General features: G+C 71.9%; 41 protein-coding genes (1 of these 41 running past the window's edge). 26 read left to right on the plus strand and 15 right to left on the minus strand.

Annotated features, from left to right (window positions below; genetic code table 11):
* Positions 1–360: 360 nt before the first annotated feature.
* The 4 genes from ACT54X_RS15800 to ACT54X_RS15815 all read right to left on the minus strand — a co-directional run bounded on the left by ACT54X_RS15800 (position 361) and on the right by ACT54X_RS15815 (position 6,400).
* Positions 361–2,457, minus strand: a complete 2,097-nt coding sequence (locus ACT54X_RS15800) for a putative bifunctional diguanylate cyclase/phosphodiesterase (protein WP_294370783.1) — start codon at positions 2,455–2,457, stop codon at positions 361–363.
* 365 nt (positions 2,458–2,822) lie between these two features.
* On the minus strand, positions 2,823–4,457 hold the full coding sequence (locus ACT54X_RS15805) for a rhodanese-related sulfurtransferase (RefSeq protein ID WP_476347437.1): 1,635 nt from the start codon (positions 4,455–4,457) through the stop codon (positions 2,823–2,825).
* A gap of 42 nt (positions 4,458–4,499) precedes the next feature.
* On the minus strand, positions 4,500–5,105 hold the full coding sequence (locus tag ACT54X_RS15810) for a cysteine dioxygenase family protein (RefSeq protein ID WP_476347438.1): 606 nt from the start codon (positions 5,103–5,105) through the stop codon (positions 4,500–4,502).
* Positions 5,102–6,400, minus strand: coding sequence for an acyl-CoA dehydrogenase family protein (locus ACT54X_RS15815; RefSeq protein ID WP_476347439.1), 1,299 nt, complete (start codon positions 6,398–6,400; stop codon positions 5,102–5,104). The genes ACT54X_RS15810 and ACT54X_RS15815 overlap by 4 nt, the downstream gene beginning before the upstream one ends.
* Positions 6,401–6,510: 110 nt before the next feature.
* Between ACT54X_RS15815 and ACT54X_RS15820 the strand changes: the two genes are divergently transcribed.
* From ACT54X_RS15820 to ACT54X_RS15885, 14 genes are all read left to right on the plus strand, one after another.
* Complete coding sequence (locus tag ACT54X_RS15820; protein ID WP_476347440.1) at positions 6,511–7,515, plus strand: ABC transporter substrate-binding protein; 1,005 nt, start codon at positions 6,511–6,513, stop codon at positions 7,513–7,515.
* Positions 7,516–7,605: 90 nt separating this feature from the next.
* Positions 7,606–8,700, plus strand: coding sequence for an LLM class flavin-dependent oxidoreductase (locus tag ACT54X_RS15825; protein ID WP_476347645.1), 1,095 nt, complete (start codon positions 7,606–7,608; stop codon positions 8,698–8,700).
* A gap of 4 nt (positions 8,701–8,704) precedes the next feature.
* Positions 8,705–9,556: a class II aldolase/adducin family protein gene (locus tag ACT54X_RS15830; RefSeq protein WP_476347441.1), complete on the plus strand. Its 852-nt coding sequence runs from the start codon at positions 8,705–8,707 to the stop codon at positions 9,554–9,556.
* A gap of 37 nt (positions 9,557–9,593) precedes the next feature.
* Positions 9,594–10,607: an ABC transporter substrate-binding protein gene (locus ACT54X_RS15835; RefSeq protein WP_476347442.1), complete on the plus strand. Its 1,014-nt coding sequence runs from the start codon at positions 9,594–9,596 to the stop codon at positions 10,605–10,607.
* 269 nt (positions 10,608–10,876) lie between these two features.
* Positions 10,877–11,974, plus strand: coding sequence for an ABC transporter permease (locus ACT54X_RS15840; protein ID WP_476347443.1), 1,098 nt, complete (start codon positions 10,877–10,879; stop codon positions 11,972–11,974).
* Complete coding sequence (locus ACT54X_RS15845) at positions 11,968–12,804, plus strand: ABC transporter ATP-binding protein (protein WP_476347444.1); 837 nt, start codon at positions 11,968–11,970, stop codon at positions 12,802–12,804. Before ACT54X_RS15840 ends, ACT54X_RS15845 begins: the two co-directional genes overlap by 7 nt.
* A gap of 72 nt (positions 12,805–12,876) precedes the next feature.
* Positions 12,877–14,085 (plus strand): c-type cytochrome, encoded by a 1,209-nt coding sequence (locus ACT54X_RS15850; RefSeq protein ID WP_476347445.1) that lies wholly within the window; start codon positions 12,877–12,879, stop codon positions 14,083–14,085.
* A 74-nt stretch (positions 14,086–14,159) separates the two neighbouring features.
* Positions 14,160–15,131: an ABC transporter substrate-binding protein gene (locus ACT54X_RS15855; RefSeq protein ID WP_476347446.1), complete on the plus strand. Its 972-nt coding sequence runs from the start codon at positions 14,160–14,162 to the stop codon at positions 15,129–15,131.
* Between the two features lie 309 nt (positions 15,132–15,440).
* Positions 15,441–24,011 carry a glycoside hydrolase family 94 protein gene (locus ACT54X_RS15860; protein ID WP_476347447.1) on the plus strand — a complete coding sequence of 2,857 codons (8,571 nt, stop codon included), beginning with the start codon at positions 15,441–15,443 and terminating at the stop codon, positions 24,009–24,011.
* Positions 24,008–25,207, plus strand: a complete 1,200-nt coding sequence (locus ACT54X_RS15865) for a sensor histidine kinase (protein ID WP_476347448.1) — start codon at positions 24,008–24,010, stop codon at positions 25,205–25,207. Before ACT54X_RS15860 ends, ACT54X_RS15865 begins: the two co-directional genes overlap by 4 nt.
* 53 nt (positions 25,208–25,260) lie before the next feature.
* Positions 25,261–26,403 (plus strand): extracellular catalytic domain type 1 short-chain-length polyhydroxyalkanoate depolymerase, encoded by a 1,143-nt coding sequence (locus tag ACT54X_RS15870; RefSeq protein ID WP_476347449.1) that lies wholly within the window; start codon positions 25,261–25,263, stop codon positions 26,401–26,403.
* A 70-nt stretch (positions 26,404–26,473) separates the two neighbouring features.
* Positions 26,474–27,820: a Na+/H+ antiporter NhaA gene (gene nhaA / locus ACT54X_RS15875; RefSeq protein WP_294370808.1), complete on the plus strand. Its 1,347-nt coding sequence runs from the start codon at positions 26,474–26,476 to the stop codon at positions 27,818–27,820.
* Between the two features lie 196 nt (positions 27,821–28,016).
* Positions 28,017–28,229 (plus strand): transcription antiterminator/RNA stability regulator CspE, encoded by a 213-nt coding sequence (gene cspE, locus ACT54X_RS15880; protein WP_294370810.1) that lies wholly within the window; start codon positions 28,017–28,019, stop codon positions 28,227–28,229.
* A 97-nt stretch (positions 28,230–28,326) separates the two neighbouring features.
* On the plus strand, positions 28,327–29,361 hold the full coding sequence (locus ACT54X_RS15885; protein WP_294370812.1) for a S1 family peptidase: 1,035 nt from the start codon (positions 28,327–28,329) through the stop codon (positions 29,359–29,361).
* A 14-nt stretch (positions 29,362–29,375) separates the two neighbouring features.
* On the opposite strand, the gene ACT54X_RS15890 is transcribed toward ACT54X_RS15885, so the two are convergent.
* The 4 genes from ACT54X_RS15890 to ACT54X_RS15905 form a co-directional block, all read right to left on the minus strand.
* Complete coding sequence (locus tag ACT54X_RS15890; RefSeq protein WP_476347450.1) at positions 29,376–30,329, minus strand: GGDEF domain-containing protein; 954 nt, start codon at positions 30,327–30,329, stop codon at positions 29,376–29,378.
* 87 nt (positions 30,330–30,416) lie between these two features.
* Positions 30,417–32,384, minus strand: a complete 1,968-nt coding sequence (locus tag ACT54X_RS15895) for a lipase family protein (protein WP_294370818.1) — start codon at positions 32,382–32,384, stop codon at positions 30,417–30,419.
* Positions 32,381–33,403: an Lnb N-terminal periplasmic domain-containing protein gene (locus ACT54X_RS15900; protein WP_294370821.1), complete on the minus strand. Its 1,023-nt coding sequence runs from the start codon at positions 33,401–33,403 to the stop codon at positions 32,381–32,383. Before ACT54X_RS15900 ends, ACT54X_RS15895 begins: the two co-directional genes overlap by 4 nt.
* Positions 33,400–34,077: a TetR/AcrR family transcriptional regulator gene (locus ACT54X_RS15905; RefSeq protein WP_294370823.1), complete on the minus strand. Its 678-nt coding sequence runs from the start codon at positions 34,075–34,077 to the stop codon at positions 33,400–33,402. The genes ACT54X_RS15900 and ACT54X_RS15905 overlap by 4 nt, the downstream gene beginning before the upstream one ends.
* A gap of 207 nt (positions 34,078–34,284) precedes the next feature.
* Here ACT54X_RS15905 and ACT54X_RS15910 point away from each other — a divergent pair, with 207 nt between their 5' ends.
* From ACT54X_RS15910 to ACT54X_RS15960, 11 genes are all read left to right on the plus strand, one after another.
* Positions 34,285–36,015, plus strand: coding sequence for a PHA/PHB synthase family protein (locus tag ACT54X_RS15910; protein ID WP_294370825.1), 1,731 nt, complete (start codon positions 34,285–34,287; stop codon positions 36,013–36,015).
* Between the two features lies 1 nt (position 36,016).
* Positions 36,017–36,793 (plus strand): enoyl-ACP reductase FabI, encoded by a 777-nt coding sequence (fabI, locus tag ACT54X_RS15915; protein ID WP_294370827.1) that lies wholly within the window; start codon positions 36,017–36,019, stop codon positions 36,791–36,793.
* Positions 36,790–38,244, plus strand: coding sequence for an efflux transporter outer membrane subunit (locus ACT54X_RS15920; RefSeq protein WP_476347451.1), 1,455 nt, complete (start codon positions 36,790–36,792; stop codon positions 38,242–38,244). Before fabI ends, ACT54X_RS15920 begins: the two co-directional genes overlap by 4 nt.
* Entirely contained in the window at positions 38,241–39,311 is a 1,071-nt protein-coding gene (locus ACT54X_RS15925; RefSeq protein WP_476347452.1) for an HlyD family secretion protein, read from the plus strand. The genes ACT54X_RS15920 and ACT54X_RS15925 overlap by 4 nt, the downstream gene beginning before the upstream one ends.
* Before the next feature lie 7 nt (positions 39,312–39,318).
* Positions 39,319–42,057 (plus strand): ribosome-associated ATPase/putative transporter RbbA, encoded by a 2,739-nt coding sequence (gene rbbA / locus ACT54X_RS15930; RefSeq protein ID WP_294370835.1) that lies wholly within the window; start codon positions 39,319–39,321, stop codon positions 42,055–42,057.
* A gap of 87 nt (positions 42,058–42,144) precedes the next feature.
* Positions 42,145–43,272: an ABC transporter permease gene (locus ACT54X_RS15935; protein WP_294371293.1), complete on the plus strand. Its 1,128-nt coding sequence runs from the start codon at positions 42,145–42,147 to the stop codon at positions 43,270–43,272.
* 32 nt (positions 43,273–43,304) lie between these two features.
* Complete coding sequence (locus tag ACT54X_RS15940) at positions 43,305–43,691, plus strand: hypothetical protein (protein ID WP_294370838.1); 387 nt, start codon at positions 43,305–43,307, stop codon at positions 43,689–43,691.
* Positions 43,688–45,136 carry a bifunctional enoyl-CoA hydratase/phosphate acetyltransferase gene (locus ACT54X_RS15945; RefSeq protein WP_294370840.1) on the plus strand — a complete coding sequence of 483 codons (1,449 nt, stop codon included), beginning with the start codon at positions 43,688–43,690 and terminating at the stop codon, positions 45,134–45,136. Before ACT54X_RS15940 ends, ACT54X_RS15945 begins: the two co-directional genes overlap by 4 nt.
* 78 nt (positions 45,137–45,214) lie before the next feature.
* Complete coding sequence (locus ACT54X_RS15950; protein WP_476347453.1) at positions 45,215–46,426, plus strand: acetate/propionate family kinase; 1,212 nt, start codon at positions 45,215–45,217, stop codon at positions 46,424–46,426.
* A gap of 25 nt (positions 46,427–46,451) precedes the next feature.
* Positions 46,452–46,928, plus strand: coding sequence for a universal stress protein (locus ACT54X_RS15955; RefSeq protein ID WP_476347454.1), 477 nt, complete (start codon positions 46,452–46,454; stop codon positions 46,926–46,928).
* Positions 46,929–47,005: 77 nt separating this feature from the next.
* Positions 47,006–49,051: an acid phosphatase gene (locus tag ACT54X_RS15960; protein WP_476347455.1), complete on the plus strand. Its 2,046-nt coding sequence runs from the start codon at positions 47,006–47,008 to the stop codon at positions 49,049–49,051.
* A gap of 284 nt (positions 49,052–49,335) precedes the next feature.
* On the opposite strand, the gene ACT54X_RS15965 is transcribed toward ACT54X_RS15960, so the two are convergent.
* The 5 genes from ACT54X_RS15965 to ACT54X_RS15985 form a co-directional block, all read right to left on the minus strand.
* A complete protein-coding gene (locus ACT54X_RS15965; RefSeq protein ID WP_294370846.1) occupies positions 49,336–50,472 on the minus strand; it encodes a metallophosphoesterase family protein in 1,137 nt (378 codons plus the stop codon).
* Positions 50,469–51,797, minus strand: a complete 1,329-nt coding sequence (locus tag ACT54X_RS15970) for an MFS transporter (protein WP_476347456.1) — start codon at positions 51,795–51,797, stop codon at positions 50,469–50,471. Before ACT54X_RS15970 ends, ACT54X_RS15965 begins: the two co-directional genes overlap by 4 nt.
* Positions 51,798–51,819: 22 nt before the next feature.
* Entirely contained in the window at positions 51,820–53,070 is a 1,251-nt protein-coding gene (locus tag ACT54X_RS15975) for an arsenic transporter (protein ID WP_476347646.1), read from the minus strand.
* A gap of 10 nt (positions 53,071–53,080) precedes the next feature.
* Positions 53,081–53,755 carry a CHASE3 domain-containing protein gene (locus ACT54X_RS15980; RefSeq protein ID WP_294370854.1) on the minus strand — a complete coding sequence of 225 codons (675 nt, stop codon included), beginning with the start codon at positions 53,753–53,755 and terminating at the stop codon, positions 53,081–53,083.
* A 197-nt stretch (positions 53,756–53,952) separates the two neighbouring features.
* Positions 53,953–54,387, minus strand: a complete 435-nt coding sequence (locus tag ACT54X_RS15985) for a hypothetical protein (RefSeq protein ID WP_294370856.1) — start codon at positions 54,385–54,387, stop codon at positions 53,953–53,955.
* A 284-nt stretch (positions 54,388–54,671) separates the two neighbouring features.
* On the opposite strand from ACT54X_RS15985, the gene ACT54X_RS15990 reads away from it, so the two are divergent.
* Complete coding sequence (locus tag ACT54X_RS15990) at positions 54,672–55,688, plus strand: CysB family HTH-type transcriptional regulator (protein ID WP_476347457.1); 1,017 nt, start codon at positions 54,672–54,674, stop codon at positions 55,686–55,688.
* Between the two features lie 79 nt (positions 55,689–55,767).
* Here ACT54X_RS15990 and pcaDC read toward each other — a convergent pair whose 3' ends face one another.
* Complete coding sequence (gene pcaDC, locus ACT54X_RS15995) at positions 55,768–56,964, minus strand: bifunctional 3-oxoadipate enol-lactonase/4-carboxymuconolactone decarboxylase PcaDC (protein WP_476347458.1); 1,197 nt, start codon at positions 56,962–56,964, stop codon at positions 55,768–55,770.
* Positions 56,965–56,986: 22 nt separating this feature from the next.
* Positions 56,987–57,671: the 3' end of a lyase family protein gene (locus ACT54X_RS16000; RefSeq protein WP_476347459.1), read on the minus strand. The gene runs 713 nt beyond the window's last position; 685 of the gene's 1,398 nt are visible here — the last part of the coding sequence; its start codon lies beyond the right edge, outside the window; it ends in the stop codon at positions 56,987–56,989.

The following is a 57,671-nucleotide window of genomic DNA, read 5'->3' on the forward strand; positions in this document are numbered from 1 at the left end:
GGGGTCTGCAGAAGCAGCTCATAGGTGAAGAGGGCATTGACGCCCTCGTGGCCCGACAGCCGCACGGGCTGCAGCAGGGGCGTGCCGGCAAAGACCGGCAGTGCGGGCGAATGCACCCGCAGCGTGTGTGACAGCGTGGACATGGAAACCTCTCCCTGGCAAGCCGCTCTTTGGCGTAGACGGCAAGCGGCGGGACGAGGTTAAGGGCGCGCGCGGAAGGGCCACGCGGCTCAGCATGGGCCGAAAGCATCTTTTGCCGTGATGCGTGCAATAGTTGCCCGCCAGCGCAAAAGAAGGGCACATGGACACAACAGCGCCAAGTTCTTCCTCGGCCGCAATCGGGCCAAAAGACGAAACAGGCTACCCAGCCGCAAGCGACGGCCGGCGCCGGCTCCACTGCACCAGCTGGTCGGCGGGCATCGGCCGCGCGAAGAAGAAGCCCTGCAACTCGTCGCAGCCCATGCCGACCAGGATGTCGCGCTGGCCGGCGGTCTCGACGCCCTCCGCCACCACGCGCAGGCCCAGGGCCTGGGCCAGTCGCACCACCGCATCGACCACGGCACGGGCGTCGGCGCTGGTCTCGAGGTCGCTGATGAAGCTGCGATCGATCTTGAGCTGCCGCGCGGGCAGGCGCCGCAGGTAGCTCAGGCTCGAATAGCCGGTGCCGAAGTCGTCGATGGCGATGAAGACGCCGATGCGCGCCAGGCGGCCGAACACCTCCTGCGTGGTGTTCACGTCCTCCATGGTCACGGTCTCGGTGATCTCGCACAGCAGCTGGGACGCCGCGACGCCGTTGCGCCGCAGCGCCGCATCGATGCGTTCGACGAGGTCGGCCTCATGCAACTGCTGGGCCGACAGATTGATGGCCACGCGCATGGGCAGGCCGGCACGGGCCCATTCCTTCATCTGGCGACAGGCTTCCTCGATGACCCACTGGCCCAGTTGGCCGATCAGGCCGAAGCGCTCGGCCACCGGGATGAAGATGCCAGGCCCCAGCGTGCCGCGCACCGGATGGTTCCAGCGCACCAGCGCCTCCACGCCCGACAGTTCGCGCCGGCGGCTGTCGATCTTGGGCTGGTAGTGCAGCACCAGTTCGCCGCGCTCCAGCGCCTGGCGCAGCTCCGCCTGCAGGCTGAGCTGCTCGTGCGCGTTGGTGCTCATGTGCGGCTCGAAGAAGGCGTACTGCCGCCCGCCCGCCCGCTTGGCGGCCTGCATGGCGGCATCCGCCAGCGCCACCAGCGCCGCCTTTCGGCCGTGGTCGGGGTGCAGGGCCACGCCGATGGAGGCCGAGATCTGCACGGGCGGTTCGCCCACCCCGAAGGGCCGGCCCAGTTCGTCGAGGATGCGTGAGGCCACCAGGCTGCAGTCGGCCTGGCGCGTGACGTCCTCCATCAGCACGACGAACTCGTCGCCACCGATGCGCGCCACGGTGTCGCCGTTGCGCAGCACCCGGCGCAGGCGCTCGGCCACCTCCCGCAGCACCTTGTCGCCGCAGGCATGGCCGAAGGAATCGTTGACCGGCTTGAAGCTGTCCAGGTCGACGAAGAGCACCGCCAGCTTGCGTGCGGCGCCGGTGCGGGCCACGGCCAGGCAGTCGTCGAAGAAGGCCCGGTTGGGCAGACCCGTGAGCGGGTCCAGCACGGCACGACGGTCGAGCTCGTCGTTGGCCTCCTGCAACTGGTGATGGGCCTGTTCCAGAGAATGGGTGAGGTCGCGCGTGCGGCCCCGCAGCCGGGCATCGAGCACTGCCGTGACCAGCGTGAGCACCTGCATCAGCACCGTCGCAGCGACCACCATGAGCACAAGCCCGTCGCCGCCGAGTTCGTCGGCGCTCAGGCATACGCTCCCTTCCTCGTACCTTGCGGCCGCCATGCCGAGGTAGTGCGCACAGATCATGGCCAGCCCCAGCCCGATCGCCAGGCCCAGCTGCCGCACCCACGGTCGCTCGACGTCGCCCCGGTGGAAGAGCAGCCACAGGGTGGCCATGGATGTGAGCCACACGAGCGCGCAGGCAGCCCCGAGCAGGGGCAGGTTCAAGTGCGCCTGAGGCGCCATGTGCAGCGACAGCATGCCCAGCTGGTGCATGCCGACGAGGCCCACGGTCATGGAAACCGAGCCCACGACGAGGCCCGCGGCGGTGAGCCGGGGCGCACGCGCCATCAGCAGCGTCAGCGCCGAGGTGAGCACGCCGGCCAGCCACGACAGACCCGTAAAGCCATAGCTGTAGCCGATGGGCACGGGCAGGCTGTGCGCCATCATGCCCACGAAGTGCACGGCCCAGACGCCGGTGCCCATCACCAGCGAGCCGCCGGCCCACCAGGTGCGGGCCGTGACGGCATCCCGCGTGCGCACGCGCTGCGCCAGGTCGAGCGCGACGAAGACGACGAAGATGGACAACGCCACCGATGCCGCAACGATCAGCGGGTCGTAGCTGGACACCATGGCGGCGGCAGTCATGGGATGCGAAACGGATGCGGCCGGATGGCACGACAGCCGGGGCAGGACACCGCCCCCACCTCCCGGTGGGCGAGCCCGAAGGACTGCGGGATTGGCGCATTGTTTTGCATCGTTGTAACCGCCACTTGCGTTACAGGCCCGGCCATGCCGGTCCGCCCTCCATTCACCTGGAACGGCTCCATGCCACCCCGCGCTCGGGAGGGTAGCGCCGCTGCGACGAGGCGTCGTCAGTCTTTCGCCAGAACGGGCGTAGGAAAGCCGGCCTTCCGGACTACGCCGCAAGACGTGCCGGGGGACGGTCGGCTCACGGCCGCGGCAGGCGAGCGGGCACCGCCCTGGCCGGACGGCGCGCCCGGCGCAGGCGCTCAGATCACGGTGAAGTGATGCGTCCCGTCGCGGCCCAGTTGGGCCACCAAGCCGAATTCCCAGTCCAGGTAGCCCTGCATCGCCTCGCGCGGGGCGTCGGTGCCTTCATAGGGACGGCGGTAGCGGTCGGTCCGCGGCGTGGCCAGGCGGGCCTCGCCGGCCTCCTCGGGCAGGCCGGCGGCAAACCAGGCGGCATTGCCGCCGGTCAGCAGGCGCACCGGGACATCCGCGCGACCCTGTGCATCGAGCAACGTCCGCAAGTCGGCCGCCGCATAGGCCGCGAGGAGGCTCGTGCCGCAGGTCAGCACGTACTGGCCAGCCGGGGGCAGCGACTGCGCCAGGGCGTTGGCCAGTTGGGCGCGCACGGCGAACCAGGCACCCGGGATGTGGCGCCTGACGTAATTGGCGCTGGCACCCACATCGATGAGCACGGCATCGCCCGCCTGCAGCAGCGCGGCCAGGGCCGCGGGCGCGATGGGCTCGACCTCGCGGTGCGGCGCGGGCCGTTCCGGCGCGGGCGTGCCCGTCTCGCGGAAGTCGGCGGCCGTGGCGCCCTCGATGCGCCACACCTCCCAGCCCATCTGCGCCAGCCAGGAGCCGGTCATGGCAGCGCGCACCCCGTCGTCGTCGGCGAGCACGAAGCGGGCGCCGCGCACGGGGGCGTGGTGGTCGGTCTCCTGCACCAGTTGGCCGCCGGGGGCGCTGGCAAAGCCCGGCAGGTGGCCGGCCTCGTATTCCTCGGGCGTGCGCACGTCCAGCCGGTACGTGGTGCGGCCCGCGTCGGCGAGCAGCGCGGGCAGATCGGCCAGCGCCAACGGGCGCACACCTGCCCGCGCCGCCACGGCCTGGGCATCGGCCCGCGCCTGGACGGCCACCGCCGCGTCGACCTGCGCCGGCGCGCGACGCTGCGCGCCCTGGTCCAGCTGCTGGCCGGCCAGCAGCCAGCCGATGGTGCCGTTGCGCAGGGCCGCCACCGGATTGGGCAGGCCCGCATTCACCAGCGACTGCGTACCGATGATGCTGCGGGTGCGTCCCGCGCAGTTGACGATGACGCGCGTCGCCGGATCGGGCGCCAGCGCCCGCGCGCGCAGCACCAACTCGGCACCGGGCACGCTGGTGGCGCCGGGGATGCTCATGGTCTGGTACTCGTCGAAACGGCGCACGTCCAGCACCACCACGTCGGCCTTGGCGTCGAGCAGCGCCTGCACCTCCTCAGCCGGCAGCGAGGGCGTGTGCCGTTCGTGCTCGACCAGTTCGCCGAAGGCCTTGCTGGGCACGTTGACGTCACGGAAGAGCTCGCCACCCGCGGCGCGCCAGCCGTCGAGTCCGCCGTCGAGCGCATGTACGTTCGTGTAGCCCAGCCGGGCCAGCACGGCGGCGCCGCGTGGCACCAGGTCCTCGCCTTCATGCTCGCCGTAGAGCACGATGAGCGTGTCGCGCCGCGGGATGCGACGCCAGGCCTCCAGCTCGATGCGCGACAGCGGCAGGTTGGCCGCCCACAGCGGATGGGCCTGGGCATAGGGGTCTTCCTCGCGCAGGTCGAGCAGGGCGATCTCGCGGCGGTCCAGCAGGTGCTGGCGCACCGCGGGCACGCCCAGCACGGGCAAGGAAGACGAAGGGACGGTCTGGGTCATGAAGCGAAGAAAAAGGAGGACGCCGTCCGGCGCGCAGCGCGATCAGGCCGCACGGGCCCGCACCTCGGCGCTGCGGTCCCACAGGTTGGGCAGGACGGCGTTGGAATAGCCGGAGACGAAGCGCTTGCGCCCGCCTTCGGCCGGGTAGGTGTGGCGTGCCACGGCGCCGATGTTGGCGCCGTAGACATGGATGCTCACCGAGACCTGGTCGGCCAGCGCATTGCGCACCTGGTGCACGTCGCCGACACGGGGCGACACCGCCTCGACCTGGCCCGGCCGCAGGTGCACGGGCGCGCCGTGCGGCTGCCAGCACCCTTCGGCGTCCGGGCCGTAGCCCTGGCTGATCTCGGCGCCGCGCAGCATGCCGATCAGGCCCCACACGGTGTGGTCGTGCACCGGCGTGGCCTGGCCCGGGCCCCAGACGAAGCTCACGACCGAGAAGCGCTCGCTGGCGTCGGCATACAGCAGGTGCTGCTGGTAGTAGGTGGGGTCGGGCCGGGCGAAGGCCGCGGGCAGCCAATCGTCGTGCGCGACCAGCTGCGCCAGCAGCGCCCCACCCTCACGCAGGATGCGCGGCTCGTCCGGGCTTTGGTCGAGCAGGCGATGGAAGCCGACGACGAAGTCGCGCAGGCGGGTGATGCCGGTCATGCGCGGATTGTGGCCGCAGGGCCTGCCGTGGGTCGATCCGGGACGGCCCGGGCCGCCGCCGCCAGGGCCTGCTGGCCGGCCGCGACCAGCGCCGCATCGCTTTGCGGCGTGTGGATGCGCGCACACAGCACGTCGCGGTGGTGGCGCTCCAGCGGGTTCTGGCGCGACAGGCCGTGGTTGCCGCTGAGCTGCAAGGCCAGTTCCACCGCGGCGATGGCCTGCGTGCCCACGGTGTGCTTGACCAGGCCGCTGTCGGTCGGCGTCGGCGCCTGGCCAGCATCGACACGCGCGGCCAGGTCGTCCAGCAGCACGCGGTTGGTGCGCAGCAAGGCCTCGATCTCGCCCACCTTCTCCTGCGCGCGCGGCAGGGTCGCCAGCGGCGCCCCCAGGCTGCCCGGCGCCCGCGACTGCAGGAAACCCAGCAGCCAGTCGCGCGCCGCGCCGGCCACCGCGTCGTACAGGCTGCCGAGCAGCGTGGCCATCCAGGCCTGCTGCCTGGCGAAGGCCTCGGCCTCGGCGGCTGTCGCGGCCGCTGGCGCCCATTGGGCAGGCGGACGGATGTCCACCGCATGGTCCAGCGGGACGCGCACGCCCGCCAGCACCGCCTCGTGGCTGCCCGAGGCGCGCAGGCCCAGGTGGTCCCAGCTGGCGATGGTGCGCACGCCCGGTGCCTTGCCCGGCACCAGGAAGAAGCCCACCCGCGGCTGCGGCTCATCGGTGCGGCCCCACACCAGCAGCCACGACAGCCGCTCGATGCCGGTGGTGTAGAGCTTGTGGCCGTCGATCACCCACGCGTCGCCCTCGCGCCGGGCCACGGTGCCCGGCAGGCCGCCGCGCGCGGGCGAGCCCAGCTGCGGTTCCACGCGCAGCGCATTGGCCAGAGCGCCTTCGCGCACGCCGCTGCGGGCCACGGCCTCGCGCAGGTGCGCCGGCCAGCGGCTGGCGGGATGACGCAAGGCCTGGTGCTGCAGGTAGGTCATGGTCAGCACCAGCGCGGTTGCGGGCTCGCCGGCCGCCACGGCCGCGATCACGCGGCGCGCCTCGGCCAGCGTGGCGCCGCCACCGCCCCAGGCCGCCGGCGCCACCAGGCCGATGAGGCCCAGGCGTTGCAGTTCCTCGAAGTTGTCGTGCGGAAAGCGGCCGGCCAGGTCATGGTCGGCGGCCGTGGCAGCGAAGCGCCGCGTCAGCGCGGCCAGCGTGGCGTCGTCGATAAGCGCAGCGGCCTCGGCAAGCGCAGGTGAATCGGCTTCCGCCTCGAAGGCGGACGCGAACAGGGTCTGGGGAAGTGCACTCATGAGAGCGGACTTTGGAGGTCATCCGCGCGTGCGCGAACCATCGTTTGCGCATATCCAAACTCGGAATCCGACGTTCACGCGACGGCCATGGGCCGATACGGTTCGGCCCCATGCTGCAATCTTCGACCACCCTCTTCCGCACCACGCGGCGCCGCCTTCTGCAGGCCGCCGCCCTGGCGCCTGCCGCAGTCCTTGCCGCCCCCAACGACGACCTCGCCGGCGTCACGCTGCGCGTGGGCACCTACAAGGGCAACTGGCGCGCGCTGCTCGATGCCGCGGGCCTGCAGCAGGCGCCCTACCGCATCGACTGGCGCGAGCTCAACAACGGCGTGCTGCACATCGAGGCCATCAACGGCGATGCGCTGGACCTGGGCTCCGGAAGCGAAATCCCGCCCGTGTTCGCGGCGCGGCAGAAGGCCAATCTCAAGCTGGTGGCCGCCATCCATGAAGACCTGAACAACCAGGTCACCGTCGCCCGCAAGGACGCACCCATCCAGTCCATCGCGGAGCTCAAGGGAAAACGCGTGGGCTATGTGCGCGCCACCACGGCGCACTACTTCCTGGCCAAGCAGCTGGCCGAGGCCGGCCTGTCCTTCAACGACATCCAGGCCGTCAACCTGAGCCCGGCCGATGGCCTCTCGGCCTTCGCGCGGGGCGATCTCGATGCCTGGGCCATCTATGGCTACAACGGCCAGATCGCCCGGCTGCAGCATGGCGCGCGGGTGCTCAAGACGGGCGTCGGCTACCTGTCGGGCAACTTCCCGGTCTATGCCAACCCGCGCTCGCTGGAGGACGCGCGCCGCCGCGCCGCCATCAGCGACTTCCTGCTGCGGCTGCAGCGCGCCTATGCCTGGGTCAACGGCAACTTCCTGGCCTATGCCCGCACGCAGTCGGCCGAGACCCGCATCGCGGTGGGCGACATCGTCGAGCTCTTCAACCGCCGCAGCCACGACTACAGCCTGGTCCCGGTGAGCGACGCCGCGGTGCGCAGCCACCAGGACGTGGCCGACACCTTCCTGCGCCTGGGTGTGCTCGACGGCCCGGCCGACGTGCGCCCCCTGTGGGACCGGCGCTTCGACGCCGCGCTGCGCGCCGGCGCTGCATCCGCCGCCTGACTCCGCTTCCTCCCCTCCCTCCTCGGTCCATCCTCCAGAAAGCCTCCCGTGAGCCATTCCCCCACCGACGGCCAAGTCCAGTTCATCGGCATGATCCAGACCCAGAAGGTCTCGGAGACCCATGCACCGCGCGGCCCCGCCATCGACCGCGATTACGTCCGGGCCTTCGCGCAGGCGCACGAACAGGCCGGCTTCGACCGCATCCTGGTGCCGCACCATTCCACCAGCCCCGACGCCACGCTCACCGTGGCCTACGCAGCCAGCGTGACCGAGCGCATCCACTTCATGCTGGCGCACCGGCCCGGCTTTGTGGCGCCCACGCTGGCGGCCCGGCAGTTCGCCACCCTCGACCAGTACACGGGAGGGCGCCTCGCGGTGCACTACATCTCCGGCGGCTCCGACGAAGAGCAACGCCGCGACGGCGACTGGCTGAACCACGACCAGCGCTATGCCCGCACCGATGAGTACCTGGAGGTGCTGCGCAAGGTGTGGACCAGCGAGCGCCCCTTCCACCACCACGGCGACCACTACCAGGCCGAGAACGCCTTCTCGGAAGTCAAGCCGGTGCAGACGCAGGACGGCCTGCCCCATGTGCCGGTGTACTTCGGCGGCGCGTCCGAGGCGGCGCTGAAGGTGGCCGGCAAGCATGCCGACGTGTACGCGCTGTGGGGCGAGACGCTGGACCAGGCGCGCGACCTGACCACGCGTGTGCGGGCCGAGGCCGCGCGCCATGGCCGGCAGGTGAACTTCTCGGTGTCCTTCCGCCCCGTGCTGGCCGACACCGAAGAGGCCGCCTGGGCCCGCGCCGACCGCATCCTCGAAGAAGCGCGCCGCCTGCGCGTGGTGGCCGGCTATTCGCGCGGCGGCCCGCTGCAGAGCGAAGGCGCGCGCCGCCTGCTGGCCGCAGCCAACCAGGGGCCGCGCGTGGACAAGCGCCTGTGGACGGCCATCGCGCAGGAGACCGGCGGCCGCTCCAACAGCACCGGCCTGGTCGGCACGCCCGAGCAGGTGGCCGAAGCGCTGCTCGACTACTGGGAACTGGGCGTGACCACCTTCCTGATCCGCGGCTTCGATCCGCTCGAAGATGCGCTGGACTACGGCCGCGAGCTGATCCCGCGCACGCGCGCCCTGATCGCCGAGCGCGCCGCGGCCCGTCGCGCGGAAGCCCAACGCCGGGTGGCCTGAAGCGATGAACGCCCCCGTCCACGCCGCCCATCTGCAACCCGCCGCCAGCGCGCTGCGGGCCCGCTTCCATGCGCAGCCGCAGGCGCGCTACTGGTTCGACCCGGCGCCGCCGCGCACCACGGTGGAGGCCGAGCGCCGCCATCGGCAGGAGCGGCTGGCCGGCGCCTTCCGCCTCTTCGCGCGGCACGGCTTCGACCTGGGGCTGGCCGGCCACATCACGGCCCGTGACCCGGAGCTGTCCGATCACTTCTGGGTCAACCCGCTGGGCGTGCACTTCTCGCGCATCAAGGTGTCGGACCTGCTGCTGGTCAACAGCCGGGGCGAGACGGTGATCGGCGACCGGCCGCTCAACAAGGCGGCCTTCGCCATCCATGCCGCCATTCACGAGCGGCATCCGGACCTGGTGGCCGCCGCCCACACCCATTCGACCTACGGCAAGGCCTTCTCCACCCTGGGCCGGCCGCTGCTGCCGCTCACGCAGGACGCCTGCGTGTTCCACGGCGACGTGGCGCTGTTCGACGACTTCACCGGCATGGTGGTCGACCTGTCGGAAGGCGCCCGCATCGCCGAGGCGCTGGCCAAGCCCGACGGCGGCTTCGGCAAGGGCGCCATCCTGCGCAACCACGGCATCCTGACGGCCGGCCGCTCGGTCGAGGCGGCGGCCTGGTGGTACATCGCGCTGGACAACGCCTGCCACACGCAACTGCTGGCCGAGGCCGCCGGCACGCCGCGCCCCATCGACGAGGCCACGGCCCGCCACACGCACGCGCAGATCGGCGGGCCCGAAGGCGGCATCCATGCATTCGAGAGCCTGTATCAGCCGCTGGTGGCCGCCGAGCCGGACCTGCTGGACTGAGGGCCCTCGCCTCTTCTTCATCTTCTTCCACGACGCCATGACCTCGACATCCCTGCCCCTTCCCGCCTCGCGCCGCCAGCTGCTGCGCGCGGGCGGTGCTGCCGCCGTGGTTGCCGCCGGCGGCCTGCTCGCATCGCGCGCCTGGTCCCAGCCACGCAAGCTTACCTTCGCCTGGAACGCCAGCGCCTTCTGCCTCTCGCCGGTGGTGGTGGCGCAGGAGCGCGGCTTCTTCGAGAAGAACGGCCTGCAGGTGGAGCTGGTCAACTACACCGGCTCCACCGACCAGCTGCTCGAATCGCTGGCCACCGCCAAGGCCGACGCGGCCGTGGGCATGATCCACCGCTGGCTCAAGCCGCTGGAAGCGGGCTTCGACGTCAAGATCGTCGGCAGCTCCCACGGAGGCTGCGTGCGGCTGGTGGGCAGCAAGGACGCCGGCGTCACGCAGCTCGCGCACCTGAAGGGCAAGACCATCGGCGTCTCGGACATCGCGAGCCCGGGCAAGAACTTCTTCTCCATCCTGCTCAAGAAGAACGGCATCGACGCCGACCGCGAGGTGCAGTGGCGCCAGTACCCGGCCGACCTGCTGGACGTGGCCGTCAACAAGGGCGAGATCCAGGCCATTGCCGATGGCGACCCCACGCTCTACCTGATCGAGAAGCGCAACGCCGGCAAGTACACCGAGCTGGCCACCAACCTCTCGGGCGAATACAAGGACAAGGTCTGCTGCATCGTCGGCGCCCGTGGCGAGCTGGTGCGCAAGGACAAGCCCACCGTGGCCGCGCTGGTGCGCTCCATCGTGCAGGCCTCCGACTACGTGGCCGACAACCCCAACGAGTCGGCGAAGCTCTTTGCCAAGTACTCGCCCAAGGTGCCGGTGGAGGACCTGCAAGCCCTGCTCGGCACGCTGACGCACCGCCACCATCCCACCGGCCGCAGCCTGCGCGACGAGGTGGAGTTCTATGCGCGCGACTTCCGCTCGGTGGGCGTGCTCAAGAGCAGCACCGATCCGAAGCGCCTGGCGGACCACGTGTCTTACGACGTGCTGGCGTAACAGAAAACACCCCCCATGCCGCTTCGCGGCTCCGGGCGGCCGCCAGAGGCAGCTGCTCTTCGGGCACGTCCAAGCCTGCGCAGGCAGGCTTGGAGCCTCGGCCCTCAGCCCCTCTCGTTCGCCTTCGGCCTGGAGGGGGGCGCACCCAGAGGCCTGGCGAAGCCAGTTCCTCGGGTGCCCTGGCATGGCCTGCTCTGCGGCCACTTGATCCTTGTCGGGGTGCCGGTCTCGTGCCATATGGGTGGCGCGCGGCGCCATGGAACACTGAAATGACGACTTTTGATTCCGCACTTTCGCGCTGGACGCCCGCCGACGGGCCCGCGCTCGACGCACCGCCGGCAGCGGCGCCCCCGCCCCCTGCAGCGGCCATCGCGATGCCGCCGAGCGCGATCCCAATCGCACGCGCCGCGAGACTCTGGCCACGCGGCCTGCTGGCCGCCCTGGCCTGGCTCGGCCTGGGCGTGCTGACGCTGGCCTGGCCCAACAAGCCAGCCGGATTCAGCGACTGGACCTTCACCACCGAATTCGGCCTGGCGGCCCTGGTGGTCGGTGCGTTGCTGCTGGTGCCCGCGCTGGTGCGCCGCGCCCGTGGCGGTCGCGCTGGCGCACGGCTGGTGCACGCGGGCGCCTGGCTCGTGGCGCTGCCGGGGCTGCTGGCGCTGTGGGAGGTCTTGACGGCCAAGCTGGGCCTGCTGCCGCCGCCCTTCTTCGCACCGCCGCAGAGCCTGATCGACGTGGCGGTGGAGGACTGGCCGCGCCTGGGCCTGTCCACCGCGCATTCGGTGCGGCTGCTGGCACACGGTTTCGTGCTGGGCGCGCTGGTCGGCTTCATCACCGGCGTGTGGATCGGCTGGTCGCGCGTGGCGGGCTACTGGGTGCATCCGGTGCTGCGCTTCCTGGGGCCGGTGCCGGCTTCGGCGCTGTTGCCGCTGGCCTTCTTCTTCGCGCCGTCGAGCTATGCCGCCGCGGTGTTCCTGATCGGGCTGGCCACCTTCTTCCCGGTGGCGGTGCTGTCGTGGTCGGGCGTGGCGGCGGTCAACCGCCAGTACTACGACGTGGCGCGCACGCTGGGCGCAGGCGAGTGGTTCCTGGTGCTGCGCGTGGCCGTGCCGGCCGCGCTGCCGCAGGTCTTCGTCGGCCTGTTCATGGGCCTGGGCGCATCGTTCTCGGTGCTGGTCACGGCCGAGATGATGGGCGTGAAGGCCGGCCTGGGCTGGTACCTGCAGTGGGCCCAGGGCTGGGCCGCCTACGCCAACATGTATGCCGCGCTGATCGTGATGGCCGTGCTCTGCTCGGGCCTGATCACGCTGCTGTTCACGGTGCGCGACCGCGTGCTGTCGTGGCAGAAAGGGACCGTCAAATGGTGATCCCGCTGCTGCGCGAATACGACGACGCCACCGAAGAGGCATCGCCGCCGGCCTCCGCGGGCACGGCCCCGGGCGGCGCGCGCATCGACATCGAGAACGTCAGCCACTGGTTCGACGTGCCCGGCGGCAACAAGCTGCAGGCGCTGGACGGCATCGACCTGCATGTGGCGCCCGGCGAGTTCGTGGCCCTGCTCGGGCCCAGCGGCTGCGGCAAGTCCACGCTGCTGCGCCTGGTCGCCGGCCTGGAGCCCGCCACCACGGGCCGGCTGGCGCAGGACGGTGCGGCCATCACCCGGCCCGATCCGTCGCGGATCGTCGTCTTCCAGGACCCCACGCTCTACCCCTGGCGGCGCGTGCGCGCCAACGTGGCGCTGGGCCCGCAGGCGCGCGGCGTGCTGCGCCAGCAGGCCCACCGCGTGGACGACGCGCTGGCCCGCGTGGGCCTGGCCGAGTTCGCCGATGCCTTCCCGCACCAGCTGTCGGGCGGCATGGCCCAGCGCGTGGCACTGGCCCGCGCGCTGGTCAACGACCCGCGCCTGCTGATCCTGGACGAGCCGCTGGGCAAGCTCGACTCGCTCACGCGCCTGCAGATGCAGGGCGAGCTGCTGCAGCTGTGGCAGCGCAGCGGCTTCTCGGCCCTGCTGGTCACGCACGACGTGGAAGAGGCGCTCTTCCTCGCCCAGCGCGTCGTGGTGCTGAGCGATCGGCCGGCGCGCATCGTGGCGCAACTGCAAGTCGACCTGCCCTATCCGCGCCACCGCGGCCATCCGCGGCTGGCCGAGCTGCGGCACGAGGCGCTGCGCCACCTGGGCCTGGATGCGAGCTGGTAGTCCCCGCCGTCCAGGTGATGTGAGCGCGGACCGCCCGCGTCCGTGTCCGCGTCCTGGAAGGGGATCGTTGCGATGACCACGCCACCCGATGCCCTTTGGCTGCAGTGGCTGCTGGGCGTCCTGCAGTCCGGCCAGGCGGCGCTGCTGCAGGCGCTGCACGCCGTGGGCTTGGTGCCCGCGCTGTACGGCCAGCCCGCATGGCCCTGGGCCTCGCGGCTGGCGGGCGACACCCTGCTCTTCGACCTGGGCCAGGCGCGCCGGCTGGCGCTCACCCTGGGTCTGCTGGTGCTGGCCCTGGTCGTTGCCGCACTGGGCCTGCTGTGGCGCCGGCGGCGCGTGTGGCTGCTGGTGGTGGCCGGCCTGCTGCCTTTGCTGGCGCCCTGGCCGCAGTGGGAGGCCATGCGCGTGGCCGCCACGCCCGCCAGCTTCCACGTCTCTCCCATCGGCTTCGAGGCCGGCGCCATCGTGCGCGGCCATCAGCTCTACCGCCAGCTGTGCGTGGACTGCCACGGCGCCGACGGTCGCGGGCACGGACCCCTGGCAGCGCAGCAAGCGGTGTGGCCGCCCAACCTGGCCGGCCCGCTGCTGTGGCGGCGGGCCGACGGCGACCTGTTCTGGCACGTGCTGCACGGCATGCGGGATGCGCGCAGCGGCCAGCCTTCGATGCCGGCCTTCGCAGACAGGCTCTCGGCGGACGACGCCTGGGCCCTGATCGACGCCATGAAGGCGCTGGCCGCCGGCCAGATGCTGCGGCAGACCGGCCAATGGCTGCAGCCGGTGCGGTTGCCGGCCTTTGCCGTCCGATGCGCAGGCGCGCCGCGGCGCCAGTCCAGCGCCGCACTGCAAGGCCAGCGTCTGCGGGTGATCGCACCGGGCGCCGGCCAAGTCCCGACGCCCGACCCGCGCGTGGTCACCGTGGCGCTCGCCCCGGCATCCGGCAACACGGACTTGCCGCATGTGGACGCCGCGGATTGCGAGACGCCCCAAGCCGACGCCTGGCGCGCCCTGGCCCTCGTCGCGGGCAATGCAGACGACCCCGGGGCGCTCGCCGGCACGCAGTTCATCGTGGACCGCGAGGGCTGGCTGCGCGCCCGGGCGGCGCCCGACGCCGCCGATTGGCGGGAAGACGACCTGGTGTGCCGTGCGCCGTCGGACGCTTCCCCATCCCCATCTGCACCCGCATCCGCGACGCGCCTGACCGCGCTGGACGGGCTGGGCAGCCTCATTGCGCGCATGGACGCAGAGCCCGTGCGCTACGTCAAGGGTGGCCTTGTGCACTGAACGCCAAGCCGCCGCGGCCCACCGCGCCGGGCCGCCCTCCCCGCCCTTCCTTCATCCATCCAGGAGATCCATCCATGTCCCATGTCCTTCGCCCCACCCCCAGCCGCCGCCGCTTCCTGGCCGGCGGCTCCGTCCTCGCGGCGGGCCTGGCGCTGCCCCCCCTGGGCGCCCATGCCCAGTCCCGCCCCGTGCTCAAGGCCGGTGACCAGAAGGGCGGCCTGCGCGCCCTGCTCGAAGCCGCTGGCGCCCTTGACGGCCTGGGCTACGACATCCAGTGGTCCGAGTTCCCCGCGGCTGCGCCGCTGGCCGAAGCACTCAACGCGGGCGCGGTCGACTCCGGCCCCATCGGCGATGCGCCGCTGATCTTCGCCCTGGCCGCCGGCACGCGCGTCAAGGCCATCGGCGCCAACCGCAGCGATGCCTATGGCACGGCGGTGCTGGTGCGGCCCGATTCGCCGCTGCGCAGCGCTGCGGACCTCAAGGGTCGCAGCGTGGCCACCAACCGCGGCTCCATCGGTCACTTCGTCACGCTCAAGGCCATCACCGCCGCGGGGCTGCAGCCGGGCGACGTGAACCTGCGTTTTCTGCCGCCGGCCGACGCCAAGCTGGCCCTGACGCAGGGTTCGGTCGATGCCTGGGCCACCTGGGAGCCCTACACCGCCATGGCCGAGACGGCCGGCCATGCCCGCGTGCTGGTCAGCGGCCGCGGCCTGCTGCCGGGCCTGAGCTACCTGGCCGCCACCGATGCCGCCATCGCGGCCAAGCGACCGGTGCTGCAGGACTTCCTGCAGCGCGTGGCCCGCGCCCAGCAATGGGCCAATCGCAACGTGGCGGGCTACTCGGCCACGCTGGCGCGCATCATCGGCATCTCGCCCGAGGCGGCCCGGCTGCAGTTCGAGCGCCGCCAACAAGCCTGGGTGCCCATCGACGAACGCGTGGTGGCCGACCAGCAGGCCACGGCCGACTTCTATGCCAAGGTGGGCCTGATCAGGACGCCGCTGCAGGTGGTGGGCACCTTCGACAAGGGCTTTGCACTGGCGGGTTGAGCGCCAATGCGGCTGCGGCCCCACAATGCAACCGCAGCGCGCCGCCCGGCGCCGATGCCAGGGTTGCAATGCGCGAGCCCTGCCCCCACGCAGGGGGCTGACCATCGGGGCGCTTCGACCGCCCCCTGCCGCTGACTGAGGCCCGCTTCCTGCAGCGGGCCAAGGAACCCCGCGACACCGTCGCGGATTCCCAGGACGTCCCGACCGGCGCCGTGCAACTCGCCCGGCCGGCAGGGGCCCTCTTGCCCATCTCCCTCCCGGCGGGTCGCTCGCGGGCCTCTCCTGCTCGCGGTGCACTGAAAGGCGCGCATGCATCCAGTCCTTCAGTCCGCCTTGCGGCCCCGGGCCGCCGGTCCCTGGGCCGATACCGCGCCCGTGCGCGAGGAGCTGTTCGGCATCGAACGGCTGGAGCAGCACGCACGCAGCCTCGCCATCGCCCAGCAGGTCAGCCACCGGCCACCCCGGGTGCCGTCCCTGCATGCCCGGCTGCGCGACAACGCCGGCGAACTGCTGCGAGCCTACCGTTCGGGTGCCGCGGAAGTGGCAGCGGGCCGCGGCGTGGTGCCGGCCGCCGAGTGGCTGCTGGACAACTACCACGTGGTGGAGGCCCAGATGCGCGAGATCCGCACCGACCTGCCCCCCGGCTACTACCGCCAGCTGCCCAAGCTGGCCGAAGGCCCCCTGGCGGGCTATCCGCGCGTCTTCGGGCTGGCATGGGCCTTCGTCGCCCACACCGACAGCCACTTCGATCCGGTCGTGCTGCGTCGCTTCATCGCGGCCTACCAGGAAGTGCAGCCGCTGGACATCGGCGAACTCTGGGCCGTGGCGATCACCCTGCGCATCGTGCTGGTGGAGAACCTGCGCAGGCTGGCCGACCAGATGATCGCGGGGCGCGCCGCGCGCGCCGATGCGCAGGCGCTCGCCGACCGGCTGCTGGCGCCCGACGGCGCCTACACCGCCTTGCAGCGCGACATCGAGTCCCGGCCGGACGGCCCGATCTCCGAGCTGTTCGCCGCACAGCTGGCCAAGCGCCTGCGCGACCAGGACCCCCGCACCACGCCCGCACTGCAGTGGCTGGACGAGCGCCTGCGCCGCCAGGGCGCCGATGCGGACCTGGCCATCCTGCATGCGCAGCAGCGCCAGGGCGCCTCCAACGTGTCGGTGCGCAACATCATCACCAGCATGCGCCTGATGTCGGACATCGACTGGGCGGACCTGTTCGAGAGCAACAGCCTGATGGACGCGCGGCTGCGCGAGGGCAGCGCCTTCGCGCAGATGGACTTCCCCACGCGCAACCGCTATCGCACGGCCATCGAGCAACTGGCCCGCGGCTCGCCGCTGTCCGAGCTGGAGATCGCCGGGCAGGCCGTGGCGATCTCGGCCGCGCAGGCGGACCCGTCGCCGCTGGACGGGCCGGCGCCGGTCACCGACCCCGGCCACGCCCTCATCGGCGAGGGGCGCGACGCACTGGAGCGGGCCATCGGCTTCCGGCCCCCGCTGGGCCTGCGCCTGGACCGCTTCGGCGTGCGCCTGGGCATCGGCGGCTATGTGGCGGCCATCCTGGCGCTGGCGGTGCTGCTGCTGGGTGCGGCGGGCTGGGCCCTGCTGGGCGCGGGCGCGCTGGCGGCCATCTCCCCCGCGCTGCTGGCGGCGCTCGCCCTGGCCGCCTTTCTGCCGGCCACCGAACTCGCGACGGCCCTCGTGCAGCGCGCCATCACCGCCCGCACGCGCGCCGCGGTGCTTCCGGCCCTGGCCCTGGCCGACGGCGTGCCGGCCCACCTGCGCACACTGGTCGTCATGCCCACGCTGCTGACCAGCGAGGCGGAACTGCGCGAGCACATCGAGCGGCTCGAAGTGCACCATCTCGCCGGGGCGGGGGGCGAGCTGTGCTTCGCGCTGCTGTCGGACGGGCTGGATGCGGACACCGAGGTGCAGGACGGCGACGCCCACCTGATCAGCGTGGCGCAGGAGGCCATCGCCGCCCTGAACCGGCGGCACGGCCCGGCGCCGGGCGGCCCGCGCTTCCACCTGCTGCACCGCCGGCGGCGCTTCAACGCCAGCGAGAACCGCTGGATGGGCTGGGAGCGCAAGCGCGGCAAGCTGCACGAGCTCAACCGGCTGCTGCGCGGCGCCACCGACACCAGCTTCATGGCGCTGGACGGCGGCGCTGCCGACCCCGCGCTGCACCCCGACCTCCTGGCCGGCGTGCGCTACGTCATCACGCTGGATGCCGACACCCGGCTGCCGCGCGACGCGGCGCTGCGCCTGATCGGCAAGATGGCCCATCCCCTGAACCGCGTGCGCTGGAGCGACGCCGAACAGCGCGTGGTGGGGGGCCACGCCATCCTGCAGCCGCGCGTGACGCCGGCCCTGCCACTGGGCCGCGAGGGTTCGCTCTACCAGCGGCTGTCGTCCGGCCCCGGCGGGATGGACCCGTACGCCGCCGCCGTCTCCGACATCTACCAGGACCTGTTCGGCGAAGGCTCCTACACCGGCAAGGGCATCTACGACGTCGATGCCTTCGAGGCCGCCCTGGCGGGGCGCATTCCCGAGAACGCGATGCTCAGCCATGACCTGTTCGAGGGCGTGTTCGCGCGGGCCGGCCTGGCTTCGGACATCGAGGTGGTCGAGGACTTTCCGGCCCGCCACGACGTCGCGGCGCGGCGCCAGCACCGGTGGACGCGTGGCGACTGGCAACTGCTGCCCTGGGTGCTCGGGCGGCGCCACGCGGGCGCGCCGGTGCCCCCGGTGGGCCGCTGGAAGATGATCGACAACCTGCGGCGCTCGCTGCTGGCGCCGGCCGGCTGGCTGGTGCTGGCCCTGTGTGCCGCACTGCCCTGGCCGCAGTCGCTGCACGGCATGGCACTGCTGGCACTGGCCCTGGCCGTACCGGCCTTCCTGCCGAGTCTGGCCGGGCTGCGCCCGCCGCGCCCGGGCATCGGGCTGGGCAGCCACCTGCGCGGGCTGGCCGGCGACCTGCGGATGGGCCTGCTGCAGGCCGGCTGGGCCCTGGCCCTGCTGGCCGACCAGGCCTGGCGCGCGCTCGACGCCATCGTGCGCACCCTGACCCGGCTCTACGGCACCCACCGCCATCTGCTGGAATGGACGACCGCCGCCCAGGCCAGCGCCCGCCCGCGGCCGGGCGTGGCGGGCTTCTATGGCCAGATGGCCGGCGGCCTGCTGCTGGCCGGGGTGCTGGCCGTGGGCGTCGGCCTGTTCGCACCTGCCGCCTGGCCGATGGCGGCGGGCCTGGCGGCGCTCTGGTTCGCGGCGCCGGCCCTGGCCTGGCGCGCCAGCCGCCGCCCGCCCTTGTCGCCGCCCGGCGCTGCGGGCGCCGCCGACGCCCTGGCCCTGCGCCGCACGGCGCGCCGCACCTGGCGCTTCTTCGAGACCTTCGTGACCCCGGCCGAGCACATGCTGCCGCCGGACAACTTCCAGGAAGACCCGAAGCCGGTGGTCGCGCACCGCACCTCGCCCACCAACATGGGTCTGTACCTGCTGTCGACCGTGGCGGCGCGCGACTTCGGCTGGGCCGGCGCCCTGCAGACCTGCGAGCGGCTGGAAGCGACCTTCTCCAGCCTGCAGACACTCGAGCGCTTCCGCGGCCATTTCTACAACTGGTACGACACCCGCACGGCGCAGGTGCTGGCGCCGGCCTACGTGTCGTCGGTGGACAGCGGCAACCTGGCGGGCCATCTGATCGCGCTGGCCAACGCCTGCGAGGAATGGCTGGGCGCCACGCCGCCGTCCGACTGGACGCAGGGCGCGGGCGATGCGCTCGCGCTCGCCCGCGAATCGGCGCTCGCCGCCCCTGCGGCCCAGGGGCCGCAGGGCGTGCGGTTGCGCATCCTGCTCGACGACATCGAAGCGGGGCTGCGGGACGCCGCCGGCCTGTCGCTGCCCGTGCTTCAGCGCCTGGCCGACAAGGCCGAGGAGGCGGCCCGCGCCCTGGTGCCCGCGGCGCAGGGCGAGCCGGACGCGCAGGACGATGCGCTGTTCTGGACCGGCGCGCTGCGCCAGCGCATCGCGCAGCAGGCGCGCGACCTCGCCTCGTCTGCGGCCGGGCCGCAGGGCCTGGATGCCCGGTGGCGGTCGCTGGCGCAGCAGGCGCGCGCCCTGGCGCTGGGGATGGACTTCGCCTTCCTGCTCGACCCCGAGCGCAAGCTGCTGTCCATCGGCTATGCCGCAGTGGACAACGCGCTCGACGACAACTGCTACGACCTGCTGGCCTCCGAGGCCCGCCTGGCCAGCCTGTTCGCCATCGCGAAGGGCGACGCGCCCACGCGCCACTGGTTCCGGCTGGGCCGCACCGCCATCCCGGTCGGCCGGGGCTCGGCCCTGGTGTCGTGGTCGGGTTCGATGTTCGAGTACCTGATGCCCTCGCTGGTGATGCGCGCACCGGCCGGCAGCCTGCTCGAGCAGACCAACCGGCTGATCGTGCAGCATCAGGTGGCCTACGGCCGGCTCCGAGGCGTGCCCTGGGGCATCTCCGAGTCGGCCTACAACGCCCGCGACCTGGAGTTCACCTACCAGTACTCCAACTTCGGCGTGCCGGGCCTGGGCCTCAAGCGCGGCCTGGCCGACGACCTGGTCGTCGCGCCCTATTCCACCGGCCTGGCCACGATGGTCGATGCCGGGCTTGCGCAGCGCAACTTCGCGCACCTGCAGCGCCTGGGTGCGCTCGGGCGCCATGGCTTCTACGAGGCACTGGACTTCACGCGCGCGCGGCTGCCAGGCGGCTCGCCGGTCGCCATCGTGCGCAACTACATGGCGCACCACCAGGGCATGACGCTGGTGGCCATCGCCAATACGCTGCAGGGCGGGCGCATGCGCGAGCGCTTCCATCGCGAGCCGATGATCCAGGCCTGCGAGCTCCTGCTGCAGGAGCGCATGCCCCGCCTCGTCGCCGTGGCGCAGCCCCGCGCCGAGGAAGTGCACGCCGGAAGCGCCGGCGCGCAGGCCGACCTGCACGCGGTGCGCCGGATGGACCCGGGCGCGGCCGCAGCACCGGCCACGCACCTGCTGTCCAACGGGCGCTACGCCGTCATGCTGACCGCCGCCGGCACGGGCTACAGCCGATGGCGCGACCTGGCCGTGACCCGCTGGCGCGAAGACCCCACCCGCGACGACTGGGGCGCCTACGTCTACCTGCGCGACATGGACAGCGGCCGCATCTGGTCCGCCGCGGCGCAGCCCGGGGGCGCGCCCGCCGACAGCCAGGAGGTGGTCTTCGCCGAGGACCATGCCGCCTTCACGCGGCACGACGGCAGCCTGACGACCGTGATGGAGGTGCTGGTGTCGGCCGAGGCGGACGGCGAGGTGCGCCGCGTGACGGTGGTCAACACCGGCCGCAAGGCGCGGGAGGTCGAACTCACCTCCTACGCCGAGGTGGTGCTGGCGCCGCCCGCGGCCGACGATGCCCACCCGGCCTTCGCCAAGATGTTCGTGCAGACCGACTACCTGCCCGAGTTCGGCGCACTGGTGGCCACGCGCCGCCCGCGCACGCCGGACGAGCCGCCCGTCTGGGCCGCGCATTTCGCCGTGGTGGAAGGCACGGCCACGGCGCCGGCGCAGTACGAATCCGACCGCGCGCGCTTCCTGGGCCGGGGACGCTCGGCCGCCGCGCCGCAGGCCATGCGGCACGGCGTCGCGCTGTCCGGCACCACCGGCACGGTGCTGGACCCGGTCTTCGCGGTGCGGCACCGCGTGCGCATCGCGCCCGGGGGCACCGCGCGCCTGGCCTTCTGGACCCTGGTGGCCGCCTCGCGCGAGGCCTTGCTCGACCTGCTGGACCAGCACCACGACCGCAGTGCCTTCGGCCGCGCCCGCACGCTGGCCTGGACGCAGGCGCAGGTGCAGTTGCGCCATATCGGCATCGAGGCCGATGAAGCCGCGGACTTCCAGCGGCTGGCGGCGCCGATCCTCTATGCAGACGCCCGCTTCCGCACCTCGGCCGAAGCGATGGCGCGCGGCGCCGGCCCGCAATCGGGGCTGTGGCGGCATGCCGTCTCGGGCGACCTGCCGATCGTGCTGCTGCGCATCGACGACATCGAGGACATCGCCGTGGTGCGCCAGCTGCTGCGCGCCCACGAGTACTGGCGCATGAAGGGGCTCAGCGTCGACCTGGTGATCGTCAACGAACGCGCCTCGTCCTATGTGCAGGACCTGCAGATGGCCATCGAGACGGCCGTGCGGCGCAGCCAGTCGCGCCCCCGCCTGGATGGCGAGGCGCCGGGGCGGGGCACGGTCCACACGCTGCGCGCCGACCTGATGGACGCGCCGGCGCGTGCCCTGCTGCAGTCGGCCGCGCGCGTTGTGCTGCTGGCGCGCCGCGGCGACATCGCGCGGCAGCTCGCGCGCACGCCCCTGGCAGCGCCCGCCGTGCGCCCCGCGCCCGAACCTGCCGTAGCGGCGCCCGCCGCCACCGTGCCGCCGATGCCGGCACGGGCCCCGGACACGGCCGGGCTGGAGTTCTTCAACGGCCTGGGCGGCTTCGACTGCGACGGCCGCGAATACGTGACCGTGCTCGCCGACGGCCGGACCACCCCGGCCCCGTGGATCAACGTCATCGCCAACCCAGGCTTCGGCTTCCAGGTCTCGGCCGATGGCAGCGCCAGCACCTGGGCCGTCAACAGCCGCGAGAACCCGCTCACGCCCTGGTCCAACGACCCCGTGACCGACCCCACGGGCGAGGCCTTCTTCGTGCGCGACGAGACCAGCGGCCAGCTCTGGAGCCCCACGGCGCAGCCGATACGGGACCGCGGCACCTACGTCGCGCGCCACGGCCATGGCCACAGCACCTTCCAGCACGAGGCGCACGGCATCGCACTGGAACTGCTGCAGTTCGTGCCGCTGGACGAGCCCGTCAAGGTCTCGCGCCTGCGGCTGCACAACCGCACGGCGCAGGTGCGGCAGCTGTCGGTCACGGCCTATGCGGAATGGGTGCTGGGCCCGTCGCGCGCCGCCTGCGCGCCCTTCCTGCTGACCGAGGTCGACGCCGGCACCGGCGTGCTGCTGGCGCGCAACCCGTGGAGCACGGCCTTTCCCGGCCGCGTCGCCTTCGCGGACCTCGGCGGCCGGCAGAGCGCCTGGACCGCGGACCGCACCGAGTTCCTCGGCCGCCATGGCAGCCTGGCCGCACCGGCCGCATTGCGCGGGCGCACGCCACTGTCGGGCGCCGTCGGCGCGGGGCTGGACCCGTGCGCCGCCCTGCAATGCCGCGTGCTGCTGCAGCCCGGCGAGACGGTGGACGTGGTCGCCCTTCTTGGGCAGTGCGCCAGCGCGCAGGACAGCCTGGCCCTGGCCGCCCGCTGGCGCGATGCCGACCTGGACGCCGAACTGCAGCGCGTGCGCGACCACTGGGACGGCCTGCTCGGCGCCGTGCAGGTGTGCACGCCCGACCGCGCCATGGACATCCTGCTCAACGGCTGGCTGCTCTACCAGACGCTGGCCTGCCGCATCCGCGCCCGCGCGGCCTTCTATCAGGCCAGCGGGGCCTACGGCTTTCGCGACCAGTTGCAGGACGGCATGGCGCTGGCCTTCGCGCGGCCCGACGAGACGCGCGCGCACCTGCTGCGCGCCGCAGGCCGCCAGTTCGTGGAGGGCGACGTGCAGCACTGGTGGCTGCCGCATTCGGGCCAGGGCGTGCGCACGCGCATCTCGGACGACCGCGTCTGGCTGGCCTTCGCCTGCGCCCACTACCTCGGCGTGTCGGGCGACATGGCGGTGCTGGACGAATCCATCGCCTTCCTGGAAGGGCCCGCGCTGCGCGAGGGCGAACACGACGCCTTCTTCCAGCCGATGCCCGCCGGCACCGCGGCGACGCTGTTCGAGCACTGCGCGCTTGCGCTGGACCAGAGCATCGCGCTGACCGGCGACCTGGGCCTGCCTTTGATGGGCACCGGCGACTGGAACGACGGCATGAACCGCGTCGGCCAGCACGGCCACGGCCAGAGCGTGTGGCTGGGTTGGCTGCTGGTGCGCACGCTGGCGCTGTTCGCCCCGCTGGCCGAGTCGCGCGATCCCGCCCGCGCCGCGCGCTGGCGCAGCCATGCGCAGGCCGTGACCGCGGCGCTCGAGCGCGAGGCGTGGGACGGCGACTGGTACCGGCGCGCCACCTTCGACGACGGCACCTGGCTGGGCACGCGCGATGCCGAGGCCTGCCGCATCGACTCGATCGCCCAGTCCTGGGCCGTGCTCTCCGGCGCGGCCGACCCGGCGCGCGCGCAGGCCGCGATGGACGCGCTGCGCGCGCAGCTGCTGGTGCCCGACCCGGGCCTGGCGCTGCTCTTCACCCCGCCCTTCGACCGCGGCCCGCGCGACCCCGGCTACATCCAGGGCTATCCGCCCGGCCTGCGCGAGAACGGCGGCCAGTACAGCCACGCGGCCATGTGGGCCATCCTGGCGCTCGCGCAGCTGCGGGCCGATCCGCAGGCCGGCACGCACGCCCACGCGCTGTTCGCGCTGGTCAATCCCATCCACCATGCCCGCACGCCCGAGCAGGCGGCGCGCTACCGGGTCGAGCCCTACGTGGTGGCCGCCGACGTGTACTCGGTGCCGCCGCATGCCGGCCGCGGCGGCTGGACCTGGTACACGGGCGCCGCGGGCTGGATGCACCGGGCCGGCATCGAAGGCATCCTGGGCATCCGGCGCGAGGGCGACACCCTGGTCCTCGATCCGTGCATTCCCGCCGAGTGGCCCGGCTTCGAGGCCCGCGTCGTGCTCGGCGCGGCGCACTACGCCATCCGGGTCGACGCGCCGGGCGCGGGGTGTGCCGGCATCGCCGCGGCGTCGCTGGACGGCGTGCCGCTGGCCTGCGACGGCAGCGCCCTGCGCATACCGCTCGCGCCCGGCGCACATCGACTGGAGGTCACGCTATGACGAAACGTTCTTCCGCGCGCGGAACCCCGCGGGCGCCCTCCGCAGCGTATGGCGCAGGAATGATGCACCAGTTCCTCACCGCGAACCGGGGCGCACTGATCGCCCGCTGCCGGGACAAGGTCGCCCTGCGATCGACCCCCCCCGTGGCCGAACAGGAACTCGCGCACGGGATCACTGAATTCCTGGACCAGTTGATCCACACGCTGCTGGCCGAGCGTGCGGACGACACGCAGCGCAGCCGTCAGGTCTCCGGCGTCTCGGGCGGCAGCAGTCGCGCCATCTCGGACATCGCCGAATCCGCCGCCCATCATGGACGGGAACTGATGGGACACGGCTTCACGATCGAGGAAGTGGTCCACGACTACGGCGACCTTTGCCAAGCCATCTCCGACATGGCGTGCGAAACCGGCACGGACATCGGCGTGGATGAGTTCAGAACCCTGAACCGATGCCTGGACAACGCCATCGCCAGCGCGGTGACCGAGTACACCCGTGGCCGCGAACTCGAGGCGGCCGACCGGAACGCCCAGGAACTCAACGAGCGGTTGGGCGTCTTCGCGCACGAACTGCGCAACATGCTCTTTGCTGCCAGGCTGGCGCACCGGGCGATCAAGGCGGGCAACGTGGGCACCAACGGGGCGACAGCCGACGTGCTGGATCGCGCACTGTCCGGCATGGGCAAGCTGATCGACCGATCGCTGGCGGAGGTACGGATCATTGCCGGCATGCCCCCGCAGCGGCGACGCTTCTCTCTGGCCGAGTTCATCGCTGAAATCAAGGTCTCCGCCGAGATGGAGGCGCAAAGCCGGGGCTGCGTGTTCAGCGCCTCCGCCGCCGACCCGACGCTCGCGCTGGAGGCCGATCGCGATTTGATACTGGCAGCCGTGGGCAACCTGCTGCAGAACGCCTTCAAGTTCTCGCGCGCCGACGGGGGCGTGGTCACCCTGCAGGCGAACGCCGCGGAGGAACGCATCCTGATCGCCGTGCAGGACAACGGCGCGGGCTTGTCGGATGTCGCAATGCAGGCGCTCTTCCAACCCTTCACGCAGTTGGGAGACGACCGTAGCGGCATCGGCCTGGGCCTGTCCATTGCCCGTCGAAGCGTTGAACTGAACGACGGCACCCTCGATGTGCGCCACGCGCCCGATCACGGTTGCGTGTTCACCATTGCCATGCCGCGCCACACCTTGCCCTGAACGCCTGGCGCCGACCCGTCATCGCCCCTGTTCCTCCACTTCGAAAAGCACCCATGAAGAACCCATTCCCTGCGCAGGCGCCCGGCTACGACGCCGAGGCGATCACGGCCGTCATCGAGCGGGCGTTCGCCAGCGCGGGCCTCGACACCTCGTCCGCGCCAATGCAGGGCCTGCGGGCCACGCTGCGCCACGCGCTGCATCCGGGCAGTGCGGGTCGCGTCGCCACGCCCGCGGCCCCCGAGCGCGATGCCGTGATCGACGTGCCCGCCCGCGTGACCGATTCCGACAGGGCCGCGGATTCGTTCGAGCGGCACGAATTCCACAGCCCGACCGGTGCCCGCGCCTACAAGCTCTTCGTGCCCGCGCACAGGCCGCCGGCACCCTGCCCCCTGATCGTCATGCTGCATGGCTGCACCCAGTCGGCGGACGATTTCGCAGCGGGCACGCGGATGAACCGGCTGGCGCAGGCGCACGGCTTCCTGGTGGTCTATCCCGAGCAGTCGGCGCAGGCCAATGCGTCGAGATGCTGGAACTGGTTCCAGCCGCAGGACCAGCGGCGCGATGCCGGCGAGCCCGCACTGATCGCCGGCATCGTTCAGGAGGTCGCGACCCGGCACGCCGTGGATCCGGACCGCATCTTCGTGGCGGGGTTGTCCGCGGGCGCGGCGATGGCGGTCGTGATGGGCGAGACCTACCCGGACCTGATCGCCGGCATCGGCGTGCACTCGGGCCTGCCCTACGGCAGCGCGCAGGACATTCCCTCTGCGCTGGCCGCGATGAAGGGCGGACGCCACGCCGCCGGGAGTCACGGCGCCCGCGCCGCCCCTGCGGCGGGGCAGCCGCACCTCCATGCCGTGCAGCGCGTGCCGCTCATCGTCTTCCACGGCGACCGGGACCATACCGTCCAGCACAGCAACGGGGCGCGGATCGTCGAGCAGGCCTGCCAGGCGCATGAGCCGTCGACCCGCAGCACCCACCGCGGCGAAGCGCCGGGCGGGCGTCCCTACAGCCGCACGGTCCATGCGAGCGCACAAGGGCTGGTGTGCATCGAGTCCTGGACGCTCCACGGCGCAGGCCACGCGTGGTCCGGGGGCGATGCGCGCGGCTCGTACACCGATGCCAGCGGACCGGATGCCTCGGCGGAGATGGTGCGCTTCTTCCTCGCCCTGCCGGCTGCGCGGCCCCCTGCGCTTTGAGAGCACCTGACGGCCCGCCCCGGCACGCGCCTGCCGCGGCAGGCCCGGTTGCCAGCCACCAGGAGGGGCGATGACCGATGCGCCGACCGACCCCGCCGCGCCCGTGCGGCTTCCCCGGGCCCTGATCGACCGGATCGCGCCGCCGTTCGTGCGCTTCCTGCACATCGAGGCGGCCGGGGGCGCCGTCCTGCTGGTGGCCACCCTCGTCGCCCTGCTGCTTTCGAACTCCCCCTGGGCCGCCGGCTTCTCCGGCCTCTGGGAAACGCGGCTGGAACTGCGGCTCGGGGACCTGGAATTCGGCCGCTCGCTCAAGGGCTGGATCAACGACGGGCTGATGACGCTGTTCTTCTTCCTCGTCGCGCTGGAGCTCAAGCGCGAAGCGGTCCTGGGCGAGATGCGCCACCCCCGCATGGCAGCCCTGTCGGTGGCCGCGGCATTGGGCGGCATGGTCGCACCTGCCGCGCTCTACCTCGCGCTGCAGTGGGCACAGCCCGGCCAGCACGGCTGGGGCATCGTGATGGCGACGGACACGGCATTCGTCATCGCCTGCCTGGCATTGCTCGGCAAGCGCATCGCGCACAGCCTGCGGGTGTTCATGCTCTTCCTGGCCATCGTCGACGACATCGGCGCCATCGTGGTGGTCGCGGTGGGCTACAGCCACCACATGGACTGGCGCATGCTCGCCCTGGCAGGCCTGTGCATCGGCGTCCTGCGCGTGCTGGCGGCCGCGGGCCTGCGCAGCATCCCGATCTACGTCATCGTGGGCTGCGCCACCTGGCTGGCCATCGACGCCTCCGGACTCCACGCCACCGTCACGGGCGTGATCCTCGGGTTGATGACGCCGGCGCGGCGCTGGGTGAGCGACCGCCGGCTCTATGCCATCCTGGGGCAGGTCATCGCGCATCCGGCGGGCCAGCAGGGCAGCGGCAACACCAGCGACCGCAGGACCTTGCAGGTGGCGGAGATCGCCGCGCGCGAGTCGCTCTCGCCGGTCGAGCGGCTGGAGATGGCGCTGCACCCGTGGGTCAGCTTCTGCATCATGCCGGTCTTCGCCCTCGCCAATGCAGGCCTGGCACTGTCGTGGACGAGCGTCGCGCAGCCTGTGGCGGCGGCGGTGTTCCTGGGTTTCGCCGTCGGCAAGCCGGCCGGCATTCTTCTTTTCAGCGCGCTGGCCTTGCGTTCGGGCCTGGCCCTGCGCCCTGCGGATCTGAGCTGGGGGCAGATCACCGGCGGCAGCTTCCTGGCGGGCATCGGCTTCACGATGGCACTGTTCATTGCCAATCTCGCCCTGGTCGGACCCTTGATGGACAGCGCGAAGATCGGGATCTTCCTGGCCTCGCTGTTCTCGGCCGCCATGGGCCTGGCGCTGCTGGTGTGGATGCCGCGGACACCGCCGCCGACGCGCGGAAAAAGATAAGTGGGGAAAAGCGGCACGCAGGGCGTGATGCGCGTACGATGGGCTCGTTGATATGTGCAAGGCCTTCATTGCATCGGTCTTTTTCCGCGTCTAACGGGCTTGTCCCTCGGCTGTGTCGAATCTCCCTTGTTGATTTTCTTGGCGTCTCTTCACCGGGTGCGCGCCTGCGTCCCGGCAACCTCGAAAGGAAATCGACATGACCACACAAACCGGAACCGTGAAATGGTTCAACGACGACAAGGGCTTCGGCTTCATCGCCCCCGACAACGGCAGCAAGGACCTCTTTGCCCACTTCCGTGAGATCCAGGGCGGCGGCTTCAAGACCCTGACCGAGAACCAGCATGTGCAGTTCGAGGTCGTCCAGGGTGCCAAGGGCCCCCAGGCCTCCAACATTCGCGCCGTGAGCTGAAACAGCCGGGCCCGATGGTCCGGCCGATCTTCCAGGACGGCCTGGCCTCTCAAGCGCGGTTCATCCGCGCTTTTTTATTTCCGGAAGGCACCGTCGCATGAAGAATCTGCAGGAGGCCACCGAGCGCATCTGCGAACTCAAGGGGAGCCTGATCGCCCTGGACGCCTTGCTTCCGTCACTGCTGGAAGCCCTTCCATCCACTGCACACGGCACCTTGGTGCGCGCGTTCGAAGCCCATGCCGAGGCAGCGCGCACGGTCATCCTGAACACGCCCGTGTCGGATCATGTGCTGATCACCTTCGAACGGGACATTGCCCGGACGCAGGCGGTGCTCGCCGGGATCACGCCCGCGCCGGCCAACCCGGATCCGCGCCAGCCCGTGGAGTCTGTTCTGCTGACGACGACGCACATCAGCACCTATGCGGGCGCGCGGCTGCTGACCGGCGCGAGCGGCTTCTTCTTCCGCCGCGACGATCGGCTGTTCCTGGTCACGAACGCACACGTGCTGTCCGACGCGGCCAGCGCCCATGCGCCGGACCGCATCGAGATCGAGCTGCACACCGACACCCGCGACCTCACCCGGTACGCCACCTTCTCGATGCCCCTCTACGAGAAGGGGCTGGCGCTGTGGCGGCAGGCGGCCGACACGGGCGGGCCGGTGGACATCGCCACGCTCGAGATCCAGACCGCGCACCTGCCGGAGGGCTCGGTGCTGCATGCCTTCGACGAATCCCACCTCGCGCCACGCGGCGAGGACGTGGCCGTGGGCGACAACCTGACCGTCATCGGCTTTCCCCTGGGCTTCCACGACACGGTCCATCACCTGGCCGTCGCCCGCAGCGCGTCCATCGCCTCGGCCTATGGCGTGCGCTTCCAGCAGAAGGGCTACTTCCTGACGGATGCGAGGACGCACCGCGGCAGCAGCGGCGCTCCGGTGGTCCGGCGAAGGCTTGGCAGCGACCCGGGCCAGCGCTTGTCGCTGACCTCGTGGCAGCTGCTCGGCGTGCACTCCACGCGCATGGACATGCGCACCCGCGATCTCGTCAAGGACGAGTCGCTCGGCCTGAACTGCGCCTGGTACGCGGATGTGCTGAAGGTGCTGACCCAGGTCACATCCCTTGTGTCCAAGTGATGTGACTCTTCCAGTCAGGCCTTGACGCCGACGCTGACGCTGACGCCCACCACCCGATTGCGGCCTTCGCGCTTGGCGCGGTAGAGCGCACCGTCGGCCAGGCGCAGCAGCGCATCCGGCGTGTGCGGCTGGGTGCCATCCACAGTGAGCACGCCGAGGCTCGCCGTGACATGGGCAGCCACGTCGGAGTGCGTGTGGGCGATGCCCAGGGCCGCGACGGCCAGGCGGGCCTGCTCCGCCACGGCGAGGGCCTGCGCGTGCGACGTGCCGGGCAGGATGCAGGCGAATTCCTCGCCGCCGTAGCGGGCGACCGTGGCACCGGGCACGGCGACGGCGGCCTGGAGGGCCGCCGCCACGCGCTGCAGCGCCAGGTCCCCGTCCACGTGGCCATGCGCATCGTTGTAGGCCTTGAAAGCATCCACATCGGCCAGGATCAGCGACAGCGGTCGGTCCCATTGCCGCTGCCGGCGGCTTTCCGCGTCCAGCTGGATGTCGAAATGGCGCCGGTTGGCCAGCCCGGTGAGCGCGTCGGTCACGCTCAGCCGATAGATGCGGTCGTTGAGCGCGCGCAGCTCGGCCTCGAAACGCTTGCGCTCGGTGATGTCGCGCACGATGGAGCAGTTGAAGCGCCGGCCCTCGTACTCGACGAGGTTGACCGTGACCTCGATGGGGATGTCCACGCCGTCGCGCGACCGATTGACGGTCTCCAGCCGGAAGCTCTTGCGCGCCAGCACCTCGGCCCAGTGCTCGCGCCACCGCGCCTCGTCGAAATGGGGATCGATGTCCCAGACATGCAGGCCCGCCAGCTCTTCGGCGGAATAACCCAGCAGGCGCGTGGTGGCCGGATTCACGAACACGTAGCGGCCGTGCTCGTCCAGCCAGATGATCATGTCGGCCAGCTTGTCCACCGTGACCTGGGTGAGCATGGCCCGGTAGGACGCCTCGCGCGCTTCGTCGTTCTCTGCCATGGTGCGACTCCCGCCTCGTCGGCTCGACCATCCGCTCCCCTGCCTCGATGCCACCAGGCGCGCGGGCGCCACAGTGCATCGCTGTGCCTATTGTTGACGCAGCTGCTCGCGCAGGATGCGGCGCACCTCCAGCATGGCCTGCGGCGTCTCCTGCACGCTGTGCCAGGAGGTGATGACCCGCTCGGACTCGGCGCCGGCCAGGTGGGCGCTGGCATAGGGCACCACGCCGTCGCTGGACTGGGCCAGCGGCAGCCGCGGGTCCTCGCGGCCGATGATGGAGTGATAGCGCACCCGCGGGCTCAGGGGCAGATCGGCCACGGCCCGCACGAAGGGATCTCGGTCGCTCAGGTTGTCGATGCTGTTGGGGATGCGCGGCGGCAGGCCGTTCTCCTGCATCGGCGCGAGCCGCGCCAGCCGGCGGCTCAGGTCGCCCACCTGTTCGAGCATGGCCAGCGGCAGGGTGACGAGATTGGCCACGCGCCGGGCCAGGCCGGTCTCGGCAAAGGGCGTGCCGCGGTGCGGCGCGGCGATGAAGATGGCCCGGTCCACCTGGGGCAGGGCCTGGAAGTCGAAATACTCGGCCAGCTCGCGCTGCAGCGTCGGATCGTCCGCCAGGGCGGCGTCCATGGCCGGTCCCTGGGGCAGCACCGACCACAGGGCGCGGCCCGAGTCCGAAACCAGCAGCCGCGACAGCACGCCGCCCATGCTGTGGCCCACCAGCACCATGTGGCGCGAGGCCGGTGCCGTGCCCTGCGGGTCGAAGTGCGCCAGCGTCTGCTGCAGCGCCTGTGCGATGTTGCGGCGGTTGAGCACCAGTGGCGCATTGGTGGGGTAGTACACCTGCCAGATCTGGTAGTGCTGGCGCAGCGTCTCGTCGCCCAGCACCTCGTTGGCCACGTTGACCCAGGCCTCCGGGCTGCTGGCCAGGCCATGCAGCATGACGACGATGCCGCGCTCGGGGTCGTAGGGCTGCATGAGCTGCACCTGCGGCTGCACGATGCCGTCCGACAGGCCCAGCAGCGTGCGCAGCGCCTGTGTCGCGAAGCCCGAGCGGGCCAGCCACAGCCCGTAGCCGGCCGTGAAGTTGGCGGCCAGCGGCGCGGGCACGCCCGCCAGGTCGACCCGCTCGCTGCGGTAAGGGTCGTACAGGCGCACCTGCACGCGGTGCGTACGCAGCACCTCGGCCGGCGTGCGGCCCTCGAAGGTCAGCAGGGCCGTGAGGGCCGGGTAGCGCATGGGGACGAAGGGCGCGTGGACCGGGCCGCGTTCCGGCGGCGGCAGCACGGCCACCAGCGGAGCGCCGAAGCCATCGCGCCGGTAGGTGTTGCGCAGGCCGGTGAAGCGCAACGACGAGGCCGCCAGCAGTTCCTGAGGCAGTGGCATGTCGCTGGCGAAGCCGGGACTGTCGAGCCGCGCCGACAGCTGCCAGCGGCCCACGGCGAGTTCGGCCACCTCGCCGGTCGTGGCACCGGCATCGGGTGCGCGGGCGTCGCGCGCATGGCGGTGGAACAGCCGCGTCACGGTCCGCTGCACCGCGAAGTTGTAGTAGTCGCGCACCTGGGTCTGCCGGTCCTCGAAGGCGCGGTCGCCCGGACTGCGGCGCGTGAGGAAGAGGTAGGCCCAGGCATGGCGTGCCGTCTCCAGCCAGGCATCGACCGCGGTGTCATCGGCGTCGCCACCCTGGCCGGACGCCTGCGCGTCCGGCGCGATGGCCGGTTGCCGGTCGGACTCCAGCGCGGCCTGCAGCCACAGCTCGGCCAGCGCCGACAGCCGCTGCTCGTCGGTGATGCCCTCGGCCTGCGACAGCGCCTGCCGGCAGGTGTCGGGGGCCTCGCCGCAGTCGTCGATGCCGGCCACGCGCGCGACCTCCTGCGCGGCGCCGCTCAGGCGCCCGGTGGTCAGCACGTCGCCTCGCCGCTCGGCCAGGTAGCGCGCGGGCGAGACGGACGACACCGACACCGCCGCGCAACCGGACACCAGCAGGGCCACGGCGAGCAGGAACAGCGCCGCCCACGGGCCGCGGCCCGACTGGCGCAAGGGCGCCGCCGCGTTCATCGCGCGGCCTCCATGCCCGGGATACCGCGTCGGATGGCCTGCGAGAACTGCGGGTCGGCATCGGCCGCCTTCGCCCGCTCGGTGATGCGGCCGGCGGCGCGCAGCGTCTCCAGGTCCGCCTTGGCAGCCAGGCCGTCGATGGACTTCAGGTACTCCGGCAGGTAGCCCGAGGCCAGCAGCCGCCAGTCCAGCGGCAGGCCACCCACGATGCGCCGCGCCATGTCGAACACGATGGTGGTGCAGTTGGCCGTGAGCGTGGAATAGAAGCGCGGGTGCGCCGCCAGCGTGGTCGACTGGTCCAGGTACGCCAGGAAGAGCGAGCGCATGGCCGCCGGCGGCATGGCGACGCGGTAGAGGTAGGCGTCCTCGCCGCGCACATTGGTGCGCACGCGCAGCACGTCGCGCTCGTCGGCGGCCACCAGGGCCAGCTCGAACTGCTTGAAGAAGCCGGCCACGGCCGAGAAGGACTCGCCACGCTCCTTGCGGATCTCGACCGAGTACACGAGGTAGCGCGTGCCGCCCTGCCCGTCGTCGAAGCCGAAGGAGACCAGGGTGTGGGCGATGGCCGGGCCCATCCAGTACGACAGGGCCATGTCCACGCTGCGCAGGCGGTCGAGGTCGTACTGGCGCGTCTCCCAGCGCACGGTGTAGTCGTCGTCGCTGCGCCACTCGAAGTTGCGCACGTTGCGCAAGGTGACGATGGAGCCGGCCACCGAGGGCTCGATGTGCCGGGCCACATCGTCGGCCCAGTCGCGCGTGTCCGAAGGCGCGATGCGGCCCCACCACACCAGCAGCAGCGCGAAGGCGAGGACATAGGCGGCCAGCGCACGGCCATGGAAGGGCCGCCACGGCCGCCCGATGACCCCGAGCGCGGCCAGGCCCCAGGCCGCCGCGGCCGCGATGCGCCCGCCTTCGGGCAGCGGCAGCCGGTAGTACAGCGCCAGCGCCGACCACAGGCCCGTACCCAGCAACACCAGCACGAGCAGGCCCCGGCCCATGCCGATCAACAGCCGCCTCATGGCGCCAGCGCCTCGCGCAGCAGCGCGATGTGGCTGCGCCGCTGCTGCTCCAGCGTGACCGGCGCGCCCTCGCCCTGCCCGTGCATCAGCTGCCACAGCACGACCTGTGCGATGGGCGCCATCAGCAACCAGGGCGAGGCCGTGAGCACGCCCTGCCCCAGGCTGCCCTGGCGCACGGCGCGGCGCACCAGGCGCTCGACGGCGGAGGCGAAGGGGTCGAGCACGGCGCGCTGCCAGCGCTCCACCAGCGCCTGCACCTGGCGGCCATCGGCCACCACCAGGCGCAGCGTCATGGCCGTCTCGGGCCGCGCCAAGAGGCGGTACACCGGGTCGATCACGCGCTCCACCAGCAGGTCGATGGTGACCATCTGCCCCGGCGCGAGCGCCGCCTCGTCCAGGCCGGCCGGCATGGTGAGCGAGCGGTCGATCAGTGCTTCGAAGATCTCTTCCTTGCTGTCGAAGTGCGCATAGACGCCGCCCTTGGACAGGCCCGCCCGCAGCGCGATGTCGTCGATGCGCGAGGCCGCGAAGCCCTTTTCGTGGAACACCGACAGCGCCGCGTCGAGGATCTGCGCCATGCGCAGCGGCGGCGGCAGGCGCTGGCGCGAAGGCCGGCCGCCGGGCAGGCCTTCGTCGGACGTCGGATACGGAGGGTCGGCGGTCGGTGCGGTCATGGGCGTGCGTGTGGGTGCGGACAGCGAGGCGGCCGGCGATTATGGATGCACCTCCCCGCTAACGACTTGCGAGTCGTTAGACGGGCATCCGTTGACCTGGATCAATGAGCGCGGGCGGGCCGGCTCCTACAGTTTTTCGCAGGCGGTGCCACCCGGCGCCGCACCGTTTCCCACCCGCCCCCTCGGGCGCCTTCAGGTCCAGCCGCCATGCCCGCCCCTTCTCCCAATCCTGTGCCGACCGCCGACGCCCCGGCCGATGCCGCGGCCGCCGCCCTCGACATGCAGGCGCGGGCCACCGCGGCCCGCCTCACGGGCGCCCTCTCGCCCATGGCCGGGCTGCTGGCCGCCTTCGACTGGGCCGCGCACCTGGCGGCCTCGCCGGGCAAGCAGGTGGCCCTGGCGCAGCTGGCGGCGCAGCAGGCCCAGGCCCTGAGCCGGGAATGGGCGCCCGCCACGCCCGACGCCTTCGCCGCGCCCGACCGGCGCTTCCGCGCCCCGGCCTGGCAGCACGCGCCCTTCAAGGCATGGCAGCAGGCCTTCCTGGCCAGCCAGCAGTGGTGGGACGCGGCCACGCACGGCGTGCTCGGCGTGGAGCGGCACCACGAGGACCTGGTCGCCTTCAGCGCCCGCCAGTGGCTGGACCTGCTCTCGCCCGGCAACCTGCCCTGGGCCAATCCCGAGGTGATCGAGGCCACGCTGCGCGAAGGCGGTGCCAACCTGCTGCGCGGCCTGCACAACTGGATGGAAGACGCGGGCCGACAAGCGTCCGGCGCTGCCCCGGCCGGCACCGAGCAGTTCCGCGTCGGGCACGAGGTGGCCATCACGCCCGGCAAGGTGGTGCTGCGCAATGCGCTGATCGAGCTGATCCAGTACGCACCCGCCACGCCCACCGTGCATCCGGAACCGGTGCTGCTGGTGCCGGCGTGGATCATGAAGTACTACATCCTCGACCTCACGCCCGAGGAATCGCTGGTGCGCTACCTGGTGTCGCAGGGCCACACCGTGTTCTGCATCTCCTGGAAGAACCCCGGCGAGGCCGAGCGCGACCGGGGCATGGACGACTACCTGCAGCTCGGCCTGCATGCCGCGCTCGACGCCGTGCAGGCCCTGTGCCCGCGCCGCAAGGTGCATGCCGCCGGCTACTGCCTGGGTGGCACGCTGCTGGCCATCGGCGCGGCGGCCATGGCGCGCGACGGCGACGACCGGCTGGCCAGCACCACCTACTTCGCGGCGCAGACCGACTTCTCCGAGCCGGGCGAGCTGGGCCTGTTCATCGACGAGAGCCAGCTCAGCCTGCTCGAAGCGCAGATGCGGCAGAAGGGCTATCTCACCGCCCAGCAGATGGCCGGGGCCTTCAGCATGCTGCGCAGCTACGACCTGCTGTGGTCGCGCATGGTGGGCGACTACCTGCTGGGCCACCGTGCGCCGATGAACGCCCTGATGGCGTGGAATGCCGACGCCACCCGCATGCCCGCGCGCATGCATTCCGAGTACCTGCGCCGGCTCTTCCTGGACGACGACCTGAGCGAGGGCCGCTTTCCGGTGGGCGGCCGGCCGGTCAGCCTGGGCAGCCTGCGCCTGCCCACCTTCATGGTGGGCACCGTCACCGACCATGTGGCGCCCTGGCGCTCGGTGCACAAGCTGCACTTCCTCTGCCCGGCGGAGATCACCTTCGCACTCACCACCGGTGGCCACAACGCCGGCATCGTGAACCCGCCCTCGCCCGACAGCCGGCGCAGCCACCGGTTGCTCACCCGGCCGGCCGATGGCCCCTACCTGGCGCCCGACGAATGGCTGGCCGCGGCGCCGACGCATGCGGGCTCGTGGTGGCCGGCCTGGCAGCAATGGCTGGCCGCCCACTCGGGCGCACCCGTCAAGCCGCCACGCATGGGCACGGGCCTGGCCGATGCCCCTGGCAACTACGTCCTGGAGCGATGACATGAACGCCGATCTCTTCTCCCTTCACGGCCGCAAGGGCCTGGTGGTGGGCATTGCCAACGAGCACAGCATCGCCTGGGGCTGTGCGCAGGCCTTCCACGACGCCGGGGCCGAGCTGGCCGTGACCTGGTTCAACGACAAGGCCCGGCCCTTCGTCGAACCGCTGGCGCAGCAGGTGCACGCCTCCATCGCGCTGCCGCTGGACGTGGAGCAGCCCGGCCAGCTCGAAGCCGTGTTCGCCGCCATCGGCCGCCAATGGGGCCGCCTGGACTTCGTGCTGCACTCCATCGCCTTCGCGCCCAAGAGCGACCTGCACGGCCGGGTGGCCGACTGCTCGCGAGAGGGCTTCGCGCGGGCCATGGACATCTCCTGCCATTCCTTCGTGCGCATGGCCCATCTGGCCGAGCCGCTGATGCACCGCGGCGGCAGCCTGCTCACGATGAGCTATGTGGGCGCCGAGGAGGTGATTCCCGACTACGGCGTGATGGGCCCGGTCAAGGCCGCGCTGGAGAGCAGCACGCGCTACCTGGCCACCGAACTCGGGCCCAAGGGCATCCGCGTCAACGCCATCTCGCCGGGACCGCTGGCCACGCGGGCGGCGTCGGGCATTCCCAACTTCGAGGCCCTGCTCGACGACGCCCGTCGGCGCGCCCCGCTGCGCCGGCTGGTGGACATCGCGGAAGTGGGCGCCCTTGCCGCCTTCCTGGTCAGCGACGCGGCACGCGCCATCACGGGCAGCACGCTGTACGTGGATGGCGGCTACCACGTGCTCGGATGACCATGGCCCGCCGAATCGCCCCCCTGCTGCTCGCCGCACTCATCGCGGCCGGCTGCGCGCCCATGATCCCGCCCCTGGCCCTGCCAGAGTCGCCGGTGCCTGCCCGATTCCCGGACGCCGCGCCTACAGCGGCCGTGCCCGTGGCCGCGGCGGACCTGGACTGGCCGCAGGCCTTTCCCGATGCCGAGCTGCAGGCGCTGATCGCCCAGGCCCTCGCGCACAACCGCGATCTGCGCACCGCCGCCCTGCGCGTGCAGGAGGCCCGCGCGGCCTGGGGCATCCAGCAGGCCGCGCTGCTGCCCAGCGTGGGACTGGCCACCGATGCCAGCCGCAGCCGCGTGCCGGCCGACCTCAACGTCAGCGGCAAGTCCGTCATCGCCAGCCAGTACCAGGTGGGCGTGGGCCTGGCCGGGTGGGAGCTCGACCTGTGGGGCCGCCTTCGCAGCCTGGACGAGGCCGCGCTGCAGGCCTGGCTGGCCAGCGACGAGGCCCGGCGCGGCCTCACCCTGTCGCTGGCGACGCAGGTGGCGCAGGGCTGGCTGGCCCTGCGCGAGACCGACGAGCGCCTGGCCCTGGCGCGCGAGGCCATCGCCAGCCGCAACGAATCGCTGCGCATCTTCAGCCGCCGCTTCGACGTCGGCGCCTCCTCGCGGCTGGAGCTGGAGCAGGTGCGCATCCTCGCCACCCAGGCGCGGGCGCTGGGCGCGCAGCTCGAACAGCAGCGCGCCCAGCAGGTCAATGCCCTCGCCCTGCTGACCGGTGTGCCCGTGGACCTGCCGCCGCGCAACCAGCCGCTGGCCGATGCCATGGTGGCCGATGTGGCCCCGGGCCTACCCTCGGCCATGCTGGCCTCGCGGCCCGACATCGCCGCCGCCGAACACCGCCTACGCCAGGCCAACGCCAACATCGGCGCGGCCCGGGCCGCCTTCTTTCCGCAGCTGACGCTGACCACCAGCCTCGGCACCGCCAGCGCGGCGCTCGACGGGCTGTTCGAGCCCGGCAGCCGCGCCTGGACCTTCGCGCCCAGCCTGTCGCTGCCCCTGTTCACCGCCGGCCGGCTGCGCGCCAACCTGCAGCTGTCCGAGGTGCGGCGCGACATCGCCGTGGCCGACTACGAAAAGACCATCCAGGGCGCCTTCCGCGACGTGGCCGACGCCCTGGCCGCCCGCCAGTGGCTGGTCGAACAGCTGGGCATCCAGAAGGAAGCACTGGCCGCGCAGGCCGAGCGCGCCCGCCTGGCCCGGCTGCGCTACGACGCCGGCTCGGCCGCCTTCCTGGAAGTGCTGGACGCGCAGCGCGACCTGCTCTCGGCCCAGCAACAACGGGTGCAGACGCAGCGTGCGCTGCTCGCCGCCCGCGTCTCCCTCTATGCCGCCCTGGGCGGCGGCGCCCACACCGTGGCCGCCACGCCCATCGCGACCTCTTCCTCCCCCTCCTCTTCCCAGCCATGAAGCCCACGAGCACAAAGCGCCTTCTCATCGTCCTGGCCGTGGCGCTGGCCGCAGGCGGCGCCTGGTACTGGCAGGCCGGCCGCGACAAGGGCTTCGGGCCGGGCTTCGCCAGCGGCAACGGCCGCATCGAGGCCACCGACGTGGACGTGGCCACCAAGCAGGCCGGCCGGGTGCGCGACATCCTGGTCGACGAAGGCGCCTTCGTGAAGGCCGGTCAGCCGCTGGCCACCATGGACGTCGAATCGCTCGACGCCCAGCGCGCCGAGGCCCAGGCCCGGCTGCAGCAGGCCGAGACGGGCGTGGCGGCCGCCGAATCGCAGGTGGCCATGCGCGAGAGCGACCGCCAATCCGCGCTGGCGCTGGTGGTGCAGCGCGAGAGCGAGCTGGACGCGGCCCAGCGCCGGGCCCGCCGCTCCGAAGTGCTCTCCGCCGAGGGCGCCGCCTCGATGCAGGAGACCGACGACGACCGCGCCCGCACCCGCAACGCGCAGGCCGCCCTGGGCGCGGCCCACGCGCAGGCCGAGGCCGGTCGGGCCGCGGTGCAGGCCGCCGCCGCCCAGCTCACCGGCGCCCGTGCCGCCGTCGGCGCGGCGCGTGCCACGCTGGCCCGCATCGAGGCCGACATGGCCGACAGCCAGCTCACCGCGCCGCGCGACGGCCGCGTGCAGTTCCGCGTGGCGCAGCCCGGCGAGGTCCTGGGTGCGGGCGGCAAGGTGCTCAACCTGGTGGACCTGTCGGACGTCTACATGACCTTCTTCCTGCCCGAGACGGCCGCCGGCCGCGTGGCCCTGGGCAGCGAGGCGCGCATCCTGATCGATGCCGCGCCCGGCTTCGTGATTCCGGCGCGCATCCGCTTCGTCGACGCCACGGCCCAGTTCACCCCCAAGACGGTGGAGACGGCCAGCGAGCGGCAGAAGCTCATGTTCCGCGTCAAGGCCAGCATCGACAAGGCGCTGCTGCAGCAGCACCTGGAACAGGTCAAGACCGGCCTGCCCGGCGTGGCCTGGGTGCGGCTGGACCCCCAGGCCGAATGGCCCGCGGAGCTGGCCGTGAAGACCTCGCGCTGAGCCGCCCATGACCGACTCGCCCCCGCCCGTCGTCCGCCTGCAGAAGCTGCGCCTGGACTATGGCCCCACGCATGCGCTGCAGGACGTGGACCTGGAGGTGCCGGCCGGCTGCATGGTCGGCCTGATCGGGCCCGATGGCGTGGGCAAGTCCAGCCTGCTGTCGCTGGTGGCCGGCGCCCGTGCGCTGCAGCAGGGCCGTCTGGAGGTGCTGGGCGGCGACATGGCCGACCGGCGCCACCGCGCGGCGGTGTGCCCGCGCATCGCCTACATGCCGCAGGGGCTGGGCCGCAACCTGTACCCCACGCTGTCGGTGGAAGAGAACCTGCAGTTCTTCGCCCGCCTGTTCGGCCATGCCGGGCCCGAGCGCCGCCGACGCATCGACGAACTCACGCGCAGCACCGGGCTGCAGCCCTTCCTGGCGCGGCCGGCGGGCAAGCTCTCGGGCGGCATGAAGCAGAAGCTGGGCCTGTGCTGCGCGCTCATCCACGACCCCGACCTGCTGATCCTGGACGAGCCCACCACCGGCGTCGATCCACTGGCGCGTGCGCAGTTCTGGGCCCTGATCGCGCGCATCCGCCAGGGCCGTCCGCAGATGAGCGTGATGGTGGCCACCGCCTACATGGACGAAGCCCAGCGCTTCGACTGGCTGGTGGCCATGGACGACGGCCGCGTGCTGGCCACCGGCACGCCGCAGGCCCTGCTGGCGCGCACCGGCACGCCCACGCTGGAGCAGGCCTTCATCCAGCTGCTGCCCGAGGAGAAGAAGCGCGACTGGGCGCCGGTGCAGATCCCGCCGCTCGAAGCGGGCGACGACGACATCGCCATCGAGGCCGAGGGCCTGACCATGCGCTTCGGCGACTTCACGGCGGTGGACCACGTGAGCCTGCGCATCCGGCGCGGCGAGATCTTCGGCTTCCTGGGCAGCAACGGCTGCGGCAAGTCCACCACCATGAAGATGCTCACCGGCCTGTTGCCCGCCAGCGAAGGCCGGGCCTGGCTGTTCGGCAACGAGGTGGACCCGCGCGACATCGACACCCGGCGGCGCGTGGGCTACATGTCGCAGGCCTTCTCGCTGTACGGCGAGCTGACCGTGCGGCAGAACCTGGTGCTGCATGCGCGGCTCTTCCACGTGCCCGCGGCCGAGCAGGACGCGCGCGTGCAGGAGATGCTGGAGCGTTTCGGCCTGCAGCAGGTGCAGCACAGCCTGCCCGAAAGCCTGCCGCTGGGCATGCGCCAGCGCCTGTCGCTGGCCGTGGCCATGGTGCACCGGCCCGAACTGCTGATCCTGGACGAGCCCACCTCGGGCGTGGATCCGATCGCGCGCGACAACTTCTGGCGCCTGCTGGTGACCCTGTCGCGCCGCGACAAGGTCACCATCTTCATCTCCACCCACTTCATGAACGAGGCCGAGCGCTGCGACCGCATGTCGATGATGCATGCCGGCCGCGTGCTGGACAGCGACGCACCGGCAGCCCTGGTGGCGCGCCGCGGCGCCGCCAGCCTGGAAGAGGCCTTCATCGGCTACCTGGTGGACGCGGGCGGTGGCACGCCCGACCAGGCGGCGGACGAGGCGCCCGCCGCCCCGGCCATCTCGGCTTCTGCGCCGCCGCCGCGCACCGCCGCCTTCAGCCTGCAGCGCCTGTGGAGCTACCTGTGGCGCGAGGCGCTGGAGCTGCAGCGCGACCCGGTGCGCGCGACCATGGCGCTGCTGGGCTCGCTGGTGCTGATGGTCGTGATGGGCTACGGCATCAACATGGACGTGGACAACCTGCGCTATGCCGTGCTCGACCGCGACCAGAGCACGCTCAGCCAGAGCTATGTGCTGGACCTGGCCGGCTCGCGCTACTTCACCGAGCAGCCGCCGCTGCGCGACGACGCCGACATGGACCGGCGGCTGCGCAGCGGCGACATCTCGCTGGCCATCGAGATCCCCTCGGGCTTCGGCCGCGACGTGCTGGGCGGCCGCGACGTGCAGGTGGGCGCGTGGATCGACGGCGCCATGCCCACGCGGGCGGACACGCTGCAAGGTTATGTGCAGGGCATCCACCAGTACTGGCTGGTCGAGCAGATGCGCGCACGCACGGGCAGCACGCCGGTGGCAGCCGTGCAGGTGCAGTCGCGCTACCGCTACAACCCCGACGTGCGCAGCCTGCCGGCCATGGTGCCGGCCATCATCCCCATGCTGCTGCTGATGCTGCCGGCCATGCTGACGGCGCTGGCGGTGGTGCGCGAGAAGGAACTGGGCTCCATCGTCAACCTCTACGTCACGCCGGTCACCCGCATCGAGTTCCTGCTGGGCAAGCAGCTGCCCTACGTGCTGCTGGCCATGCTGAACTTCCTGCTCATGTGCGCGCTGGCCGTCACGCTGTTCGGCGTGCCCTTCACCGGCAGCTTTGCCACGCTGGCCGTGGCGGCGCTGCTGTTCAGCGTCATCGCCACCGGCATGGGCCTGCTGGCCTCGGCCGTCACCCGCAGCCAGATCGCGGCCATGTTCTTCGCCATGATCGGCACGCTGATCCCGGCCACGCAGTTCTCGGGGCTGACGGATCCGGTCTCGTCGCTGCAGGGCGTGGGCCGCTGGGTGGGGCAGATCTACCCGGCCACGCACATGTTCACCATCAGCCGCGGCGTGTTCAGCAAGGCGCTGGGCTTCGGCGACCTGCAGCAGGCCTTCGTGCCACTGCTGGTGGCGGCGCCGCTGATCGTGGCGGCGTCGGTGGCGCTGCTGCGCAAGCAGGAGGCCTGAGCAGGTGATAACGGATCCACCATGAACGACACCCCGCTCGCCCCATCGCATCGCACAGCCGCCTCGCCCGCCGGCCGCCGCAGCGCCATCGCCCGGCGCCTGGCCAACATCCTGCGCCTGGGCGTCAAGGAGCTGTGGAGCCTGTGGCGCGACCCGACCATGCTGGTGCTGATCGTCTACACCTTCTCGGTGGCGGTCTACACCGGCGCCACGGCGATCCCCGAGACGCTGCACAACGCGCCCATCGCCATCGTGGACGAGGACCAGTCGCCGCTGTCGCAGCGCATCGTCTCGGCCTTCCAGCCGCCCTACTTCTCGGCGCCGGTGGCCATCGGCCAGGCGCAGATGGACGCGGGCATGGACGCGGGCCGCTACACCTTCGCGCTGGTCATCCCCACCGGCTTCCAGCGCGACGTGCTGGCGGGCCGCCACGCCGAGGTGCAGCTGAACGTGGACGCCACCCGCATGAGCCAGGCCTTCTCGGGCAATGGCGCCGTGCAGCAGATCGTGACCGAGCAGGTCAACGACTTCCTGCGCCGCTACCGCGCCACCACCACGCTGCCGGTGGACCTGGCGCTGCGCGCCCGCTTCAACCCGGCGCTGGAGAAGGCATGGTTCGGCGGCCTGATGCAGATCATCAACAACGTGACCATGCTGGCCATCGTGCTCACCGGTGCGGCGCTGATCCGGGAGCGCGAGCACGGCACCATCGAGCACCTGCTGGTGATGCCGGTGACGCCCACCGAGATCATGCTGGCCAAGGTGTGGTCCATGGGCGTGGTGGTGCTGGTGGCCGCGGCGGCCTCGCTGCAGTTCGTGGTGCAGGGCCTGCTTGGCGTGCCGGTGGAGGGCTCGGTGCCGCTGTTCCTGGCCGGCACGGCGCTGCACCTGTTCTCGACCACCGCCATGGGCATCTTCATGGCCACCGTGGCGCGCTCGATGCCGCAGTTCGGCCTGCTGCTGATGCTCACGCTGCTGCCGCTGCAGATGCTCTCGGGCACGGTCACCCCGCGCGAGAGCATGCCCGCGCTGGTGAAGGACCTGATGCTCGCCGCGCCGAACACGCACTACGTGGAGCTGAGCCAGGCCATCCTGTACCGCGGCGCCGGCATCGACGTGGTGTGGCCTTCCTTCTTGGCGCTGTTCGTCATCGGACTCGTGCTCTTCGTCATGGCGCTCTCGCGTTTTCGGCGCACCATCAGTCAGATGGCCTGAACGTCCCTGTTTTTCATCGCAAGGAGATTCCCATGCATGACGCCCCTGTCACCCCCCTGCCCGTGGCGCTGGCCACGGCCAACACCGCGCTGGCCCTGCGCACCTTCGCCCTGCTGCAGCAGGCCGGGCGCGAGGCCTGGGAGCGCCGGCTGCGGCTGCTCTCCGACACCGAGGAAGACGCTGTCTCCCAGGTGGGCCATGCGGCCAACACGGGCGACTGGCAGGCGCTCGGCGCCTGGCCCGCCGACCTGCTCTGGCGGGGCACGCAGCGCAACCTGGAGGCGTGGCGCACGCTGGTGCAGGGCGGCCTGGCCAGCCAGACCGAGCTGGCCCAGGGCCTGCGCGAAGCCTGGGCACAGTGGCAGAAGAGCACGGCCGCGGCCCTGGCCCCGCAGGGCCGCCCCAAGGACGGCGCATGAGCGCGCCCACCCCGGAGCTGGCCGAGGGCGGCGCCCCAGCCGACGCACCCCTGGCGCTGGTGCGCAACCGCACCTTCGACGAGATCGCCGTGGGCGACAACGCCAGCCTGCAGCGCACGTTGACCGCGCAGGACATCCAGCTCTTCGCCGTGCTCTCGGGCGACGTCAACCCGCAGCACCTCGACGCGGAATTCGCCGCCTCCACCCGCTTCCATGGCGTGATCGCCCACGGCATGTGGGGCGGCGCACTGATCTCTGCCGTGCTCGGCACGCGGCTGCCCGGCCCGGGCACCGTGTACCTGGGGCAGACGCTGCGCTTCCTGCGGCCGGTTCGGGTGGGCGACACGCTGACCATCCGCGTGACCGTGGCCACGCGCGACGCCGCCAAGAAGCGCCTCACCCTGGACTGCCGCTGCACCAACCAGGCCGGCGAGGACGTGATCGAGGGCGAGGCCACCGTGCTCGCGCCGACCGAGAAGATCGAGCGCCCCGCCGCCACCCTGCCCGAGGTGCGGCTGCATGCGCCCGGCGACGGCCTGCCGCGGCTGCTGGCCCATGTGAAGCCGCTGGGCGCCATCCGCGTGGCGGTGGTGCATCCCTGCGACGCGCTGAGCCTGGGCGGCGCACTCGATGCCCGTGCGGCCGGCCTGATCGAGCCCGTGCTCGTGGGCCCGCGCGCAAAGATCGAGGCCGCCGCCCAGGCCGCCGGACTGGACCTGGCCGGCATCGCCATCGAGGACGCGCCGCACAGCCATGCCGCCGCCGCACGGGCCGCGGCGCTGGCCGGCGCGCGCGACGTGGAGGCGCTCATGAAGGGCAGCCTGCACACCGACGAGCTGATGGCCGCGGTGCTCGACGCCGCCGCCGGCCTGCGCACCGGCCGGCGCCTGTCGCACTGCTTCCTGATGCAGACGCCGGCCTACCCGCGGCCCTTCATCGTGACCGACGCGGCCATCAACATCGCGCCCAGCCTGGAAGAAAAGGCCGACATCGTGCGCAACGCCATCGCCCTGGCCCAGGCGGTGGGCGTGGCCACGCCACGGGTGGCGCTGCTGGCGGCGGTGGAGACGGTCAACCCGCGCATGAGCGCGACGCTGGACGCCGCCGCCCTGTGCAAGATGGCCGAGCGCGGCCAGATCACCGGCGGCGTGCTGGACGGCCCGCTGGCCTTCGACAACGCAGTCTCGGCCGCAGCGGCGCGCATCAAGGGCATCGAGTCGCCCGTGGCGGGCCAGGCCGACGTGCTGGTGGTGCCCGACCTGGAAAGCGGCAACATGCTGGCCAAGCAGCTCGAATACATGGGCGATGCGGCCAGCGCCGGCATCGTGATGGGCGCACGCGTGCCCATCGTGCTGACCAGCCGCGCCGACTCGCGGGCCGCGCGCATCGCCTCCTGTGCCATTGCCGTGCTGCTGGCCCACCGCTGGCGCACGATGCCGCCATGAACATCGGAACGAGCCCGACATGAAGACCCTCCCGTCCCGAAGGACCCGTGTGCCGCCTGCCGAGCCGGAGGCGGCCCGGTGAACGCGACCGCCACCGCCTTCATCCTGGTGCTGAACTGCGGCTCGTCCAGCATCAAGTTCGCCCTCTTCGCGGCTGGCGGCGGCGAGCCGCCGCGGCGCCCGGCCTGGAACGGCAAGGTGCAGGGCATCGGCGGCCCGGCGCCCGACATCGGCGCCAGCGACCTGGCCGTGACGCCGCTGGCGCTCTCGGCGGCGCAGCCCTACCACGACGCCCTGGCCCGCATCCGCGACGAGGTGCTGCGCTGGCTGGCCGGCCGGCCGCTGGCCGCCGTGGCCCACCGCGTGGTGCATGGCGGCAGCCGCCACTTCGTGCCGGTGCGGGTCGATGCGCAGGTACTGGCCGAGCTGCGCAGCTATATCCCGCTCGCGCCCTTGCACCAGCCCTTCGCGCTGGAGGCCATGGAGATCCTGCTGGCCGAGCGCCCGGACCTGCCGCAGGTGGCCTGCTTCGACACCGCCTTCCACCACACGCTGCCCCAGGTGGAACGGATGCTGCCCTTGTCCTGGGACGCCTGGGAGCGCGGGCTGCGGCGCTACGGCTTCCACGGCCTCTCGTACGAATACATCGCCATCGCCCTGGCCGAGCGCCACGGCCGTGCGTCGGCGGAGGCCGCCCGCACCATCGTCGCGCACCTGGGCAGCGGTGCCAGCCTGTGCGCCATGCAGGGCCTGCGCAGCGTCGCCACCACCATGGGCTTCTCGGCCCTGGACGGGCTGATGATGGGCACGCGCACCGGCGCGCTCGACCCAGGCGCCGTCCTGTACCTGATGGAGATCGAGCGGCTGAGCCTGCAGCAGGTGGGCCACGCGCTCTACCACCGGTCGGGGCTGCTGGGCATCTCGGGCCTGTCCGGCGATCCGCGGGTGCTGCTGGCCCGCGAAGCCGATGACAGCCCCGAGGGCGAACGCGCCCGTGCTGCGCTGGCGCTCTACGTGCGCCGCATCGTGCGCGAGATCGGGGCGCTGGTCGCCGTGCTGGGCGGGCTGGACCGGCTGGTCTTCACCGCCGGCATCGGCGAGCACAACGCCGTGCTGCGCGGGCGCGTCTGCGCGGCGCTGGGCTGGCTGGGCCTGGAACTGGATGAGGCGGCCAACCAGGCCGACCGGCCCCGCATCGCCAGCGCGGCGAGCCGGGTCGACGTGGGCGTGGAGCCCACCAACGAGGAATGGATCGCGGCGCGCCATACGGCGGCGCTCATGACCCCCTGAACACCCAAGGAAGAGGACCTTCTCCATGTACCACCGTCTTCTGGTTCCCCTCGATGGCAGCGCCACCGCCGCGCTGGCGCTGGACGAGGCCGCGCAGCTCGCGCGCCTGGCTGGCGCCACCGTCATGCTGCTGCATGTGGTCGACGCCATGGACCACGTCACGGGCTTCGAGCCCCCGCTGGTGCACATCCAGGAGGTGCGGCCCACCTTCCTGCGCAACGGCCAGGCGTTGCTGGACGCCGCGCGGCAGACGCTCGAAGCCCAGGGCGTGACGGCGGAAACCGTGCTGCTCGAAAGCCAGGGCGAACGCGTGTCGCAGCTGATCGCAAACCAGGCCAGCCAATGCGGCTGCGACCTCATCGTGCTGGGCACTCACGGTCGCCGAGGCGTCGACCGGCTGCTGCTGGGCAGCGACGCCGAGCAGGTCGCCCGCATCGCGGCGATGCCGGTGATGCTGGTGCGCCCGCGGGCTGCGACCAAGGCAGCAGCGACGGGCAGCTGAGCGCGGCGCTCTGAGGGCCTCAGAACTGTCACAAACTCTTTTCAGAATCCCGGGCTTTGCCCTCGCCCGAGATTCCCATGCTTCCCGCCCCGGTCTTCCGCCTTCGCACCCTCGTCCTCGCCGTCGCCAGTGCCGCCGCCCTCATGGCCTGCGGCGGGGGCAACGGCAGCAATGTCAGCTTCACGCCCGTCGGCACGAGCGCCGCGTCGTCCGGCAACGGCAGCACGTCCGCCGCCGAGACCGTCACCGTTCCGGCCGAACCCGCCGGCCTGGGCAGCACCGACACCGCGCCCATCCCCAGCGCGGTCGCCTATGTCGACACCGGCGCCACCAACCAGCGCGACAACCCCTGCAACGTCACCCTGGCCACCAATGCCGGCGCGCGCGTGCTGCAGGGCTTTCTGGACATCTGGACGCCCAGTTCGCTCATGGTCGATGCGGGCGTGACCCTGGCCGCCGCCAACGGCTGCCCGGCCGTGACGCCCTCGACCTGGAGCGGCATCCCCGGCGACAGCACCGACGGCACGGTGAAGAACGCCGCCGTCCATGCCGCCAACATCAACTACGTCAAGACCGTCACCCAGGCGCGCACCCCGGCCCAGGGCCTGGCTGCGTACATGGACGACCGCCGCGGCAAGGGCTACAGCGTGAGCGATGGCATGGGCCCGCTCACCAGCGCCTGGCGCGCCGGCACGCAGCAGACCACCACCATCACGGCCGTCGACCCCAACACGGCGCTGAGCCCCGCGGTCAACGACGGCGGCAACAACGTGGGTGTGGGCGCCTCGGGCGGCAACGCCAACATGGGCCTGGCGGTGGACTTCATCAACGGCCTGGCCGCCGGCTCCACCGAACCGCCCAAGCGCTTCTACAAGTACGCCCGCCCCTGGCGCTGGAGCAGCGACGTGAAGGTCGTGCCCGCGCTCGAGTCGGCCAAGAGCACCACGCCGGCCACCGACGGCGGCTTCCCCAGCGGCCACACCGCCGAGGCCTGGCGCGACACGCTGGCCATGGCGTACCTGGTGCCGCAGCGCTACCAGGAGCTGGTGGCCCGGGCGATGGAAATGGGCGAGAACCGCATCCTGGCCGGCATGCATTCGCCGCTGGACGTGATGGGCGGCCGCGTGCACGCCACGGCCGTGGTGGCCTACAACCTCTCCAGCGTGGCCAGCTACACGCCCGCCGTGAAGAAGGCCGCCTACGACCAGGCCCAGGCCTGGCTGCGCACGCAAAGTGGCAGCGCCGACTTCAATGCGCTGAACACCTATGCGCACACGCCGCGCACCCAGGACAGCACGCAGCCCGACTTCGACCGCTTCAGCGACAGCGCCGCCTGGCGCAAGACCTACCTTCAGCGCCTGACCTACGGCCTGGACCGCACCGGCGCCGCCGGCCAGCTGGCCACCGTGCCGAAGGGCGCCGAGGTGCTGCTGGAGACGCGCCTGCCCTACCTGAGCGCCGACCAGCGCCGCGTGGTGCTCAAGAGCACGGCCATCGACTCGGGCTTTCCGCTGGGCAACGACGGCGAAGGCTGGGGCCGGCTGAACCTCTTCGCCGCCGCCGACGGCTATGGCCGCTTCGACGGCGACGTGACCGTGACCCTGGACACGAGCCTGGGCGGCTTCAACGCCATCGACCGCTGGCGCAACGACATCGCCGGCGCGGGCAAGCTGACCAAGCTGGGCACGGGTCAGCTGCGCCTGTCGGGCAACAACGGCTACACCGGCGGCACCGTGCTGGCCGCAGGCCTGCTGGGCGCCGACTCGGCCACCGCGCTGGGGGCGGGCGACGTGTTCGTCAAGGGCGGCACGCTGGAGAGCACCGTGGCCGCCTCGCCGCTGACGCTGGCAGGCCGCTACACGCAGACCGCCGGCACGCTGAGCGTGGTGGCGGGCGCGAACGGCGCCGGCCTGCTGAAGGTGGGCGGCAATGCGGTGATCGCCGGCGGCGACCTGGCCGTGCGCTTTGCCAGCGGCTACAGCCCCAAGGTGGGCGACACGCTCACCGTGATCCAGGCCGCCGGCCGCCAGGGCCGCTTCGGCAACGTGACGGTGCAGGGCTTCGGCAAGGTCAGCGTGAGCTACACCGCCAACGCCGTGCTGGTGCGCATCGACAGTATCTGAGTCAACACCCCCCATGCCGCTTCGCGGCTCCGGGCGGCCGCCAGAGGCGGCTGCTCTTCGGGCACGTCCAAGCCTGCACTTGCAGGCTCGGAGCCGCGGCCCTCAGCCCCGCTCGGACGCCTTCGGCTTGGAGGGGCGCGCACCCAGAGGCCTGGCGAAGCCAGTTCCTCGGGTGCCCTGGCATGGCCTGCTCCGCGGCAGTCTGATGCCCTGCGCGCCACCGGCTTCAAGCGATGCGCTTGGCACTCGACGTCATGAAGAGCGGGGTGTGGGCCTTTCCGCGATTACCAGTCGCCGCCGTTGCGATTGGGCCCCAGCTGCAGGCCGTCGATGCCGGCCACCGGCCAGGCACCGATCGCGTGGCAGGCATGGCCCGGCGCGACCAACGGTCCGCGCCGGGGCACGCCGTCGGACGCGCGCACCAGCACCTCGACGGAATCCGCCGCGCGGCCACAGCTCACATCGATGCGGTGCAGGCCCGGCGCGTCCACCGGCAGGTCGATCTCCCAGAAGCCCGGTGCGCCCGCGCGCATGGGGTGCGGGGCGGCATCGTCCAGCGCCGCCATCATGGGCGCGTCGGCAGCGCCGAAGCGTCGGGCCACCACGCGCACCACGCCCGGCCGCGGCACCTGCCGGGCCTGCGAGGCCCGCGTGACCAGCCGAAGGTCGCAGGGCGCGACGATCTGCACATGCGGCCAGCACGCGCCCAGTGGCCGGAAGCGCCAGCTCGGCACGCCGTCGTGCACGCACACCACCGAGAAGCCGGGGGTACCACCGCCCTCCTCGATCTGCGCTGTCGAGCGGGTGGCGCCGTAGACCACCGCCCCGTCGTTGAGCAGCTCGTTGTAATGGGTGTGGCCCGTGTCGACGAAGGGCACACGTGCATCGGCAAAGAGCCGGGCCAGCGCCTCGCCATCGGCGGCCATGTCGCCGGGATAGCAGTGCATGAACACCAGCGGCACCTCGCCCGCCGCCTCGGCCAGCGCCAGCTGGCGGGCGATGCGGTGGCGGTGGTGCGAGTTCAGTCGGAAGTCCGGGCCGCCCGCGCCGCTGCCGACCACGTCCACGAAGATGCAGCGGTGGCCGGCGATCACCTCGTGCTCCGGCCGCTGCGCCGGCGCGAAAGCGGCCTCGTAGGCGGCCAGGCTGCCGCCCTCGAAGTCATGGTCGCCCGGGATCACGCGCCAGGGCAGCGCGAGCGGGCCCAGCGCCTCGGTGATGGCGGCGTACTGCGCGGGCGTCGCATGGTTGGCGTTGTCGCCGGGCAGGTAGACGAAGTCGGCCGCACGCGCATGGGCGTTGAGCTCGTCGACGATGGCCTGCAGTCGCGGCCGGGCGGCCCAGCCGTCGGCCTCGTCCATGTGCAGGTCGCCGATGTGGATCCAAGCGATGGAGGAAGGATGAGCGGAAGAATCTTTCATGACGAAGCAACTCCCAAGGCGGGCTGGCCGGCATGCGGTTCGCACACGCCCGCGCAGGCCGGCCGCAGCATCGTGGCGAAGCCGATCCACAGCGCCAGCGACGCGAGCGCGAAGCCGCCCAGCACATAGAAGGCGACCTGGTAGCCGAAGAGCTGGGCCAGCCAGCCGCCGATGGCGGGCGACAGGCTGGCGCCCAGGCCCTGTACCGTCATCACCGCGCCCTGGCCCACGTTGACGCGGCCGGTGCCGTCGAGCAGGCAGGCCACGAGGCCCGGCACGGCCACGCTCTGCAGGCCGGCGCCGATGCCATCGAGCGCCTGCACGGGCCACACGCCCCAGCTGTCGATCACGCTGCCGGCGATCAGGCCGCGCAGTGGCAGCGAGGCGAAGGAGACCAGCATCACCAGCCAGTAGCCTCGCGAGGCCGACAGGCGCATGGCAGCCAGGGCGGTGACGATCATGACGGCCTGCGCCACCACCACCGTGAGCGCGGTGAACATGGCCGGGTTGCCCTTGCCGGCGCCGACCACCGCCAGGCCATACAGCGGCAGCATGGCGCCGTTGCCCAGATGGAAGCAGGCCAGCGCCGCGGCCAGGATCAGGAGCGGCCGGTTCTGCAGCAGCGTGCGCAGGCCCTGGGCCTGGCTGTCGTCGGCCGCGGCGGCCTTGCCGTCGTGTGGTCCTTCAAGACCGCGCGCGGCGCGGTGGTCGATGGTCCGCTCGGGAATGGCCAGGACCGAGACGATGGCGAAGACACCGAACAGCGCCGCCAGGAAGAAGATGGCCGGCATGCCGTAGCGGAAGCCCAGCCAGCCCGACAGCGCCGCGCCCACCATGTTGCCCGCGTGGTTCCAGGCCTGGTTGCGGCCGTTCTGCGCATTGAAGCCGCGCTGGCGCACCACGCCCAGCGTGATGCCGGCCACCGCCGGGCCGATGGCCGCACCGGCGATGGCCGTGGCCACCTGGCTCACGGTGACCACCAGACCGGCCTGCGACCACAGGATGAGAAAAGAGGCCAGCACCGTGCAGATTCCGGTGATCACCACCACCCAGCGCTTGCGCGCCGTGTGGTCGATGAATGCGCCCGCCGGCACCGTCATGAGCATGCCGGCCACGCCGCCGGCCGTCATCACCGAGCCGATGGCGCCCGGCTGCCAGCCGCGCTGCTGCAGGAAGACGCCGAGGAAGGGCCCGATGCCTGCCTGCATGTCGGCCATGAAGAAGTTAAGCGCGCACAGCGCGCGTCTGGCGCGGCGCCTGGCCCCGCCCTGGCACTCCCCGGCGGCTGCATCCGCGGAAGCCGCGAGGGTGGGCAAGGTGCGCATGGCGGGTGTCTCCTCCAGGGAATCAGCCGATCAGGAGCCGCGCCCCGATGGCCAGGACGAGGGCGGGCGGCATGACCACCACGCCCACCTTCAGGAAGCGGAAGAAGCCCACGTCGTCGCCCTCGCGGCGGATGGCGGCCAGCCACAGGATGGTGGCAAGCGAGCCGGTGATCGACAGATTGGGGCCCAGGTCCACGCCGATCAGCGTGGCGTCGATCACCACCTGCGGCGGCCTGGCCTGCTGCAGCACCGTGCTGGCCAGCAGGCCTGCCGGCAGGTTGTTGACGACATTGGAGCCCACGGCAAGCACGGTGCCCGCCACCGCCGCGGCGCCATGGACACTGCTATGCACGCCGGCCGTGAGCCACTGGGCCAGGGCCGCGATCACGCCCGTCTGCCGCAACGCCTCCACCAGCACGAACAGGCCCGCCACCAGCGGCAGCACGCTCCACGAGATGTCCTTGACCAGCGGCCACGGGTTGGCCCGGTCGCGCACCAGCACCACGGCCGCCGTCAGCCCGCCCATGATGGCCGTGGGCAGGCCCAGGTCGATGCCCTTGAAGGACACCGTCATCAGCACGACGGCCGTCACCACCAGCGCGCCCAGCGCCGTCCAGCCGCCGGCATGCAGGGGCTCGACCTCGACGCGCGGCTCGCAGCCGCCGGCCAGTTCCTTGCGCATGACCAGGCGCAGGCAGACGTAGGTGGCACCGATGGCCAGCAGCGAGGGCAGGCCGAAGCTCTTGATCCATGGCCACAGCGAGGGCACATGCGCGCCATAGAGCACCAGGTTGGCCGGGTTGGAAATCGGCAGCACGAAGCTCGCCGCATTGGCGATGAAGGCGCAGATGAACAGGTACGGCAGCGCCGGTGTGCGGGCCTTGCGCGCCGCCGCATACACCGCCGGCGTCAGCACCACGGCCGTGGCGTCGTTGGAGAGGAAGGCGGTGATGACCGCGCCGATGGCGTAGACCAGCGTGAACAGCCGCATCGGCGAGCCGCCCGCCATGTTGACCGCATGCCCGGCCACCCAGTCGAAGAGGCCTTCGCGCCGCGCCGTCTCGGACAGCAGCATCATGCCGATGAGGAAGAGGTAGACGTCGTTGCCCTTGGCCACGGCGCCCAGCGCCTGCTGCGCCGGCAGCAGTCCGAGCACGACGACGAGGGCCGCGCCGGCCACGGCCCAGATGGCCTCGGGCAGCTTGAAGGGCCGGATCAGCACGCCGGCCGTGGTGGCAGCGGCGATGGCCCAGATGGTGAGGTGGGAAGACAGCATGAAGGATTCAAGAGGCGCCGGTAGCCGGAGCGGCCGGCAGCGCCGCACGCGAAACATGGAAGCGGGCGATCATCGCAAGCCCGAGCCGGGCCAATACCGACAGCGCCGTGCAGGCCAGCGTGATCGCCAGCAGCCAGCGCTCGGTGGCGTGGGCCTGGGCGTTGCGCTGGTCGAGCAGCTCGGATTCGGCGACGCGCATCTCGGCCACCACGGCGCGAACCTCGTCCATGGTGCGCTTGCCTTCGTCGCGCAGCACGAGGGCGCGGGCGGCCTCCAGGCCCTGGTTGCGGCGGGCCTGCACCGTCTCGTGCAGCTCGGCCAGCTTCAGGGCCACGGCGTATTCGAGCCGGTCCACGCGCCGCTGCTGCACGGCGCTGTCGCTCACCAGCGCGCGCAGCCGGTTGGCCAGCGGCCCGATCTGCGCCAGGGCGCGGTCATAGGGTTCGAGGTAGCGGTCTTCGCCGGTGATGATGAACCCGCGCTGGCCAGTCTCGGCATCGATGGCGTAAACGAGCGTGGATTCGAGCGTGGTCAGCACCTGGTAGGTGTGCTCGATGGAGGCGCGTTGCGACAGCAGCAGTTGGTGGTAGCGAAAGGACAGGATGCCGGCGACCACCAGCAGCGCGACGAAGGGCGCCGAGCGCAGCAGGCTGCGGAGATCGGGGTCGCCGGGAAGTCGCATGGCAGGAGGCTTGGGACGGGGTGTGACAGCAGAACGCCGTTGTCGCTCCAAGAAGCGTGCCAAAGGCGGGGACACGTCAGATCAAGCACTTGGCCGCGCGGGAGACTCGCCGATGCATGAAAGGCAGACGGCGGGCTGTCCATAAAACGGACAGCCCGCCGCCGAAGAACAGGCCGCACGCGGGCGGCCCTGCAGGATCAGCGCTTGCTCAGCGCCTGACGACCCTGCTCCTCGTCCGCCTTCAGCGGCACGAAGATGCTCCATTCCTCCTCGGGATTCTTCTTGTAGCGCACATGCTTATTGTCGAGGTCGAACTCGTAGTACGGGTAGACCTCGCGCAGGTTGAAGAAGGTGGCGGGCGCGAAGAACAGGATGTCCAGGGCCAGGTAGCCGCCGTTGAACTTGAGCGGCAGGATGCCGTAGAAGGGCTCCTTGCCGGGCGCCTCGGCCTTGAACTCGTAGTTGCCGAAGCTCGTGGTGGAGAAGCGCTCGGAGCGCGGGGTCGTGGTCTCCTTGGAGGTCGCGATGCTCACCTGCGCATCGGGCTGGACGGTCGTGATGTGGGTCATCGCGGTGCAGGCGGCCAGGGGCACGGTGGCCGCCAGCGCCAGCAGACGGGCTGCTTTCTTCATGGTTCTCGGGGTGTGTTGTCTTGACTCTTCCGGACACGCCTGGCGGCGCGCCGACTCCTCGTGCCTCGGGCTCCCTCGCCTCGGGCGGCCGGCAGTTTAGGAGGCATGGCTGCTGCGCCGGCGCCCAAACGTCCTACGGCCGTGACATTGGCCACAGATGTTTGGCTCATGAAGAACCAACGATTCGGTCGTTCGTGCCGGGCCCCGTTCTTTCCACAATGGATGGCCCAGCGCCTTGACCCGCATCAGGAGCGTGAAGAACACAACCATAGGGCCCCGCCGCCATGAATTTCCAGCAACTGCGCTCGGTCCGCGAGGCCGTGCGCCGCAACTTCAACCTCACCGAGGTGGCCCAGGTGCTGCACACCTCCCAGCCCGGCGTGAGCCGGCAGATCCGCGAACTGGAACAGGAGCTGGGCATCGAGCTGTTCATCCGCGTCGGCAAGCGCCTGACCGGCCTGACCGAGCCCGGCAGCCATGTGCTGCCCATCATCGAACGGCTGCTGGTCGAGAGCGGCAACCTGCGCAAGGCCGGCGAGGAATTCGCCACGCAGAACGAAGGCCTGCTGTCCATCGCGGCGACGCATTCGCAGGCCCGCTATGCGCTGCCCGAGGCGGTGCAGGATTTCCGCCGCCAGTTCCCGTCGGTGCGGCTGCACATCCACCAGGGCTCGCCGCGGCAGATCGCGCAGATGCTGCTGGAGGGCGAGGCCGACGTGGGCATCGCCACCGAGGCCCTGGCCGACTATCCGCAACTGGCCGCCCTGCCCAGCTACCGCTGGACCCATGCGGTGATCGCGCCGCCGGGCCATCCGGTGCTGGCCGAGCCGCTCACCCTGCAGTCGCTGGCGAAGCATCCGCTCATCACCTACGACAACGGCTTCACCGGACGCCAGCGCATCGACGACGCCTTCGCCCAGGCTGGCGTGCAGGCCGACATCGCCCTGGCCGCGATGGATGCGGATGTCATCAAGACCTATGTGCAGCTGGGCATGGGCGTGGGCATCGTGGCCGGTGTGGCCTTCGAGGCCGAGCGCGACACCGGCCTGCGCGCCGTGGATGCCGGCGCCCTGTTCGGCATCAACCACACGCGGCTGGCCGTGCGCCGGGGCAGCTACCTGCGGCGCTATGTGTACGCCTTCATCGAATCGTTCTCGCCGACGCTGACGCGCGAGGTGGTGGAGGCGGCCGTTCGCGGCGAGGCGGGCGACCCCGCGGGCGCCGTGCCGCCGGACGATGGCGCCACAGACCCCATGGAGGGCTCCGGGGCGCAGCGCCAACCCTGGCCCCTGGCCGCGTGAGCCGCCCCGCGGCAGACGCAGGACGCCTGGCCCGCAGACAAGACCAGCGCGGCTCGGGTGCACGCCGCCGGCCGTGGCCTCAGCCCAGGCCGCGCTCGCGCAGGATGCCGCCCGCGATGCCCATGGCATGGTTCGCGGCCGGCACGCCGCAGTAGATCGCGGCCATCAGGATCACCTCCTTGATCTCGTCGGGCGTGAGCCGTGAGTCGTCCTGCCCGTCCAACGCTGCGCGCACATGCAGCGCGAACTCGTCCCAGGCATGGATGCCCAGCATCATCGACAGCACCATGAAGCGCCGCGTGCGGTCGCCCAGGGCCGGACGGCCCCAGATGTCGTTCCACGCATGCCGCGTGATCAGTTCCTGGAACTCGGTGTTGAAGGCGGTGCGTCCGGCCAGCGAGCGGTCCACCCAGTCGTCGCCCAGCACGCGGCGCCGCTGCTGCAGGCCGCGCGCATAGCCGTCGGCTTGCTCGGCAGCCGGCTCGCCGGTACCGGGTGCCATGCAGCGGTCGCGCACGAAGGCCCGCAGCAGGCGCGCGAAGGACTCGGGCTGCTCGACGGCACCGATGTGGGACGCCTGCGGCAGCACGGCCAGCTCGGCCCCGGGCACGGCCTGCGCGATGGCCTGCGACATGCCCAGCGGCGTGCCCTCGTCCCGCGCACCGGCGATCACCAGCACCGGACAGCCCACGGACGGCAGCCCATCGCGCCAGTCCACGTCGCGCACCGCCTCGCAGCAGGCCGCATAGCCGGCCGGCGAGGTCGCCAGCAGCGTGGCACGGGCCTGCGCCACGGCCTCGGGCCGGGCCGCCCGGAAGTCGGCGTGGAAGTAGCGGCCCATCACGGCGTCGGCGATGGCGGCCATGCCCTCGCGGCGCACGGTGGCGATGCGGGCATCCCAGAGCGCGCGTCCGGCGTCGGGATAGTGCGCGGTGCTGTGGGCCACCACCAGGCCGCGCAACAGCGACGGATGGCGAATGGCCAGCCCCATGCCGACCATGGCCCCCATCGAGATGCCGACCCACACCACGGGCTCGCGCGCCACCTCGCGCAGCAGGGCGGCGGCGGCCTCCACCAGCGCGTCCATGCTGCCGGGGCCCTGCAGCGGCGGCGAGCCGCCATGTCCCGGATGGTCGAAGGCCAGGATGCGGGCCTGCGGGCCGAGCTGCGCGCGCAGGGGCGCCCAGGCCTCGCGGTCCATGCCCAGGGCATGGCTGAGCACCAGCAGCGGGCCGCTGCCGCCGTCGTGCAAGGTGTAGGAAAGCAGGGACGTCATGGTGTTCGGGGCAGTGCGAAGTTCAGGATGGGTCCTCGGGATCATCGCCGTCCTCGTGCAGCCATTGCAGGCATTGCCGCGCCGAGGCCTCGACGGCCCGCTCCAGGTCGCAGGCCGCATGCAGCGCCGCCTGCAGGGCCGCACGCTGTCCGGGCGGCAGCGCCAGCACGCTGGCGTCCGCACACAGCAGGTCTGGCAGGGGCGTCTGCGTGGCCACCGCCTGTGGCCCCAGCGCCTGGATACGGGCCCTCGCGGCCTGCGGACCCAACGCCTCGGCCAGCGCCTGCGTGAGCGACTCCGAATGCACCAGGCCCTGCGTGCGGCCAATGTTGGCGGCCATGCGGGACGCATCCACCCGCAGGCCGGCGAGGGCGTCGCGGATGGCGCTCGTGGCACCGAAGACCTGGATCCACAGCTGGGGCCACACGGCGACCTCGGCCTGCCATTCGCCCAGTGCACGTTCATGAGCATGCGCCATGGTGGCCAGCAGCGTGGCCGCGATGCCGGGCACGGGCGCGCAGGCCGCGATGGCCTGCATGCAGGCCACCGGATTGCGCTTGTGCGGCATGGCGCTGGAGCCGCCGCGGGCCGAGCCTTGCGCTGCCTCGCCGGGGCCCGGTCCCTCGGCCACCTCGTCCACCTCGGCCTGCGACAGCAGGGCCAGGTCTTTGGCGATCTTGGCCAGCGAGCCCGCCAGCACCGCGGCC

The sequence above is a fragment of the Pseudacidovorax sp. DMC4 genome, assembly GCF_056314265.1.

Excerpts from the sequence above, each read along its gene's own strand:
- ACT54X_RS15800 (WP_294370783.1), bottom strand. The coding sequence starts at position 2,457 with ATGACTGCCGCCGCCATGGTGTCCAGCTACGACCCGCTGATCGTTGCG.
- ACT54X_RS15805 (WP_476347437.1), bottom strand. The coding sequence starts at position 4,457 with ATGACCCAGACCGTCCCTTCGTCTTCCTTGCCCGTGCTGGGCGTGCCC.
- ACT54X_RS15810 (WP_476347438.1), bottom strand. The coding sequence starts at position 5,105 with ATGACCGGCATCACCCGCCTGCGCGACTTCGTCGTCGGCTTCCATCGC.
- ACT54X_RS15815 (WP_476347439.1), bottom strand. The coding sequence starts at position 6,400 with ATGAGTGCACTTCCCCAGACCCTGTTCGCGTCCGCCTTCGAGGCGGAA.
- ACT54X_RS15820 (WP_476347440.1), top strand. The coding sequence starts at position 6,511 with ATGCTGCAATCTTCGACCACCCTCTTCCGCACCACGCGGCGCCGCCTT.
- ACT54X_RS15825 (WP_476347645.1), top strand. The coding sequence starts at position 7,606 with ATGATCCAGACCCAGAAGGTCTCGGAGACCCATGCACCGCGCGGCCCC.
- ACT54X_RS15830 (WP_476347441.1), top strand. The coding sequence starts at position 8,705 with ATGAACGCCCCCGTCCACGCCGCCCATCTGCAACCCGCCGCCAGCGCG.
- ACT54X_RS15835 (WP_476347442.1), top strand. The coding sequence starts at position 9,594 with ATGACCTCGACATCCCTGCCCCTTCCCGCCTCGCGCCGCCAGCTGCTG.
- ACT54X_RS15840 (WP_476347443.1), top strand. The coding sequence starts at position 10,877 with ATGACGACTTTTGATTCCGCACTTTCGCGCTGGACGCCCGCCGACGGG.
- ACT54X_RS15845 (WP_476347444.1), top strand. The coding sequence starts at position 11,968 with ATGGTGATCCCGCTGCTGCGCGAATACGACGACGCCACCGAAGAGGCA.
- ACT54X_RS15850 (WP_476347445.1), top strand. The coding sequence starts at position 12,877 with ATGACCACGCCACCCGATGCCCTTTGGCTGCAGTGGCTGCTGGGCGTC.
- ACT54X_RS15855 (WP_476347446.1), top strand. The coding sequence starts at position 14,160 with ATGTCCCATGTCCTTCGCCCCACCCCCAGCCGCCGCCGCTTCCTGGCC.
- ACT54X_RS15860 (WP_476347447.1), top strand. The coding sequence starts at position 15,441 with ATGCATCCAGTCCTTCAGTCCGCCTTGCGGCCCCGGGCCGCCGGTCCC.
- ACT54X_RS15865 (WP_476347448.1), top strand. The coding sequence starts at position 24,008 with ATGACGAAACGTTCTTCCGCGCGCGGAACCCCGCGGGCGCCCTCCGCA.
- ACT54X_RS15870 (WP_476347449.1), top strand. The coding sequence starts at position 25,261 with ATGAAGAACCCATTCCCTGCGCAGGCGCCCGGCTACGACGCCGAGGCG.
- nhaA (WP_294370808.1), top strand. The coding sequence starts at position 26,474 with ATGACCGATGCGCCGACCGACCCCGCCGCGCCCGTGCGGCTTCCCCGG.
- cspE (WP_294370810.1), top strand. The coding sequence starts at position 28,017 with ATGACCACACAAACCGGAACCGTGAAATGGTTCAACGACGACAAGGGC.
- ACT54X_RS15885 (WP_294370812.1), top strand. The coding sequence starts at position 28,327 with ATGAAGAATCTGCAGGAGGCCACCGAGCGCATCTGCGAACTCAAGGGG.
- ACT54X_RS15890 (WP_476347450.1), bottom strand. The coding sequence starts at position 30,329 with ATGGCAGAGAACGACGAAGCGCGCGAGGCGTCCTACCGGGCCATGCTC.
- ACT54X_RS15895 (WP_294370818.1), bottom strand. The coding sequence starts at position 32,384 with ATGAACGCGGCGGCGCCCTTGCGCCAGTCGGGCCGCGGCCCGTGGGCG.
- ACT54X_RS15900 (WP_294370821.1), bottom strand. The coding sequence starts at position 33,403 with ATGAGGCGGCTGTTGATCGGCATGGGCCGGGGCCTGCTCGTGCTGGTG.
- ACT54X_RS15905 (WP_294370823.1), bottom strand. The coding sequence starts at position 34,077 with ATGACCGCACCGACCGCCGACCCTCCGTATCCGACGTCCGACGAAGGC.
- ACT54X_RS15910 (WP_294370825.1), top strand. The coding sequence starts at position 34,285 with ATGCCCGCCCCTTCTCCCAATCCTGTGCCGACCGCCGACGCCCCGGCC.
- fabI (WP_294370827.1), top strand. The coding sequence starts at position 36,017 with ATGAACGCCGATCTCTTCTCCCTTCACGGCCGCAAGGGCCTGGTGGTG.
- ACT54X_RS15920 (WP_476347451.1), top strand. The coding sequence starts at position 36,790 with ATGACCATGGCCCGCCGAATCGCCCCCCTGCTGCTCGCCGCACTCATC.
- ACT54X_RS15925 (WP_476347452.1), top strand. The coding sequence starts at position 38,241 with ATGAAGCCCACGAGCACAAAGCGCCTTCTCATCGTCCTGGCCGTGGCG.
- rbbA (WP_294370835.1), top strand. The coding sequence starts at position 39,319 with ATGACCGACTCGCCCCCGCCCGTCGTCCGCCTGCAGAAGCTGCGCCTG.
- ACT54X_RS15940 (WP_294370838.1), top strand. The coding sequence starts at position 43,305 with ATGCATGACGCCCCTGTCACCCCCCTGCCCGTGGCGCTGGCCACGGCC.
- ACT54X_RS15945 (WP_294370840.1), top strand. The coding sequence starts at position 43,688 with ATGAGCGCGCCCACCCCGGAGCTGGCCGAGGGCGGCGCCCCAGCCGAC.
- ACT54X_RS15955 (WP_476347454.1), top strand. The coding sequence starts at position 46,452 with ATGTACCACCGTCTTCTGGTTCCCCTCGATGGCAGCGCCACCGCCGCG.
- ACT54X_RS15960 (WP_476347455.1), top strand. The coding sequence starts at position 47,006 with ATGCTTCCCGCCCCGGTCTTCCGCCTTCGCACCCTCGTCCTCGCCGTC.
- ACT54X_RS15965 (WP_294370846.1), bottom strand. The coding sequence starts at position 50,472 with ATGAAAGATTCTTCCGCTCATCCTTCCTCCATCGCTTGGATCCACATC.
- ACT54X_RS15970 (WP_476347456.1), bottom strand. The coding sequence starts at position 51,797 with ATGCGCACCTTGCCCACCCTCGCGGCTTCCGCGGATGCAGCCGCCGGG.
- ACT54X_RS15980 (WP_294370854.1), bottom strand. The coding sequence starts at position 53,755 with ATGCGACTTCCCGGCGACCCCGATCTCCGCAGCCTGCTGCGCTCGGCG.
- ACT54X_RS15985 (WP_294370856.1), bottom strand. The coding sequence starts at position 54,387 with ATGAAGAAAGCAGCCCGTCTGCTGGCGCTGGCGGCCACCGTGCCCCTG.
- ACT54X_RS15990 (WP_476347457.1), top strand. The coding sequence starts at position 54,672 with ATGAATTTCCAGCAACTGCGCTCGGTCCGCGAGGCCGTGCGCCGCAAC.
- pcaDC (WP_476347458.1), bottom strand. The coding sequence starts at position 56,964 with ATGACGTCCCTGCTTTCCTACACCTTGCACGACGGCGGCAGCGGCCCG.